The sequence below is a fragment of the Streptomyces sp. NRRL F-5630 genome, assembly GCF_000719475.1.
Taxonomy (GTDB): domain Bacteria; phylum Actinomycetota; class Actinomycetes; order Streptomycetales; family Streptomycetaceae; genus Streptomyces.
Genome location: NZ_JOGO01000040.1, coordinates 1 through 56,001 on the forward strand (window position 1 = coordinate 1; position 56,001 = coordinate 56,001).

Below are 56,001 nucleotides of genomic sequence, written 5' to 3' on the forward strand. Positions count from 1 at the left end.
GCCACACGAGCGCCGTACCACCCTCCTCCGCCACCGCCCGCAGCACACTGCGCAACGCGGCCCGGCGCCCCCCCGGACGCGGCCCAGGAACCCCGCCCCCACGCGCATGACGACGCCCCCGCCCCGCACGCTGCAACAGCAGCGCAAGCGGCGCCAGATCACTCACCACCAGGTCGAAGTCGAAGTCAAGCGACTGCTCCACAATCTGAGTAGCCACCAGAATCGACGCCGGCCGCGCCCGCAGACCCACCCCGGCCTCAGGCTTCCCGTACGCCACCTCACAACCCGCCGTGATCTCCTGCCGCAACAAGCCCGGAAACCGGGAATGCAACAACCGGATCCCACCCTCCTCACGCGCCAACTCCGGGTAGGCGGAGACAAGATCGCGGTACGTACACTGCGCCTCCGCCACCGTCGTACAGCACACGAGCGCCGTACCACCCTCCTCCGCCACCGGCCGCAGCACACTGCGCAACGCGGCCCGGCGCCCACCCGGACGCGGCACAGGAACGCCGTCCCCGACATCCCACGACACCCGGCGCACCAACAAGTCCAGCGTGCGCGAACGCGACGTCGCCACCGCACGCGCCGCCGTCACCCCACCCGTCCCCGCACTCACGAACAACCAGCCCGGATACGCCGGCTCCACCGCACTCGGCTCCGCGAAGCCCGCCCCCCTGCGGTACGCATCCACCAACGACGTCGCCGTCCGCCCCGTCAACGTCGCCGACAACAACACCACCGGCGCCCGCAACGCGCCCAGCCACTCCAGCAACCGCACCATCAGCGTCTGCATCCACGGCCCATACGCGTGCGCCTCATCCACAATCAGCACCTTGTCCGACAAACCGAACAACCGCAGCACGTTGTACCGCACCGGCAACACCGCCGTCAGCGCCTGATCAATCGTCCCCGCACCCAACGGCGCCGCGAACCCCCGCAACCGCCCGCCACGCAACCACGCGTCCGCCTCCACCGCCGTCACACGCCCCGCCCTGATACCGGACGAAGAGACGGGCGGCGCGGCAGCAGAGCACCGCACCGCACCCGGCCCGGACCCAGCCGACGCCTCGACCAGCCACGAATCCGGCGCGACAGACCCCGCACCGTCCTCATCCATGACCGTGCTCAACCACGACGACCCATGCAGCAGCAACAACGCCCGCTCCCCGTACATCGCCCGGTCAGCGAACCCGGCCACCCGCGAAAACATCGCATCGGCCGTCGCCATCGTCGGCAACGCAAAATACAAACCACGCGCCCCAGCCGCACGACCGAGCACAGCAGCCGCAAACAACGCCGCCTCCGTCTTCCCCTCACCGGTCGGCGCCGTCACCAACACCAGCCCCGACCCCCGCTCACCCACCAAAGCCGGCAACGTCTCCGCCACATCCCGCTGCAACGCGTTCGGCCGGAACGGGAACATCTCCTCGAACACCCCACCCCGCGGAAACATCGCACGCCCCAGCCGCGCCCCGCTCACCGCACCCGGAGCACACTCAACCGCCCGCGCGAAGTGGTCCGCCAAATCCGCATCCGACGCCCCCCACCCCTTGCCAGGCATGAGCCCCTCGATCCACACCGTGTCACTCGCGAGCCAGTCAGCAAGCACCACAAGCCCGTGCAACCGCACCGCCGACACCGCCGACAACTCCCCCACCGGTACCGCCCCGGCCCCCACCACCCGCCGCAAGGCACGCAAATGCACACGCCGCTGCTCCCCCCACCCCCGCTCCCCCAGCCCCGGCCTGTACTCAGAACCCTGCGCGGCCTCCCGCCTCGACACCACCGCGCCAAACCGCCCATGATGCCCACCCAGAAACTGCGCCACCTGATGCGCGAGGCTCTTGAGCTGAGACGGAGCCGTGGGATAACCCTCCTCAGCAAGCAACAACGTCAACGCCCAGTGAGTAGCCGCCTCATGCCGAAACTCCCTCAGCCTCTCCGCACCCACCGCCGCCCCATACCGCCCATCAGCCGCCACCCCACGGAACAACTCCGGCACCTGCGCCTGAAACGGCGGACTGATCTTCCCTAGATCATGCAAACCAGCCCAAAAAGCCAAAACCGCCCGCGCCTCTCCCGCCCCGACCCCCAACTCCCCAGCGACCTCCTCCCGCAGCCGCGCATCCACCAGGGTGTCCCACAACTCCCCGAACACCGCCGCCACATCCAGCAAATGACAGACCACCGGATATGGCCGCGAAAGCTGAGACTCCTTCCCCCACAACCGCACATCGACAACACACCCCGAAACCGCCACGTCGCGAGCCATGCCCACACAAGTAGCACCCCCCACTGACAACAGCTCCCACCAGCAAAAACGCCCTCAGCCACACCACCCAGGCCTGTCGCGACCCCACCCAGAAACCTCCACGACACCCCGCCAGCCTCGGCGAGAGAATCTGAGAGGCTGACCACGACCACTGAAGAGACAAGGGAAGCAAAGCCTCGAAATCGTCAAGGAATTGCAAAGCCGCCCTAACGCTGCAGCTCGGGAAGGGGCCGCTCCGTACGCACGGAGGTGAGCCGGTCAAGCGCGCGGATGTCGGCGAATCGGACGCGGCCGCTCCGTACGCACGGAGGTGAGCCGGGCGGATCGCGCCGACGAGCTGCTGGAACGCCGTCCGCTCCGTACGCACGGAGGTGAGCCGGACCACCCCCGGGTCCTGCTGGAAGAAGGCCCGTCCGCTCCGTACGCACGGAGGTGAGCCGTCGATGTGGGCCTGCTCCGGGTTGGTCGCGACGTCCGCTCCGTACGCACGGAGGTGAGCCGAGTGGCATGAAGTTGTCCGGCTGGTCGGTCATGTCCGCTCCGTACGCACGGAGGTGAGCCGCCCCCCGCAGCTCATCCGTACGCGGAGGCATGGTCCGCTCCGTACGCACGGAGGTGAGCCGCCCCAGACGCTCCTCGGCGCAGGCTGGGCAGAGTCCGCTCCGTACGCACGGAGGTGAGCCGGCCGAGACCGACCTGGCTCCGTTTCGCGTCCAGTCCGCTCCGTACGCACGGAGGTGAGCCGGTCTGCAGGAGGCCCGCCTCGCGGGCGGTGATGTCCGCTCCGTACGCACGGAGGTGAGCCGTCGCGGCGGAGTGCGCAATACGCCTCCTTTGCGTCCGCTCCGTACGCACGGAGGTGAGCCGACGCTGCCGTAGCTCTTCTCCGGCGGCTTCGCGTCCGCTCCGTACGCACGGAGGTGAACCGCTCCCCCGATGCGGTCGGTGTCGTGCGGCGCACGATCCAGCGGTGCGCGCGCGGCGAGAGAGACCCGGTACGGCGAACTCCTCCTCATCGCCTCCGCCCTGAGCTGCGAGGTGCGCGACCTGCTGCTGTGAGCCCCCGGCCGGACTTGTCCTCCGGCCGGGGGCTGCGGCGTCCCGCCCCTGACGGGGTGTAGGGCGGGAATCAGGAAGGCCCTGCCTACCTACGGGCGCCACGGGCCGGGACGCTCGGCCCGGGCGGCAGCCGCTCACGGCGCTGCGGGCAGGTCGCGTGCACCGAGGCGTCCGGCCGCGCCCCGGACATGGAGTCGCGGGATATCACCTCGACCTCCTGTCCGGGCTCGAAGGGGAGATCGCAGCGCTCACACGTGCCCGTTCGCACGGGACACCTCATCGTCGAGAGGCCAGGCGGGCCGCCAGGCGGACCGCCAGGTGCGGTACAAGGCCTCGGCCTCGGGGCATCCGGCGTCGCCGCTCCGGCAGCGGCTGCATCTGAAGGAGTGATCGCTGATGGCAGCGCGCGCGGACCGCTCTTCCTCTGGCATGCTCATCACTTCTCCCTGTAGGGCGTGAGCTGGTACGACTTGCGGCAGCGGGGGCAGGCGTAGAGGCGGCCCCCAGCGCCGGGCCCGGACGCGGTCTCGATGACCTCGATGAGCACGGGGTCGTCGGCGAGGCCCCTGTGCCACGCGCACCAGCCGATCGAGCGCGCGGGCGCTCCGGGCCCGGTCACCGGTCCTCCCTGACGTGGTGGCAGGCGCGGCAGGTGCGCGGAAACCAGGCGATCGAGGCGCCGCCGCTGGGGCGCCAGCGGCGTGCCCCGAGGTCGACGTCATTGAGCCCCGCCTGCACAGGCTTCCCGCACCACACACAGGCGGCGCCGCGCACCTGCTCGCCCGTGAGGGCGCTCGGGTGGGGAAGGGCGTCGGCCAGGGCGGCAGCAAGGGCGGCGGGGTCGGTGGGCAGCCAGGTCTCGGCGGGGCACACCAGCCAGCGGGGCCCTGGCCCGCTGGTGCGTCGCCCGGCAGGGAGCGGCGCGGTGGCCGGGTCCGCGCCCGCAACGTTCGCCCCCCGCGGCACGAGGAAGTAGACGCTGCCCGCCCCGTCGTCGATCGCGGTGCCGCAGCGGGCGCCGAGGATCTGGACGGCGGACAGGCCAATGCCTCGCGGCACGCGCACGGCAGATGCTGTGGGCGGCGCGGGCGCGAGATCAGGGGCGGTCTCCACGAGCACTCCCGGAGGTCGGTGGGCTACCCAGGATGGCCCTGCTCCGGAGATGAAACGAGGACTTATACAGGTCTTATTGCTGCCGCAAAGCGGGCTTTCGGCCCCCCGTGCGGGTGACGGTGGCGTGCTCGGCGGACTTCGCAGACACTGAAGCCCCGTCATCAAGGAGGATTGATGCCCAGTTTGGGGAACGCCCGCCTGCGTGCCGCGCGCATCGCGGCTGGCTACCCGTCCCAGCAGGCCCTCGCCGACGCGCTCGGTGTCGGCGTCCGCCAAGTCCGCCGCTGGGAATCGGACACGCCGCCCTGGCCCCAGGGCGACATGCAGCAAGCCCTCACTCGCCTCCTCGGCCAGGACCTACCCGCGTTGGGGTTCACCCCATCAGGCCCTTCCGTGACCCAGGCCGCCAGATCACCGCTCTCCGCTCCGGTGGCCGCGCAGGTTCCGACGCAGTCCGCGCGGGCCATCCAGCCCGCCTCGGTTGCCGCCGACTTCGCCGCCACGACGCGTGCGCATCGGCGACTGTACTGGTCGGTGGCCCCGTCCACCCTCCACCCGGCGGTCGTCGCGCACGCGGGGCTCGGGCACGCTCTCCTCACTGAGACGGCAGGGCAGACCCGCACGCTCGTTGCGAGCGCCCTTGCGGAGACGCATCTCCTCGCCGGGCGGATCGAGTTTTTCGACCTGCAGGAGCCGGACCGTGCGTCGGGGACGTGGCTGCGCGCCCTCCAGGCGGCCGGGGAAGCGGATGACGCCCTGCTTGGCGCAGCCGTGCTCGCGCACACCGCGTTCGTCCCCGGCTGGGCCGGAGACCGGACCGCCGCCGCTGAGCGCATGACCGCAGCCCGCACCTACGCGCGGCGTGGGGACGCGCCCGACGAGGTGATGGCGTGGCTCGACGCTGTGGAGGCCGAGTGCGAGACGCGCTGCGGGAACACCAGGACGGCGCTGCATCTGATCGGGCACGGCGAGGATCTCCTCGCGCACGGCACGGGCGAGGGCCTGCCGGAGTGGTTCGACTGGTTCAGCGCCGTGCGCCTCGCCGCGTTCAAGGGCAACACCCAGCTCAAGGCGGGTCATCTGCCGCAGGCGCGCGAGACGCTCCTCGCCGCGCTCGACGCTCTCCCAGCCGCCGAGGAGAAGCAGAGCGCTGTCCTCCTCGGGGACCTCGCCGCAGTCGAAGCGGAAGCAGGGCGCCCGGAGGAGGCGTGCGTCTTCGCGGCACGCGCGCTCGACCAACTCGCCCGAGCCTGGTACGCGGTGGGCATGGACCGCGTGCGGGAGGTGCGGCGCGCCCTCGCCCCGCACCAGCACGAGCCGTGCGTGCGCGCCCTCGACGACCGCCTCTACGACTGGTCGACCACCGTCAGTGCTCTGGCCCGTTGAAGGTCGCGATGCGAGGCGAAAGCTCCGCGAGGCTTTCGACGCGGAAGGTGGGAAGCTTCTCGGCCGCCTCCGTGCGCCACTGGATCGTCGCCCAGGGCCCCCGATGCACGAGCGCGGTGAGCATCCCCGCCTTCCGGGCGGGCGCAATGTCGTTGTCCACGCGGTCGCCGACGTACAGGATCTCGCCCGGCTCGACGGGAACAGCCTCGGCGACGCGGTGAAAGAAGGCCGGGTCGGGCTTGCTCGCGCCCCAGTCGTCGGAGGTGCCGATCAGGTCGACGTCCTTCGTGAACAGCTCGCGAAGGATGCGGCCCGCGCGGACGGTCTGGTTGCCCGCGATGCCGAGCCAGAGCCCATCCGCGCGCAAGGCGTGGAGGGCGTCGCGCACCTCCGGGTAGAGGTCGTCCTCGCCGAAGTGCTCGGGCTGGCCGGCGGCGGCGCGGCGCTCACGCTCGGCGTAGAGGTCGAAGCCGGGCTGGAACTCCTGGAAGACATCCCGGTAGTCGCGGCCCTGAGCGATGACGGCGCCGAACATGGCGGCGAAGGTGTGGCGGGGAACACCGAGCCAGTCGGCCCACGTGCCGTACTCCCGCGTCTCGTCCACCAGGCACTCACCGACATCGAAGACCACCGCTCGAATCATGCCGGTGATCCTACGGAGGCGATACCGGACGGGGTGGCCCGCTCCGCCGCGACTGGGGATGCGCGGCGGGCCGGGGTGGGCCGCATGAAGGCCGACCTCCGGAAGCGGTCACCTACGAAAAACCGTTGGTGGTGCTCAGGCTGCCGACTGGATACGACACTGGGGCGGCGGGTGATGATCCAGCCAACTCACGTGAGTAGATTAACCTCACAGACCACTGACTCATGTGAGTCGGTGGTCTGAACGTTCCGGACAGTTCGCCATCGAGGTCCGCTAGTCGACTAGCGGCGTGTCGGCCGAGGCTGGTCGTGACCAGCGAGTTCTATGTGCGCAGGAGCGCAAAACGTTTAGCGCTTCTTTTGAAGAATCTGCTCGCGAGCAGATGTTCTCCTGCGCGAGCGACTCACGCTGGTTTAGCCTTCTTAGCAGGGTCCTAAGTTAGGACACGCTGAAGCAGGGGGCGCGCTAAGCGCACCCCCTGCGGTTCTGTTGGCTCCGGAGTGGCCTCCGGTGCGGGTCAGTGCCTGAGCAGCTCGACCGCGAATCGAGCTGCTGAAATCAGGAATGACCCGAGCGCCAGGCCCCTCCGGGCCCAGCGCCGCCATGATGACGCCAGCGGCTTGCGCAGCAGGCGCTCCCAGCGCGACGGCTTCTTTGTTCCCTTCACACATACCTCCGATTCTTGATCACGGGTGCGATCAGAGGTACGCATGCAGTGACACGTCACCGCCTGAGAGTGAGCCTAGGGCGCGAGGTTCCAACGTGTCCCAGGAACCGAGAGGAATCACCTTCGGCTCTGCCTGAAAACGCACCACCCCCCGCATGAGGCGGGTCGCGGGGGCGAGTTACTGGCGCCACGGCGTGAGGTCGAGGTCGGCGGGCGGGTCCAGAGGCGGGCCAGCCGGGTTGTCCCGGCTCACCCACCCCATCGCCACCGCTCGATCACGTAGCTCGTGAGGACGCGACGCTGCGTGCGCTCGTCGCGCAACTCCCGGCCCAAGGCGACCGGGTGAGCGACCCCGAAGAGCTGGGACAGCTCGACAACCTGAAGTCGGCCGAGGAAGCGGTGGCCGAGCCGCCGGAGTTGCTGGCGAACTTCGGCCCGAAGGAGCCCGTACACGTGCCGCAATGGATCAGCTTCGAGGAATTCGGCAGGATGTTCGCCAAGGTCAAGCATTGACGTGGCAACTGCACACCCAGCGCCGGTACGCGGAGAACGAGGCCACCAACACCCACGCCTGGCTGCAGGTCGGGAAGGCCGCTCCGCATGCGCGGAGGTGACCCGGAGAGCGCTCTGGATCAGGCCCATGTGGCTGAGGCCGCTCCGCATGCGCGGAGGTGACCCGGCGCCCGCTTCCGGTTCCTCGGTACCTGCGTGGGCCGCTCCGCATGCGCGGAGGTGACCCGTTGTACCGCGCCGCGCGGGCGTCCTGCCAGGCGGCCGCTCCGCATGCGCGGAGGTGACCCGGCCGAGCACCGGCCGCCGCCCCGCGCCGAGCAGGCGGCTCCGCATGCGCGGAGGTGACCCGGACGCGCTCGGCGCTGTCGGCCTGCTGCTGCGGGCCGCTCCGCACGCGCGGAGGTGAGTCGGGCTTCGAGCATGAGCGCCATGAGGCGCGGCAGTCCGCTCCGCACGCGCGGAGGTGAGCCGGTCCCGGCGGGTGACGTCTAGGCCGATAAACGAAGTCCACGCGGGGCGAGTCGCAGAGAATCCCCGGAAGGCGTGCGGCTGCGCCCGCTCCCCGCCTGCGGGGATGAGCTGGAGGGGATGGCCACGTCTAGCCCGCGTGTCTGAAGGGTCACGCCGCGTGGCTGTCGTTCTTCCTCGTGCCTGGAGATGCTGTGTTGCTGGTCAGGGGCCGACGATGAGCCAGAGGATGAGGGTGGCGTTGAGATCTTCCGCATGCCGATAGACGATGCTTAGCCCTCTGTCGCCAGTCTGTTCGGGCAGCAACTCGTACGCGTACGTAGTGCTGCCGTGTCCGTGGTCGGGCAGCGGGCGGGCCCCGGGAAGAACCGACTGTTCTTCGAGGAGGCGGCGCACCATCTCGACGGCGGCCTGCTCCGGGCGGGTCAGCTCGCGAAGGATCTTCTCGGCGGCGTCGGAGTGAAACGCCAGGCTCACCTGCTGGTCTCGCTCATCTTGCGCCGGAGTTCCGCGTCGGTCTCGCCTGTGCTGCGAGCGATCGCGGTAGCCGCTGCCTGGTCCCGGTTCAGGAGGACACGATGCCGGTAGGCCTGGGTGATCTCGCGAACATGCGTGAGATCGTCGAGATCGGCCGCAGCCAGTTCCGCGTCGAAGCGGGGCAAGTCCCCGGGAAGCCCGTACCGGCGCAGCGCGGCACGGAGTTCAGCGAGCGTACGCATCGACGGGACACCCGCAGACAGCGGGCCATGCTCGGGCTGAGCGCTCACGACTTTTCCTCCTCCGTGTAGGGCCCCCAGTGTCCTACACACCTGACCAACCAGGCCAAGGAACAACGATCCCGAGCGCATTCGTCTCGCGGTGAGTCGGCCGACAAGCCTGACCAGTCCTGACCAGCCAAGTCCGCTCCGCATGCGCGGAGGTGAGCCGGGCACCATCGACCGCCGACCCATGCGACCGCCGTCCGCTCCGCACGCGCGGAGGTGAGCCACGGGGCAGTGGCGGGGGGCACGGTGCAGCAGCCGTCCGCTTCGCATGCGCGGAGGTGAACCGCCGGGCTTGGGTGTCTTCGCTCGCCGGTTGGAGTCCGCTCCGCAGGCACGGAGGTGAACCGGAGAACGCCTGGGTCAACGAAACATCGTTCGAGTCCGCTCCGCACGCGCGGAGGTGAACCGGACTACCGCCGGGTGCGGATCACCGGGGAACCATCCGCTCCGCGCAGGCGGAGGTGAGCAGTGGACGCCGCTTTCGATTCCGTCCCGCCGCAGTCCTGTGAGAAGGACCGTTTAAGGGTCGCGGCGCGGTATGTCTGACAGGCTGGAGTGAGGTTGTCGAGGAGGTCCGAGCACGCGTGAGGGTTAGTCAACTAATTGCAAAGGAGGTCTAACGTCGCAGGTCGGGAAGGGTCCGCTCCGCATGCGCGGAGGTGAGTCGGTGCAGCAGGCCGTGCCGGCGCTGGTTCCGGGGTCCGCTCCGCATGCGCGGAGGTGAGTCGTGGCCATACGGCGCCGGAGGGGTCTACGAACGGTCCGCTCCGCATGCGCGGAGGTGAGTCGTGGGCGAGCCAGAGGAACAGCAGGGTGTCGAGGTCCGCTCCGCATGCGCGGAGGTGAGTCGGTCTGGCGGACGGGCGGGCGCAACCCGCGGCCGTCCGCTCCGCATGCGCGGAGGTGAGTCGAGCGGCGCGTGCACCGCGGCTCGCAGCTCTTCGTCCGCTCCGCATGCGCGGAGGTGAGTCACGGCTGCTCGGAGCCGCGTACGGCTCAAAACCGTCCGCTCCGCATGCGCGGAGGTGAGTCGGACCGAATGGGGCGACGACCCTGGGCGGGCTAGTCCGCTCCGCATGCGCGGAGGTGAGTCGATCAACAGAGACGGAGGTGTGCGCCCCGAGGAGTCCGCTCCGCATGCGCGGAGGTGAGTCGGCGAGGACGGTGCCCCACGCGACGGCTGCGGTGTCCGCTCCGCATGCGCGGAGGTGAGTCGTGGTGCCTGGTCGCGCTTCCTGAGGGGGCGTCGTCCGCTCCGCACGCGCGGAGGTGAGTCGCCGTTCGCACGGGTCCAGATCGACGGGGAGGGGTCCGCTCCGCATGCGCGGAGGTGAGTCGCGCGGCTGGGACCTGTACAACACGACGCTTCGGTCCGCTCCGCATGCGCGGAGGTGAGTCGGTCCTGCGTTTCAGCGACCGTGAGGATGTCGACGTCCGCTCCGCATGCGCGGAGGTGAGTCATCTCACCGATGAGATACGAGGTGTGGACCGGCGTCCGCTCCGCATGCGCGGAGGTGAGTCAGGCCTGCACACGGTGATCGGCTGGCCGAGGATGTCCGCTCCGCATGCGCGGAGGTGAGTCGCGCTGTAGCGCCGCAGGAGCCGCCCGCACGCCGTCCGCTCCGCATGCGCGGAGGTGAGTCGGAGTGCGTCCCGGATGTCGCCGGAGAGGCGCCGTCCGCTCCGCATGCGCGGAGGTGAGTCGACATCGACGAGCTCCCGTCCCCGAACCGCCGCGTCCGCTCCGCATGCGCGGAGGTGAGTCGTGGGTGTCGGCCAGGCCCCCGAGGAGGGCCACGTCCGCTCCGCATGCGCGGAGGTGAGTCGAGGCTGACCGATGGCGGTCACCTGGTCAGGGGGTCCGCTCCGCATGCGCGGAGGTGAGTCGAACCGCGGCCGGGTCTGCTGCTGGGTGTTCATGTCCGCTCCGCATGCGCGGAGGTGAGTCGGTCCGGGCGGCCGGTCGTTCGAGCAGCGCGGCGTCCGCTCCGCATGCGCGGAGGTGAGTCGACGACGAGTGACCGGGGGAGTCGCCGGAATCTGTCCGCTCCGCATGCGCGGAGGTGAGTCGGCTCTGCGGGCGGAGGGGCTGACGCACGCGAGGTCCGCTCCGCATGCGCGGAGGTGAGTCCCGCTCTAACAGTTCCTCGCGCTGCGTCTCGATGTCCGCTCCGCATGCGCGGAGGTGAGTCGGTCCCCGATCCGGTACAGGACCTCGAACGGCGGTCCGCTCCGCATGCGTGGAGGTGAGTCGGCGAGCTGATGACCCTCTTCGCCCAGGCGGAGGTCCGCTCCGCATGCGCGGAGGTGAGTCCCACTCGGCCCGGTTGCTGTGGGCGAACGCGGCGTCCGCTCCGCATGCGCGGAGGTGAGTCGCAGCGGGATTTGCCCGCCCCCGTGGTCCCGAAGTCCGCTCCGCACGCGCGGAGGTGAGCCGTCCCCGGTGTCGCCCTGACCGTTGCTGCTGCGGTCTGCTCCGCACGCGCGGAGGTGAGCCTTCGCCTCGCGCGCCATGTCCGTGATCCGGGGGGTCTGCTCCGCACGCGCGGAGGTGAGCCGCAGTCGGCGTCGGCGGTCCGCAGGGCGCAGTGGTCCGCTCCGTAGGCAGGAGGTGACCCAGCCCTGCTCCGCGGGGCCCGCGAGAAGGAGCTGCGGCACGAGATATCTGAGAGGCTGGGCTGAGGTTTGTCAGGGAGGTTGAACCACGTGTGAGGGGTGGTCAAGTAGTTGCAAAGGAGCCCTAACGCTGCAGGTCCGGAAGGTCCGCTCCGCACGCGCGGAGGTGAGTCGCGCGGATCCTGCATCGCCAGCTGCTGACCGTTGTTCGCTCCGCAGGCGCGGGGTGAGCCTCCTTCAGTGCCGCACGCGCGAGGTCTGCGCCCGGGGAGGGCGTATGAGCGGCGCTCATGCGGCACCTCCTGGCACGCAGGCCAAGGCCTCGCCGAGGCGCTCCGTGGTGGGCGCGTACTGGGCGGGGAGCGGCTGTGCACGTAGGTGGGCCAGTCGCTGGGTGAGGAGGTCTTCGGCGGCGCGGGTGCGGGCCCTTTCGGCGGCGTGGGTGGCGGCAGCAGGGCCCGGGCCGGTGGGGTCGTGGCGGTGGTGGCTGCGGGATTGCTCGGCGGCGTAGGCGTAACGGCCCTCGGCCTGCGCCTGGGGGGTGCGGGTCAGCTGCGCGAGGGCGGTGGCCCGGTACTCGGCGGCGGCCTCCTGGGCGGCGCGCAGGCCTCGGTAGGCGGCGACGACGGGGGTACTGGGGTCGTCGACGATGCCGTCCTCGGCGAGCGCGGCGCGCAGCTCGCCCACGCTCGCTGCGACCCGGGCCAGGACGTCCTCGCGGACCTGGTTCATGACCGAGGCGATCTCGTCCAGGTGGCGGGGGTTCACGGTCCAGGAGACCTGGCACATCCCGGCCTCCTCGATCAGGTTGTTGAGCTCGCGGCGGGAGCCGCACACCTCACACAGGCCGGCCGCGTCTGGGCGCCCGCAGTCCCCGCACGGCAATGCCTGCCGCACGCGTTCGCGGGCGGCTGCCTCCTCCTGTTCGCGCGCCGCCCGTTCCCGCGCAGCAGCACGCATCCGGTGACTGCGCTCGCGCTGGGCGGCATGACGCCGCTGCCGGGCCTCGGTCTCGCGCTCGGTGTGCTCGCGCAGCCGCTCCTCGAGGACGCGCTGTCGCTCTGCGGCGGCGAGGGCGGGCTGCTCCTGGTCGAGCTCGGCTGCGAGGCGGGCCCGGTGCGCGCGGCGGATATGGATCACGTTCCCGCAGCTCTCACAAGGCTGGCCAGTGTCCAGGCTGATCCCGTCGTCGCACCGCGTATCCGAGCAGGCCGGGCGCTGGACGAGCGCGCGGTGCAACAGCCAGGGGTAGGGCTGGCGGATCATCACCAGGCCCCGGCTTTGGGCGATTCTGGCCTCCAGCCGCTCGGCCAGCACCCGCGGAGCGTCCTGCGGCAGCGGCACGAGCCCGGCCAGCCGTACGAGCTCGGCGCGGGCGGCGATCTCGATCTGCCGCTGCTGCCAGCCGGAGAGCCGGTCCCACAACCACGTCACCGGCCGCAGCGCCTCACCCAGCTCCGGAACCTGGGCCAGGCGCCGACGAGGCAGCCGAGAGCCGGGAACCTTCCCGCTACCGGTGCGCGTGTGGCCCGCGCCAGCGGTGGCGTGCTGCTGGTGCTGCGAGGGGATCGGGAGGGTGTTCGGTTGTTCCCCGCGCAGCGGGCCCTCCCCCGCCCCCAACGACCCGCAGAGGCCCCCAGCCTCCTCACCAAGCTCCGGCTCCTCGCCCGCGCACACGCGTTCCGGCAACGGCGAGAACCCCGGATCGGCTCCGCCGGAAAACCCACCTACCTCCTCAACCTCACCCACGACAGAAACCCCCTGAGCGTGGTCTGTGTGGAACTCTGCACCAGCGGGACGCTCCGGAACCTCGGGAGTTTCGGCCTCGTTCTCCTCACCGATCCCAGACGCCCCAAGGGGCACAGGTGCCTCGGCAGGAGCGAGATCTCTGCCTGCACTAACAGGACGCACCGAAAAATCGGGGTTGGCCCCCCGACCCTTCTCCACAGCGACAGGGTCGGGTACCGCAGTCAGCGCACGGCCGTGAGCACGAGCGACGGGCAGGATCCGGACCCGGCCCTTGCCGCGCATCTGGGTCTCCGTCTGCTTGCGGGCCCGTTCCAGCAGACCGGCTGCCTCCAGCCGCGCGAGAACCTTCCGCGCGGCCGCCGCCGAGCAGCTCAGCAGCCGGGCCAGCGTCGCCGCCGCCCGCCCCTCACGACCGCGCACCGACCCGCCGCACAGGTTCAGCCACCCCGACGCCGGGGTGCTCAGCACCAGCAGGAGCAGCGCGAGCCGGTCCGACGCGGCCCCCCGCCCCGTACGGTCGGCCAGCAGGCCCGCCGGGGTCGCCGCCTTCTTGTCCGTCGCTGCCCACCCCGGCCCGAACAGGGCCTCGCACAACCGCAGCAGCGTTGCCAGCTCCGCCCGGTTCAGTGCGAGCGGATGCCTCGCAGCACGGCCACCACGCGCCCGCCACACCGGCATCAGCAAGCACCGCAGCCCCGTCGGGTACCCGCGCTCGTCGCGCACCTCTTCCGTGTGCAGCGCGTCCGACTTCCGCAGCCGAGCAAGGCCCCGGCGGTGCACCGTGGATTCCCCCACCCCCATCCAGCTCCCCAGCTGCGCCACCCACGTCGATGCCACACAGTCATCGTCCGTGCCCTCAGCGGCCCGTGACTTCGCGAGCAGCACCACCGACGTCAACTGGGCCACGTGCGGCTGTCCGGCGATCGACGGATCCGCCAGCAGCGTCCGAACCGCGGCGAGCAACCGCAGCCGCATCGCGCGACCCAGCCGCAGCGGATCATCCAGGCCGCCATCGCCAGGCTTGCTGGAGGCCGGAACCGACCGCAACCGCCGACGCTGCCCCGGCAGGCGGGGCACCTCGGCCTCCTCGCCCGCACCCAGTACTGCGGCCTCCGCCGCCCGCGCACTCACCGGCCCACCCGGCCCATCACCGACGGGCTCATCCCGACCACCCCACGAGCCCCCCGCAGCGCGGAAGGCCCCGCGTGCTCGCGGACGAAATCCTGGAGACGTACATACCTCCCCAAGGGGCCCGCGCTGCCCGAACGTGACACGGGGCGGGAAAAAAGATCAGCACCCTCACTCGCGATGACCCCACGCGCTCCCCGCGCATGCGACGTCATGACGCGACGAAGCGGCTGGAAAGCCCGACACATCCGATGAAGGGACTTTTTACGCGAAACGCCCACTCGGGGGCCTGAGAGATGACAGGGATCGGGAACGTGCGGCACTATGAACTCCGTTCTCGGCCTGCGCCGGGTACGTGAAAGGGCCCCATCTCGATGGGGTGGTTCTGGGAGAACCTTGAAGTTGCTCGTCCTGTGGGTCCCGGTCGCCAAACCGGAGCCTCGAAGGGCGGGCCTTAGATCGGAGCTGCTATTCCGGTCCGTGGAAGAAGGCCGCACGGTGCGCCAACACCAGCGGCCAGCGGTAGAGGGAAAGCGCCCCCGCCAAGGGGCACAAGACCTCCCGCCTGCAAGATCCCTACGTCATCCGACCCCCCTCAGCGGGTGGGGTCTGCCCCGAGGCGTCGACAACGCGGCGCCTCGGGATGAGGCATGTGGGCATGACGGCGAGAGCGGGGCCAGCCCCGCTCCGGGCGGTCACGCGTGTGCGGCGGTAGGAGGGACAGGGGCAACGTCCATCGGCGGTGTGATCCTCACGCCGGAACCGTCGCTCCACCTGTCTGACCGGGATGAATTCCGGGTACTCTTCTTCATGTCGCTTCCTTGCTCTTCTGCTTTAAAGGTTGCGTCCAGCCTGAGGAGTCCTCGAACAACTGCCTCTGGCACCGGCTCCGCGTTGATCCCGGGTTACCAGCCCGGGGGAGCGGAGCCGCTTACATTTCTGCGCGCGCCCGCGATCCGTAGAGATCATTGGCGCGAGGATCACCCTACCCCGGCGGCAGCCCTCCTGTGCCCCACCCGCCACTGTGCGTACAGGAACAGACGGCACATCACCGCAAATCTCTACGAACGGGCGCATCAGTCGAGGCCGCCGAGGTGACCGTTGACGTCCCGGGCCGCCGCAGCCAGTTCGCGCAGCTCGACGACCACGACTCCGGCTTCCACCAGCTGCTCGTAGCCCACGCAGTCGTCGACGAACAGGCTGGGCTCGCGCCAGGCCAGGACGACACGCGGGATACCCGCGTCGAGGATGCGCTGCGCGCACGGTGTACGGGCGGCACTCCGTTGGGAGCAGGGCTCCAGCGTGCTGTAGATCGTTGCCCCGGCAAGGCGCGGGTCGCCCGCCGACAGCTTCCCGAGGGCGGCCTCCTCCGCGTGTTCGCGGGGGTCGGCCTCCCGCGAGTAGCCGGCCGCGAGCTCGGTACCGTCGTCGCCGACGATGACCGCGCCGACCGAGTAGGCACCGGCCGCCGGAGGGCACAGTGCGGCGAGGTCGAGGGCGCGCCGCATCCAGCGCAGGTCTTGCTCGCGGTCGGGCGTATACATCAGCCGCGCTCCTTCGGGGCGTAGCGGAGCAGCACGACGTCACCGATCGCGCGGGCCTCCAGCAATCGCATTCGGGATGTGGACCCGCCCGGGTAGTCGGCCGTGCCCAGGAACCGCGGGGCAGCGGCCTGGCTGACCAGGAGCGGGGCGATGGCGAGGTGCACCTCGTCGGCGAGGTCAGCGGCCATGAGCTGGGTGTGGATTGTCCCTCCGCCCTCCACCATCAGCCGCTTCACGCCCCGGCGGCCGAGCTCATCGAGGACGAAGCCCCAGTCGACATCCGGTCCCGCACTCACGACGTCGGCGAGGTCGCCGAGCGTCGCGCTAACCTTCTCGGCCGCGTCGTCCACGGTGAAGACCAGCTTCGCCCCGCCGTGGTGCCAGAACTTGAGGTCGGCGGGCAGGTCGCCGGACTGGGTGACCGTGACTTTCAGAGGGAACTCCGGCTTGCCGTCGGCGACGCGGCGCGCCCGGCGCTCGTCGGAGTTGACCAGCAGCCGCGGGTTGTCTTTCCGTATAGTCGTCGCGCCGATCAGGATGGCGTCGGACTCCGCGCGGACCTGGTCGACGCGGTCGAAGTCCTCGCTGTTGGACAGCAGCAGCCGCTGCGAGCTGGTGTCGTCCAGGTAGCCGTCGACCGACATGGCGGCGGAGAGCACGACGTAGGGGCGGGCGGTCATCAGGATCAGGCGTCCTTGGTCTCGTGGGCGAGGGTGGAGTCGAAGGCAGCCCGGAACTCGGCCACAGGGGTTTGGCGCCGCCTGGGGATCAGGGCGGTGTCGAGCCGGGCGAGTTCGTTCGTGATCCGGCCGGAGCCGGTGTCGGACGCGATGGTCAGCGCGCTCATGCCGACCGTCGCGGCGCGCTCCGGGTCACGGGCGCCGGCCAGGGCGACGGCCTGCCGCGCGAGGTAGACGCCGCGGTCGCGGTGGTAGTCGTCGGGCCTCAGCCAAATAGCGTCGGCGAAGGCCTCGGCGGCCTGGTCGTGACGCCCGAGCACTTCGAGGCCCTGGGCGCGGTGGACCTCGACGTACGAGGCGTTCAGCCACACGCCCCAGGGCGAGGGGTCGGAGCCGATGCCGTCGAGGGCGTTGCGTACGGAGTCGATGGTGCGTTCGCTATTGCCGAGGTCCTGGTGGAGCCAAGAGAGGAACTCCGCGTACCGCAGGCGGTTGTTGCGGTGGGGCTGAGTGCGGTCAGCTTCCCATCCGGCGGCTGTGAGGCGCCTGACGCCGAGCGCGTCCACGGTCACTGGCCACCTCGCAGTTCGCGCAGGTGGGCGACAAATGCCTGAGCCTCGCTGGCGTCGGCGTAGTGGGACTGGAGGGCCTGCCCGAGGTCGGCGGCCACCAGCGCGAGCGAGGGCAAGGACTTCCGGTCGCCGGCGAGCGCCTTCTCCCCGTACGCGAGCGCGGTGTCGAGATCGCCTTCGCGGGCCGCGACGACTCCGAGGGTGACCCGGGCCTCTGCGTTCCGCATGGGTGAACGCTCCGTCCCGTCGAAGTCCGTCCCGGCCCGGATCACCTGATTCGCCAGCTGCTCCGCGAGGCGGTTCTCCCCCACTCGGCGCAGCGCGTCCATCCTGTAGAAGTCGTACTTGCCCGGGTCGACAACAAAGTGATCCTCGATGTTTTCGGGATACGGGAGGCGCTCGAGGAGCTGACGCCCCTTGTCCAGCGCCACTTCGGTCTGCGACCGGTCCCCTAGCCGAGCCCACGCCTTGGCCTGTTGCGCGTACAGCTGCGCGGCCACGCTCTCGTTCGGCGCTACTGCGATCCCGGCTTCCGCAGCCGCGATGACGCCGCGGAAGTCGCCCCGGGTCAAGGAGAACCAGGCGCGCATCTCATGCGCCCAGCCCTGCACGCCGAGCTCGCCCGCCTCCTGGCCGAGCATCAGCGCGGCCTGCCGGGTCGCCTCCGCGTCGCGCGGGCGCCCGGAGTCGTACTCGACACAGCCCACCAGGAGCGACAGCTTTCCGGCCAGCGCGATGATCTCGCGGTGCTGGGCCAGGCTCACCCGCTGGTGCTGGAGGCCGACGACCCGGGCCAGCCACGCCTTGCCTTCAACGAGCAGCTGGTCGGCGGGCATGTACGCGTACTCGCAGCACAGCCGGTCTGCTGTGATCCGTAGGGCATCCAGCGTTGCGGCGTCGACGTCCGACGCGCGCAGCCGCGCGATGATATCGACTGTGTCCATGCCACTGACCTGCAAAATTTCAGCGCGCCCGTCACGGCGGGACCGCTCAGGGAAAAAGGCTCCGGTCGTCGTGCCGAAGGTCTGAGCGATGGCCGACCGGTACTTCACCGGCTGCGCGTCGCCGGCCTCCCACCTCTTCCACTGCCGGAGCAAGTCCTGCTCGCTCACGACCTGGTCGTCGGGGAGTCGGACCATGAGTGCGCGCACGGCATCGGTCTGCGACCAGTCCCGAGCGGCGCGCTCCTCCACCATCCGGCGGGCCCAGTCAGGACGCTCATCAACCATCGCAGTTCCCCTTCCCCGTACGGTCCAGCGGCGCAGCCTGCCCCCCGACAGAGTGATGCCCGCGGAGCGGAAGCCGGCCCTTCTGCGGCCGAGCATGGCACGGCCCAGTGATCGCGCGGAGGTGACAAGTGGGGGTGACATCCCAGATGTCACCGGTGATCGTCACTTTGCGAAGCGTCCCGAGGAGAGCACGGTGAGTGCCGTTCACACGAGTTGATCCCCGTCCCAGTGGGAGGCGAACGGCCCATGTTGAGTCCCGCCCGACAGCCGCGAGAGACGAGCGCGGCGGGTGCTTCACGGCCTCTCCTTCACGGTGGCGGCGGAGTTCGGGATCAGATGCTGGTGTCGTCGCCAGCGGCGCGATGTGCCTGGATCACGTATGCGTACGCGGCGCCCAGGTGGCCGTACGCCGCGTCAGAGTCGGCGGGGAGCGCGGCGGCTACCGATTCCGCTGCCCGGCGCAGCTGCTGGGTGACGGCGGAAGGCAGGGTCGCTGTTGCTGCGAACTCGTCCAGACTCCGAGCGACCTCGGAGAGGGGAGCGCCCTCGGGCACGCCGGTCGGACCATCCGGGCCCGAAAGCGCGGGAATCCACCCGATGGTCGCGGTGAGGGAGCTGCGGATCTCGTCCACGAGCTCGGGGGCGGTGAGCCGCGTCTCGGTGTTCATCTGGGGATCGGTCTCCAAGGACTCAAAGGGGCCAGGGGAACGGGCGCCCCGGCGGAACCGGGGCGCCCGAGTCACCTTGTCAGGTGAGCGGAGCGGCGTAGCGCAGCGTCCAGCCCTTGCTCAGGACGTGCTGGGTCACCTCAACCACGCGTTCGCCTGCGGTACCGATGTGGTTGATGGTCAGCACGTCGGCACCCTCGGGCAGACCGAGGCGAGTCGCCTCCTCCGAGGTGGCAGGACGGAGTTCGACATCCTCGAGGGCGGTGTCGCCCTGGTCGAACCCGGCCTCCTTCATGCGGCTGATGATGCCGCCGACGCCGGTATCCACCTGCTCGATGCCCGCGGCCTCGGCGACGTCGACCGGGATGTACGTGGTGACGAGCTGAATGACGCGATCGCCGTCGAACATCTCCCGAGCCCGCACGACGACGTCGCCGTCGACGCCCAGGAGCTGAGCGACGTCCGCCGGCGCGGCAGCACGGCTGACGGAGACCTCGGTGCGCGGGGTGCGGCCGGACCGGCGCAGCTCGGCGTCAAACGCACCGTGCGCGCCCTTCTCTTCGCGCTGGCCGGTGGTGTACCGGGTGCGCGCGTCCCTCAGGATCACGCCGCTGTCGTCGATTCGGTTGCTGGCCATGTGCTGGGTGCTCCTTGCTGGTGTTTGGACGGAGGATCGGGTGGCTCTTGCTGGTCAGCCGGTTCTCGGCGTGTCTATGGCCCATTCGTAGGACAGGCGCCACTTGGCGCGAGGGAGTACATGCAGGGAGATCTCCACGACCCGTCCTTCGGCCGTCAGTCCCATGTGGGTGATCTCCATGACCGCCTGCTCGGGTGCGATGCCGAGGGCTGCCGCTTCTTCCCGAGTGGGGGAACGTACTTCGATCTCCTCACGGAGACGCACCTGTGCGAACCCGGCCTCGGCCATGCGGGACTTGCTGCCGCCTGTACCGGGCCTGACGGAGGCGAGCGCCGGACAGGCATCGACGATGTCTGCAGGGAACCAGGACGTCGCGACCTGGACGACCTCCAGGGCTTCAGCGTTGTGAGGCAGAAACACGGACATGACGCGCTCGCGCTTCAACGTCTTCGCCCGGTGGTGCATCTCGAAGATGCTGATGACCTTCTTAGGCGGTACGTCCTTGGCGATGGTGACGACGTTCTTGAAGTCGAACCCCTTCGCCCGCATCTCGGCCTCAAACGCACCTACAGCGCCGCCGGCCTCTCGGAAACCGGGCTGGTACCTATTGGTGCGGTCCGACAAGATCTTGTCGATCACCAGCGAGACGTAGGTCCCCCTGCCGCGACGAGAGAAAACCAACCCCTCGTCTTCGAGCAGACCGTAGATGTCGCGCGCAGTTTGATAGGCGATGCCGTGTTCCTGCTGGAGCTGAGGCACGCCAGGCAGGCGCGACCCAGGCGCGAGAGAGCCCCGCTCGATCTTCTCCCGGATCTCGGATGCGATCCGTTCGACCTTCCCCGGTTCTTTCTGCTTGGTGGCCATCGCTCCTCCTCCCTTGCGCATCGCGAGGGCAGCGGATCTCGCTACCCGGTGCGCCCAGCATCGCATGTCTAGTTGTTTCTCGAAAGCCGCGACCCGTGGGCGACTCAGTCTTCTTTAACTAAGCAACGAAACGTGCAGGTCAGAGGGCATACAGAAAACAGGTTAGCTAGACAGGTTGACCAGACGCGAATAACAGGGTTCTAATCGAAGTGCCCAGCAAGCGGTGAGTAGCCGGATGCAGGGTGTAGCCAGCGGTGTGCCCATGCGTTTCGGGGCGCTGCTGGACGGACCACGAACCACCGCAGTTTCTGCAGCTCGCCTCCTCGGAGTCGGGCAGGTGGCCGGAGGCGGTAGCACCACCAAACCCCCCGGCCGGCAGGACTGCTGTACGACCTCAGCGCTGATGCGCTGTCTGTCCGTCAGGACCGGGCCGCTGGCTCGTGGACCTGGTGGGCGGAGAGAGCACCCGCCCTGCACCCCCTCCCTCTCCCTGCCGAGGAGTCGCCATGCCCGAGCTCGCCATGCCCAAGGCCGCTACGCGCCAGGGCCGCACCCGTACCTCCCGCCTCAGCCCCCTCGACGACATCGTCCTCTCGACCCTGTCGCCCGGTCACATCGACATGCGCCGGGTGGAGACCACGCAGACCCGCCGTATCTCGCTGGTGTGCCCGGACTGCCGTACCTGGGTGGCCGTGACCCCCCACCGCGGCACCTACCTCCTCAAACTCGTCCCGCACCACACCGGCCGGGCTGGCGTCGGCGCCGCGATCCGCTGCCGCAGCAGCAACAGGCTCGTCGACGTGGACATCACCGAGTCCATGTGGCGCCGCCAGTACCGGGACTGGGCGCGCGAGGAGCGCCTCGCTGTCGACCTCACCCGCCACCGCCGCGCCACCGTCCAGACCCTCAAGGTCGCCCGGCCCCAGCAGCGGCCCGCCGACCGGCGCGCGCAGTGGGAGCGCGCGGTGCCCGCCACCCGGCAGGCGGATGCCGCCCGCGCGGCCGTCCCGGCTGACGCGATCCCCATGGAGCGCGGCCGGGCCGTCGACGGTCCCGCCGGCGCCCCGCTGGCACCGCGCCCCCAGAGTGCCGGGGACCAGCGGTCCCTCCGCGCCCTGACCGTCGGCACCCTGCGCGCTCTGGCCGACGCCCGCCACGACCGGCTCGCGGGCGACGTCCTCGCGGAGCACCTCACCCGCGCCGCCTACCTGCACCTGGCCACCCTCTGGCGCCGCCCCCTGACCCCCGCCGACCAGCCCGCGCACACCGCGCTCGTGGCCTCGGTCAAGACCGCGCTGCCCGCACCGGTCGAGGGCGAGACCGCCGCCGCGTACATCGCCCGCTGCCGCAGGTCCCCGCTCGCCGCCTGACCCGCACCACCATCCACACCCTCCGGGCCCCGGAGCTGCACCTCGCAGCCCGGGGCCCTCGCGCTCCTCAACCAGGCCACCCCAGACCCCTTGGAGACACCGATGCCTGCCACCGACCCCGCCCTCGAGCTCGACGCCGAGACGCTCGCGCTCCTGGACCAGATCGACATCCCCCTCGCGGCGGCCGCGGCCCCGGCCAGCGCCGTCGAGGCGGACCTCGACGCCATGTTCGGCACGCCCCTGGCCCTGCACGAGGTCTGTGCTCTCCCGGCCGAGGCCGCCCTCCTCTCCCCCACCGACCCGTCGCCGAACGCGAACACGGCCGGCGATTTCCTCGCCCGGCGGCAGGCGGCGCTCGACATCGTCGCCGACGACCCGCACCTGACCGCGCGGGTCCGCGAGCGCCTCGTCGACATCCTCATCCCCGCCGCGTGGCAGCTGCGTATCGACCGTGCCGCCGTCATGCCGTTCGCGGAGCCCGAGGCGCTGGCCGCCTGATCCTCGCGCGCCCTGTCGCTCACCGCACGACCCTCACAGGGCCGGTCGGTGAGCGGCGGAGAGCGCGACGGATCACGCTCACGCCAGGAATCCGCCCCGCACACGACGAACGCCCCAGGTGCCGTCAACACCCGGAGCGTTCGGGGCCGAAGCCCGGCGAATCACACCCGTCTTCACCAGGAGGGAATTCGCATGACGAACGCTACCCTGACCCGCTCGGGGCAGTCACCGAGGCCACCGCTTCCGACGCGGCCGCAGCCGCACGAGACGGGTGGCCGCCAGCCGCAGCCGCCGACCGAGCCCGCCCGCCCCCACCCCCAGCACACCACCCAGGGGTTCGCGGACCGGATGCTCGCCGAGGCCCGCCAGGCCGACGCCCGTATCCCGGCCCACCGCCGCGCCCCGCGTACCGCCGCCGAGCAGCGCGCCCGCCTGAACCACGCCGCGGGCATCGCCTGCTCGGACTGCCAGGGCCACGGAGGCCACACCTCGTCCACCCTGGCCGACGGCGTCGTCCGCGCGGCCTGGGCGCACTGCACCACGTGCACCGGGACGGGGGCGCGATGAGCGAGGAACTGAGGGCCGCCCAGGAAGCGGCCGAGCGGCTGGCCGCCGCGCAGCGCGAGGCCGACCGCCTCGCCGCCGAGATCGCCGCCCATCTGGCCAGCCAGGACCAGAGCCAGCAGAAGTAAGTGCTGCCCCATCTCAGACGCGCCCGCGCCGCACAGCTCCTCGCGGCGCGGGCGCTCCTCTCCCTTGGTCCCGCGCATCCCCGCGTGCGCCGCCTGCTCGCCCTCGCCGGACGGGCCGCGGCGCGCGCCTGGGACGCGGGCCACCACGTCAGCGATCTGCACCGCCTCACCCACCCGGGAGCCTCGATGCCGACCTCCTCCCCCCAAACGACCCCCGCACCGACGCTGCGCCGCTTCCGGCGTGAGCACGGCGACCCGACGACCTGGACCACCTCGGAGATCGAGGGCTGGCTGCACCGCCAGGACGCTGCCCACGCCGCCCTCACGACGCATGGGAAAGGAAAACGATGACCCGCCCCCGTACCGGCGGCCGCCCCCGCACTCTCACCGCCCTCAAGCGCCAGACCGCGCCCGCGCCCACCCTCTCCGACTGGCGCAACGCGGCCGCGTGCCGCGATGGGGACCCTGAGCTGTTTTTCCCCGTGGGTGAGTCCGGCCTCGCGACCTTGCAGATCGAGGAGGCCAAGAAGATCTGCCGTCGCTGTTCCGTGATGGAGACCTGCCTCCAGTGGGCGCTGGGGATCGGTGAGGACTCGGGCGTCTGGGGTGGCCTCAGCGAGGACGAGCGCCGCTCCATGAAGCGCCGCGCCGCCCGCAACCCGGCCTGACCACTTCCCGTCCGGCGGGAGCGCCGGTCAACTCGCCGCCCGTCACGCAGCACCGCCGCACATCGGCAGCCCATACCCCGGGCTGCTCCGTTGATCCGCTCCCGGCTCCTGGTGACAGTCCAGGGGCCAGACCTCGAAGGAGTCGTTCATGGCCGGGATGTTCGCCCGCATGGTCAGTCCGCTGCGCCGCATTGACGCTGAGCCCGACGAGCTGGTCAGCGAGGCGTACTGGCTGCTCAAGGAAGCTGAGAAGAACCACGGCGTGTGGGCGGCGATGACCGCCTACACCGGCATGGCGAGCGTGAAGATCCAGCTCGCCCAGTACCTCAAGGAGCACCGCGACTGACCGCCGCGGCCCCGGCCGGAGTCGACCTCCGTGCCGGGGCCGGCGGTTCTCCCGCTCCGCCACGACCGCCCAGGCCGTGGCGGAGTCGGAGAGCCGGAACGGCTCGGCAAAGCAGAGAGGCCCCGGTCAGGGGGCCTCTCCTTTGTTTCTCGCGATCCGCTGACAAGGAGCGATTCGCATGGCCAACGCTACCAGCGGGGGTGCCCGGTGAGTACAACCACAGCTCCGGCCCCCGACAAGACGACGGACGACACGTACGTGGCACCCAGCCCCTTCGCGGCGCTACTGGCCACGGTCATCGCCGTGGCCGCCACCGTCCTGGCCCTGTTCGACCTGTTCGTGAACGGCCTGTGGCCCACCTGCCTGCACCTGGCCGTCGGCCTCGCCGTCTTCGGCGCGGTCCGGGTGTGCGTGGGCATGGCCCTGGAGCCGTTCATCCCGACCGACGACCCGGAGAGCACGACATGACCGCCGTCGACTTCCGCAAGCCCGACGTGCTCCGCCCGGACGGCGACGACGACCCGCACTCCTGGGACGTCCCCGCCCCGGCCGACCACCCCGACCACAACGACGACCAGGAGCAGCTGGAGCACGAGGACGCCCCGGAGACTGGCACCGAGCCGGACGACGGCGACCCGCGCGCCATGCGGCTGCTCGCCGTCATCGCCGGAGTCGGCGGCCTGGTGCTCGCCGGGATCGGCTTCACCGGCTCCTACGACACCCTGCGCAACCTCGCGGAGGACAAGGACTTCGGCCTCTTCTCCTACGCGTTCCCCATCGGGATCGACGCGGGCATCCTCGTGCTCCTGGCGCTCGACCTCTACATGATGCGCAAGCGGATGCCGCTGCCGATCCTGCGCTGGGCGGCCCACGGGCTGACCGCCGCCACGGTGGCGTTCAACGCCGCGGCCCCCCAGGGGCCGTGGACGGCTGACCCGCTTGCGGCCTCCATGCATGGCGTCATCCCGGTGCTGTTCATCATCGCGGTGGAGGCCGCCCGCCACTACATCGGCCGGATGGCCGACCTGCTGGCCGGCGAAGCCCCGCTCGGGTCGGTCCCGCTGACCCGGTGGATCCTCTCCCCGCTGACCACGCCCCGCCTGGCCCGCCGGATGCGGCTCTACAACCTCCCCTATAAGGAGGTTGCCGCTCAGTACCAGCAGCTGCGGATCTACCGCGAGGGCCTGCGCCAGAAGTACGACGCCGATGAGCGGGGCTGGCGGAAGGCGGCGACGGCCAACGAGATGCTGCCGTTCAAGTTGGCGCCCTTCGGGTTCAGCGTGGAGCGTGCCCTTGCGGTGCCGCTGGAGGAGGAGACCAAGCGGGTCGAGAGGGAGGCGCAGGCCGCCGTTCAGCGTGCCGAGGCCGAGATTCAGCGAGTGAAGACCGATGTTCAACTCGGAGCCGCTCGCATTCAGGCGGAGGTCGACAAGATCCGCGCCGAGGGTCAGCTGAAGATCGCGAAAGCCGAAGCGGAACGGGAGGCTCAGGCGGAGGTTCAGCGCGCCGAAGCCGATGCTCAACTGCGTGAGGCAAGGCGTCAACACGCGCTCAAGCTCGCTGAGGACCAGGCGGCCGCCGAGGCGCAGGAGCTCGCCGACGAGACCGAGAAGCGCCGCACCCTCGCCCAGATCGAGCGGGAGAAGGTGCAGGCCAGTTGGGGTCTGGAGAAGCAGCAGATGGCCACGGAGGCCACCGAGGCAGAGCGCCGGATCCAGGCGGATGCCGCCGCCCGCGCCAAGCGCGACGAAGCCGCCCGCGAGGCTGGCATCGCGGAGCAGGAGCAGCGCCGGGCGGAGGCCGAAGCCGCGGCCAAGAAGGCCCTCGAAGAGGCCGCTGAACACGAGCGGAAGGAGGCTGAACACCGCGCCGCGACGGTGAACAAGGACCTGGAGGCGCAGCGCGACGCGGAGGAAATCGCCCTCTCCAAGGCCCGCGAGGAGGCTGCGGTCGAAGAGGCCGCAGAGCGTCGGGCGCGGGCCGCTGAACACGAGGCAGCGGCGGTCGAAGCCGCCGCCCTGGCCCGCATGAACCAGGTCGATTGGGACGTGCAGAGGGTCGTCGCGATGATCCAGACCCGGGGCGAGAGCGCGGTCACCGTCCGCGTCATCGCCGACGAGCTGGGCATCTCCACCGGCTCCGCGCAGGACCGCAAGACCCGCGCCGTCGACCTCCTCAACGGTGGCGGCATTGAGGCTCCGGAGCAGGCCGCAGCCTGAAACGGAACCTGATCTGAGGGTCTTCCTGGCCCACACGGTCGCCCCTCGCAGCACCCCTTCGGCACACCGCCGGACGGGGTGGCTGCGGGGGTCGGTCGCGGCCGCCAGGCCGACCGCTTCACCCGTTCCACCCAGCACGATCCGGCCCGACCAGAGGCCTGGAAAGCACCTTTTGCACCCCCGACCCCGCCGTTTACGGAAAGTAGCGGCGAGGCGAAGCGAAGCGAGGCGAGGCGAGCGGGAAACCCCCTCCCAGCCCCCTGTTGCGCCCTCCAGCTGGGGGTGATGGGGGGCTCTGCCCTCGCCTCGCGTCGCCTCGCCTCGCCTCGCCGCTACACATTGTGAGGAGATTCGTCGTGGCAGACACCGCGACCGCGCCCCCGGACACCACCGCCGACGGCACTACCACCGAGGACACCGACCCCGCCGAATACACCGTCGTCACCGAGCCTTCGGAGACCACGGACCCGGCCCCGGAGCAGAAGAAGACCAGCCGCGGACGCCCCCAGGCGCTGCCGCTTCTCGTCCACGGCACGAACGCAACCGGAATCGCCACGGGCATCGCCTACGGCGTCGCCGGAGTGCCCGGACTCATCGCCGCGGGCGCGGCCGGAGTGGCTGTCGCCGCTGCCTCGCTGGCCGGTCGCAAGAAGCGCTCGAAGGTCTCCGCCACCCGCAAGGCCGCCGCCGCGAACCGCTCCGCAGGCGGCTCCGGCCGGGCCGGCGGGGGCGCGGGCAAGGGCGGTCTGCTCGGGCGCGGCGGTGGTGGTCGCGGCCGGTCGGGCGGCGGCGCCGGGGGCGGCCGGATGAACAATCGCGGCGGCCGGATGAACGGCAGCGGCGGCAAGATGAACGGCACCGGGAAGGGCGCTGAACGGCGTCCCGGCGGCGGCCGTCACGCCGCAGGCGGCGGCACCGGCGGGTCCGGGCCCGGGAAGAACGGGCGCGGCCTGGGCGGTCTGCTCGGCAAGGGCGGCGGCCGCGGCAACGGCGGCCTGGGCGGCGGAGCCACCAGCCCCGGTGCCAACACCCCCAAGGGCACCGGCGGCAAGAACGGCCCCGGCGGGAGCAGCGGCGGCGGGAAGGCGGGCGCCGGTCAGAAGTCCCGCACCGGTAAGGCGTGGCAGACCCTCAAGGGCTGGGGCAACAAGATGCGCCGCAAGGGCGGCGGCTCGGGCACCGGCGGCTCCGGGAGCGCCGGTTCCTCCGGCGGCTCCAGCGGCTCCGGCTCCGAGTCCGGTTCCGGCTCCAGCGGCAAGGGCGCCACCCCGGCGAAGTCCCGCCTCGGGCGCGTGATGCAGAAGGTGCGCGGCTGGGCGGGCAAGCTGCGCCGCTCCAAGAAGGGGAAGGGCGGCTCGGGCGGTTCCGGTACGAAGGCCGGTCCGGCGTCGGGCCGCCTTTACCGGATGCGCCGCACCGCCGCCCGCAAGCTCGGGCATTGGGCACGCTGCGCCGGAGCGGGGTTCCTCGCGGGGCTCGCCGGGCTCCTCACGCTGCCGCTGGGAATCGTGTGGGGCACCTGGCGCCTGCTCACCAAGCACCGCGACCCGCTCGCCGGGTTCGCCTTCCCCGTCCGGACCGCCGGACGGGTCTGGCGGTTCTTCTTCCGCCGTTCCAAGACCCGCCACGACAAGGAAGCCAAGGCGGACCAGCTCAACCTCACCGTCAACGATCCCCGGAAGGACACCGACTCCATGACCGGATCCTCTCTCGCCGCCGGCACCACTGTGCTGGACGGCAACAACTCCAAGTTCGCCCTCGCCATGCGGGCGACGCACTCCGCGTACACCGGCTACAGCCCGACCAGCATGATGGAGGTCGCTGCCGAGTACGCGGGCCTGCCCAACGGCCTCCGTGCCGCGGCGATGGCCGTGCAGCAGATGGCCGTCAACTCCGACCAGAAGTACCCGTGCAGCAAGCGGGCCATCGCCAAGCTGACCGAGGCCTATCAGCGGATGGTCAACGCCGCCTCCCGCGCGGAGAACATGGTCGCCCTGTTCCGCTTCGCCCACGCCTTCGACATCGAGCGGATCGTCGCTCCGAGGACGAACGAGTGGATGTGGAACGTCACCCCGAACGGGTCGTCCGCGTCCGAGGCCGCGATGTTCCAGCCGGGCCGGATCGAGTCGGGTTGCGTCCTGATGGCCGTGCTCTACCGCACCTTCGACCCGGTCCACATGCTCCAGGTCGGCTCCGAGTACCAGGGCATCGGCTACGGGCTGAACGCCCTGGCCGACGCGATCGAGGCACTGCACCAGCGCACCCGCGACCTGTACCCGGTCGATGACCGTGTCATCGACGAGCTCGGCACGCTGGTCCAGATGATCCGGGCGGCGGCCGACGACGCCGCTATGGCCGCGAAGCTGTTCCTCGAGGACCACCGCCTGGAGATCAGCCACAACACCAACCCCCGCAAGGGCCCGGCCGCCGAGTCCATGTGGAACGCCCCCCGCTGACCCTTCGACCCCCAGCACGACCCGCACCACCAGGAGCCGGTGGCCGACCCCGAACCCCGGGGCCGGTCACCGGCTCCCCTGCTGCCTATCCGCCTTGTTGCTGTCCCCTGCCCCCCCTTCCTGACCAGGACGGAGAACCTCCCCATGTCGATGCGTCACTGGGACTGGTCGCTGCCCAGCGGCCACACCACCTTCCTCGGATACGCCAGCGAGACCGCCGCCTCGATGGTGATGCTCGCCCCGATCACCGGACTGCCCTGGCAGGCCGCCGCCGTCACCCTCACCGGTGCGGCCGCCGCCGGTGCCGTCCACGACCTGCGCGAGGGCACCACGGCCGGCACCCTCACCACCCGCGCCCTGTCCTGGGTCACCGCGGCCGGGTGGGCGTCCTGGGCGCTGGCGACCGCGCCCCTGACCTCCACCGGCTGGGCGACAGGCCTGGGCCTGGCCGCCGTCGGCATCGCCGCGAACGCGGGCGCGACCCGCTCTGAGTCCACCCGCTCCGAGCGCAAGCGGCTGCTCAAGCTGCGCCGTGAGTCGGTCGGCATCCTGCGCGACTGGGAAGACCGCATGAAGCGCGTCGCCCGGGTGGAAGGCTGCGTCGGCAAGGACGTGCAGCACTGGCCCGGGAAGGTCGGCTACACCGTCGAGCTCGACCTGCCCTCGGGCGGGACCACGGCCGAGGACCTGAACGGCTACGGCCCGAAGTTCGCCGCCGACCTGCGCCTCGCCGACGGCTGCGGCGTCGAGATCTTCCCCGGCGCCAACCGCGGCACGATCCTGATCGAGGTCACCCTCAAGGACGTCATCAGCGAGGACATCCCCTACCCGGAGGACTTCTCCGAGCTGACGCTGACCGAGCGGTTCCCCTTCGGGGTGCACCGCAACGGCCAGGAGGCCCTGGGCAGTCTCTGCAACGACTGCGGCATTCTCATCGGCGAGACGGACGCGGGCAAGACGAACACGCTGCGCGTCGTCACCGGCCAGCTCGCCCGGATGCCCGACGCGCTGATCTGGGCCATCGACATCACCGGCGGGGGCGTCGCCCTCCCGTGGATCACCCCGTGGGCCACCGAGGGTCTCGCGTCCGCGCCGGTCGTCGACTGGATCGCGCACACCGAGGACGAAGCCCGGCTCATGCTCAAGATGGCCGGGGAGATCATCGCGGCCCGCAAGGCCGGATACCAGCAGCTGATGCGGGAGAAGAAGACCGACAACAAGCTGCCGATCTCCCACGAGATCCCCGGCATCGTCATCATCACCGACGAGACCGCCTCCCTCCCCTTCGACGTCAAGGAGATGCTCGACAAGGTCGCCGAAGAGGGCCGCGCGATGCGCGTGCGCAACCTCGTCTGCGGCCTGCGCGCCACGCAGGACGTCGTCACCGCCACCATGAAGATCCAGGCCAAGTGGCGCGTCGGCATGACCGTCTCCGACGCCGAAGAACTCGCGTACCTCTTCCCCGGCTACATCAAGATCGACCCGAAGGACGCGCCTGTCGCGGGCGCCGGGTGGACGATGCACACCCGCCTCGGGCCGAAGAAGCCCACGGCGATGAAGGTGTGGCGCCTGGTCGACGAGCTCACCGACAAGATCTGCGCCGCGACCGCCGCCCGGCGGCCCACGCTGGATGAGCTGTCCGCGTCGGTGGAGAGCGGCGCGTTCTACCCGCAGCGCTGGGCGCGCACGCTGCCGGACCTCTACAAGGGCCAGCAGCTCACCGAGTCCGCGCAGCACGCGATCGACAACGCCGGGGAGATCATCGACGCCTCCACCCTGCTCGCCTCCGCCCCGGCCCCGGCCGGATCGGCCGGCACCACCCCTGCGGCACCTGCGGCCTCGGTGCCGCAGGGGTTCGAGGGCTTCGGCGGCGCGGTGGAACTGTTCGCCGCCGTCAACGCCAGCCTCGACCCGGCCGCCGGGCCGATCGCGGTTCCCGCCGGCCCGGCTCCTGCCGCCGCCCCGGCCGCCGCTCCGGCAGCGGCCCCGCTCCCCCGCCCGACCCGCCCGGTCGACCCGCGCGAGAAGGGCTGGGAGCTCCTGGTCGCCGCCGGTGAAACCGGGTACACGCCCAAGCTCCTGCACGAGGCACTCCAGCAGCTCCTGGGCGACGCCACCCCGGCGCCGCGCACGGTCGGCGGCTGGCTCAGCAAGTGGGCGGAGGAAGGCAGGGCCCTCAAGGACGACTCCGGGCAGTACGCCCGGTACATCGCCCGCGAGGCCGCCGCCCAGCAGCCCAGCACCGCCCCCGCCGAACCGGCCGGGACGGTACTGCCCGAGGGCCTGGACGGCGCCCTGGTCCTCGAAGCCGTCGAACTGGTCGTGTCCACCCAGTTCGGGTCGACCTCGATGCTCCAGCGCAAGCTGCGCATCGGCTTCGCCCTGGCACAGACGCTGATGGACTACCTCCACCAGCTGGGCATCGTCGGCCCCTCCGACGGATCCAAGGCACGCGAAATCCAGGTCTCGACTGACAACCTGGAGGTGGTAAAGATGAGGCTGGCCGACGAACTCGGCTTCACCGCGCGCGACTTGGGCGCGATGGGTCTCGCGGCCGCCGCCGCTTCGCACACCAAGGAGTGACCATGGAGACAGCGGATGAGGAGATCGAGCGCCTGGAGGCCGAACGGCACTCCTACAGCGAGACCTTCAAGAACACCTCCGAGGCCGACACCGTCACCCGCGCACACCTCCAGTCGGAGATGGACCGGCGCACCGCCCGGATCCAGGAACTCCAGCAGCACCAGCCGCTGGGGTTCTTCGCCCGCTGGGGCCTGCGCGCCGCCGCCCTCGCGGCAGCCTGGAGCGCGTTCGAGTTCGGCCCCTGGTGGGTGAAGGCCGGCCTCGGTCTCCTCGCGGCGTTCCTCGCCTTCTACAGCCTCGGCTGACCTCCCCGCCCCCGCCCCACGGCCCGACCGGGCCACCCAGGACCCGCCCAGCCACCCCGGCCGGGCGGGTCCTTCGCGTTCCCCACCACCCTCTCCCCCCTCAAGGAGCACCCCGTGGAACCCCGCGACCTCACCCTCACCGACTACCAGCACACCCCGCCGCACCCCGGCCCGCCCACCGCCGGCCTCCCGGTCGACGGACTGGAACAGATCTGGGCCCTGTTCCCCGAGGCCCGCCCTGACGCCCGGCCCGGCGACCTCCCGGCCGCGCCCGCCCACACCACCGTCGGACTCCCCACCGACGAGGCGTACATGGCGCGCGTCTACGAGCTGGTCCGCCGGGAGGAAGCCCTCCAGTACCTCCGCGCGCAATACCAGCAGGCGGCCCTCGCCCCGGCCCCCACCTACCCGCAGGTCATGGCTCCGGCACCGACCCACCTGCTTCCGCCCGCCGCTCCGGCCGCACCGCAGCGAGCGGTGCCGGCGTTCGTGTGGAAGTACAGCGCCATCGCCCTGTCGACCGGCGGCGGCATCGCACTCGCCGGGGTCGGCGTCGGTGCTGTCGCTCCGGCCCTCGCGCAACTGCCCGCCATCCTCACCGCGACCGGCCAGGCCGTGATGAGCGTGACCGGCCTGTTCGTACTGCTCTTCCTCGCGCTCGCCGTACGCGGAGCCTCGCGTGGCAACGGCGGGGGCGGCACCACGGTCAACATCCGCAAGGCGGTTTTCCGGCGCAACAAGTTCCACGGATGAGCCGGGCTGCCTGCCTCGCCCCCGCCCCGCCCGGCCCGCTCCTGGGCGCCGGGGACGGGACAGGCCGCCCGGCCCGCACCACCACCGTCTCGACAAGGAGCAGCATCACCTTGGCACCCAACGACCCGACCCCGGCCGCCGACAACGACCGCACGAAGTCGACGTCGACGAAGAAGGCGTCCCGCCTCTCCGAAGCCCGCACCTGGTGGAACGAGGCATGGGACAAGGGCGGCACCCTCCACGAGCTGTGGGAAGACGTCCGCCGCGCACCTGATGCCGGATGGCACGGCATGGCCAACTGGATCAAGGCCGTCGCCGCCATCGCCGCCTTCTCGTTCGTCGTCCTGCTCTTCAACGGCGCCGTCAACGTCCTGCTGGATGCCGCGCACCGCATCCTCACCGCCGTGCCGAACGTCCAGGTCGGCGACAACACCTCCACCGGCGTGTGGGCCACGATCGACAACCCGATCCGCTCCTACATCGCCACCCACTCCGCCGACCTGCCGATCAGCGCCTCCACCGTCTACACCCTGTGGCAGGTCACCGGCCTGTTCTCCCTGATCGCCGGGTTCATCACCCGCAGCAACGGGATCCGGCTGACGTGGCTGGCATGGGGGTGCGCGGGCATCGCGATGGTCTGGACGACGACCCCGGACACCTCGCGCACCGTCGCCACCGCCATCGCCGTCCTCGCCTGGACGTTCGCGTCGGCCTTCGCCCTGCGCGGACTGAGCCTGCGGCCGCGGGTCTTCTCCACCGTCCACACCGGTGCCCCGCAGATCACGGTCCAGCCGCAGATCCACATCCCGGCCCAGCCCGACGGCCCCGCCCCGGACAACGTCCGCCAGCTGGGCCGCTGATCCGGTCGCTCCGCCTGGTCACCGGCCGCCACCGCCCATACCCCGGGCGGTCGGCTGCCGGTGACCGGACAGGCCGACCGGCCTGAGCTCCACCGCGCCCGCCAGCCCGCCACCAGGCGCGGCGGGCGCTTGAACGTCCACGCCACCGACGACATGGAGGGTTCATCGTGCTCATCCCCCGGCCCCGCCGCAGGATCGGCCGCCCCCGCCCCACCACCCGCGAGATCGACAGCACGCTCGCCGAACAGACCGAGACCGCGAACGCGCGAGTCGCCGACCACGCGGCGCTCGCCATCGCGAAGTACCCGACCACGCTGTCCCTCCAGCCCCCCGTCCTCGACGTCCGAGGCCGTCTCCTCCTTGACCTCGCCCGCCTCGAAGGCGTTCTCGTCGGCGCCCGTCACCACCGCCTGGATCCGCGGCTCACCGAGCTCCTGGAGGCGGCCGTCGCGCAGGGACACCGGCTCAGCAAGACCCTCGCAGTCATCGCCCACGGCACCGCCGAACCCACTCCCACCCAGCCCCAGCACGCCGACGACGACCTCACCGGCCTGCACGGCTGAGGGGTCTCCGGGCCGCCCCGGGGCCGCCTACCTGGAACTGACCCGGCGCTCCGCCTCGCTCTCGCCCCGCACACACGGGGCGAGAGCGGGACAGGCCGCCCGGCCCGCCCAACCCAGCCACCCAAGGAGCACTCATGGCTCTCACGCTCTTCACCCGCCGCCCCGAGCCCGCCCCCGAGCCGTGGCCCGAGATCGGGGAGACCTGGAAGCCCGAAGGCGTCACCGTCACCCAGCGGTACTACAACCAGGCCCACGCCATTGTCCTCGTCTACACCACCGGCGCCGGGGAGTACAGCACCTACTACGCGGTCGCCTGCCTCGGCTGCCACTACGCCACCCGCGAGAGCGGCAAGCGACCGTACAGCACGCGCTACAGCCTCGCCGACGCCGCGAAGGTCGCCAACGCGCACGCCACGACGTGCCGGGCGCTGCCCCGCGACATCCCCGCCCGCCCCACTGACGACACCGTCCGCGAGCAGCTGCACTCCTGGGTGCGCGGCACCCGCCACCGGCACAAGGACGTCCAGCTGTGGATCTCCGACCTGGACCTGAGCCGCCTCACCCTCCAGCGCACCACCGCGTGGATCGAGGCGGTGCTCCAGCAGCTGGCCGCCGACCAGCCCGACGTCCTGCGTAGCGAACGCAGCCAGTACAGCGACAGCGACCACGTCTCCTACTACGCCCGCCGGCTTCCGGAGGCGTGACGGCGTCATGGCCGCTTGCTCTCAATACCTGGAGGTCGTCTCCGTGCTGAGTCCCCGCCCGCGCCGCCGGATCGGTCGGCCCTGCCCCCGACGGCCCGGCCCCCGTTACCCAGTGCCTCAGCGCCGGTTGCCCGGTGCCTGGAGCAGGTGATGGCCAACCCGGACCAGGACTTGGTCGACGTCGACCCGTACGACCCCGGCGACGGCTCTTTACCGGTCTTCCGGTGGAAGCAGGCCGGGCACGAGAACCTCGCCACCCGCCGCCAGCTGCGCGAGATGGGACTGCGCCCCGGCGGACACGAGCCCGTCGCACGGATCGAATGCCGCCGTGGGAAGCGGTGGGTCCTTCACGACCCACTACGCCGCGGACCGCCGCGTGCCGGGCAAGGGCCTGCTGGAGAAGATCGCCACCAAGACCGGCAAGGGCGGCTTTTACAAGCTCGCCGACGGCTCCTTCCACCTCGACTCTGCCTGGCACCACGGCTGGGAGACCGTCGCGGCCGTGGTCGCCACGACCAAGGCCACCACCCGGTGACCGGCCCGCACCGTGCTCGCGTCAACCGCGTCCGTGCCGCGGCCGGGATCGCCTCGCTCGCCCTCCAGCAGATCGAGGACAACCTCAGCGCCGACGACGTCGACCAGGAGGAACTCGCGGCGATCCTGGGCGCGCTCATCGAGGACACCGATCCGCCCGGCGGCCTCCTTGCGGCCGTGGCGCAGCTGCTCACCGCCGCCGCGCGCCGCGCCGAGCAGATCGAGCCCGACCACGTCGTCGTCGCCGACAACATCCACCGCCTGGAGCCGCTGCTCCGGCAGGCCAGCGACACCCGCCGCCGCGAGCTCGGCTGGGACGGCGGCGACGGCCTGGGCGACCTGCTCCTGGTCCGCCGCACGTTCGGCTCCGAGGTACTGCCGCTGTGGCACTGGTGCGAGGGGTCGCCGCTCGCCGGCGGCGACCGCGTCGGCGAGATCCGCCTCGGGCCCGACCGCCTGGTCCTCGCGCTGCGCACCGACGTCGGCTGCCCGTACGACGACTGCGACGCCCCGGCGTGGCAGCCGGTCTTCTCGGTCACCGACCTGTGGAAGGCGCACACCAGCGACACCGGACTGCACCCGGACGCCGTCTGCTCCGTCCACGGCGGCCCCGACGACGTCGACCAGGAGGCCGACGACCACGACCAGGACGACGATCCCGAGGGCCGCGCGGACCTGGAAGAGCAGTTCGCCGCTGCGGTCCGCGAGTGAGCTGCCGGCCCTCCGTGCTGCCCCGGCCCCGGCTCACCGCCGGGGCCGGGGCCGGGTCTCGCTCCAACCGCTCACACCCCAGCGCGGCTCCGGCCGCCCACCCAGAAGGACAATCCATGCGTACCTGGAACGCCCCCGACCACCGCATCGCCGACACCGAGCACGGCACCCTCGTGTTCGAAGGCGATGCCGAACTGGTCCTGGCCGACTGGCAGGTCACCGAGGACGCCCCGGACGCCGACGGGCGCGTCTACGCCTCGATCCGCGGATGGCTCGCCAACAGCGGCGGATCCGGCAGGGTCCGCGACCCGTACACCCAGCCCGTCGCCGACGGCCGCGCCCGCCTGCTGCACACCAACCTGCGCGGCCTCAAGAACGTCACCGACCGGGACGTCCACCTCGACTACTACGGCGTTACGCAGCCCTACCCGAACACCTGGGACCACCCCGGCTACCTCACTACCGTCTCCTGGATGGACCGCCGCCTCGACGCCCGCGGCCATGAGATCCCGGAGACCGAGATCGGCCGCACCCAGTGGACCCACCCCGAAACGGGCCGCGTCTTCGACCTCACCAAGGCCTACGCGCGCGCCGATGAAGGCCCCTACAGCACCCAGGACCGCTGCTGGCAGCACTACGACCGGTGGAGTAACGGCGTGCCCCACCTGCACTACTTCCGCGGCGCGCGGCGCACGCCCACCGACGTCGGCTGGAGCCTGCCTCTCACCGACCCGGGCTGGATCGAGATCACCACTGCCTGACGGCCCCGCCCCGGCGCTCTCCGTACCGCCCCGGCTCCTCGGCGCACCCGCGCCCAGAGGCCGGGGCGGTGCGGTGTCCGCCCGGCACCCCATCCCGGGACAGCAGAAGAGGCGCACCCCCAATGGCAGGCCAGCCCGGGTGCGCCTCTCCCCCACCGCCCTGCAAGGGCGGGATCGGAGAACATCATGCCTTCCGCCACCCTGTGGCAACAGCATTCCCGCGCCCTACTCTTCGCGACGGCGGCAGCCCCGCCGCTCACCGGCTGGGCCGTCCACGTGAGCGTGCTGCGGCGCCGCGTGAGGGCCGCGCAGCGCGATCCACTCACCGGGCTGTGGCGCCGCGAGAGCTACACCGCCCGCGCCCACCGCCTCCTCACCCGCCCTGCCCCCTCTCGCCGACGAGACATCGCGGCGCTCTTCGTCGACGCCGACCACTTCAAGCAGATCAATGACCGCGAGGGCCACGAGGCCGGAGACGCGGTCCTCGCCGCGCTCGGGAAACGGCTCACCGGCTGGGCTGGACCGCGCGGGGTGTGCGGGCGGCTCGGCGGCGACGAGTTCGCCGCCGTCCTCCCCCTGCCGGCCGAGCACCGCGCCGAGCGCCTGGAGCAGCTCGTGCGGGCACTGCACGCACCGGTCCTCCTCGACGACGGACGCCTCATCCAGGTCTCGGCCTCCGTCGGCGTCGCCACCACCGACATCCTCGGCACACGCGACCTCACCGTGCTCCAGCGCGCCTCGGACGCGGCCCTCTACGACGGCAAGCACACCGGCCGGGCCGTCCTCGCGACCACCGCGCACACGCGCGTGCCCTCCGTCAACGGACGCCGCCTGGGTCGCCCCGGCACCAACGTGTGGGGGCAGGCCGCATGACCAGCACACCGGAGCGCGGCGACTGGCTGCGCGCGCTCACCGTCCGCCAGCCCTGGGCCGCCTGCATCGCCCACGGCACCAAGAGGACCGAGAACCGCACCCGGCCCTGGTCGTGGCGCGGGCCGCTCCTCATCCACGCTGGCCGGGGCACCGATCACCAGGCGCTCACCGACCCCCGCGTCACCTGCACCCTCCCCCGCAAACGCCCCCTGGAGTTCGGCGCCGTCCTGGCCATCGCGCGCCTCACCGACTGCCACCAGGACCAGCCCGGCCAGCAGTGCTCCACCTGGGCCGACCCCGAGGCCTGGCACCTCACCCTCACCGACGTCACGCCGCTGGAGGAGCCGATCCCCGCGCTCGGCCGCCTCGGCCTGTGGCGCCCCGGCCCCGACCTCACCGCCCGCGTCCTGGCCCAACTCCCCCACCTGAAGCCGTGAGGCGCGTGAGCCGTCCCAAAGAGTTGTGGGAGCCGGGCCTGATCCCGGCCCCCGGCACGCTCCTGGACTGGCGCGACGCCCGCCACCACGACGCCCGCACCGCGTATCCCTGCACGCTGTGCGGCCACCCCACCCACCTGCGCTCCCACACCGGCGAGCCCGTCCACAAGACGTGCGCCGAAACGTGGATCGCCACCCACTACCCCGAAGCCCGCCGCACCGCGCGCTTCGCCTCCGATGCACGGCCCGCACGCCGTTCCGGAGCCGACGAGGACCACGCCTGACCGCGAGTACGAGGAGATGCCCGTGAACCGCACCCCGCGCGCCGACTCCGACCGCGCCCTCGCCTACCCCGAACCCCCCGCCACCTCCACCTGGCACCACACCACCAAGCCCCCGGTACGCCCCCGCAAGCTCACCCCCGGCCAGCAACGCCGCAACCGTGAACGCCTCCAGCGCGACCTCGCAAGGACGAGGTGAGCGCTGTGTACGACGACCTGAACCCCGCCCAAATCGCCGAGCGTCTCGCACTCGACCCACCCACCCCCGAGACCGAAGCAGCAGCCACCCGCACCGTTGCCCGCCACGCCCACGGCAAGGAGGACCTCACCCTCCTCCTCGACGCCCTCGGCCTCCCCGCGACGACGACACCCTCACCAACCTGTTCCCCCTGATCCCGGAAACCGGAGCCTCAGCCCCATGACCGACACACCCCTCGCTCTCACCGAAACCGTTACCGCGACCGCCCCGGCCGCCGACGACGCGCCCGCCACAGCCAGCCGGGGCATGTCCGCGTTCGAGGCCATGGCGCTCTCGATGCACCGCAACGGCGACACCGAGCAGGCCATCCAGGAGGCCACCGGCCTCAGCGCGACCGAACTCAGCACGCTCCTGGCTGAGTCTGCCCCCGGCCTGCCCCGCCCGGCCGTCGACGCCCCGGCCGTCGACGCCCCGGTCATTCCGCTCCCCGTCTCCAACGAGATCCAGAACCTGCTCGACTGGGCGGCCACGCACCCGGCCGCCTCGGTCCGCAGCCGCGCCGCCCGCATCCTCGCCGACCTGTCAGAGCTGGTCGACCGCCGCGACAGCGAGGCCGCGCAGCGCGAGGCCGAAGAGAAGGTGGCCAAGGCCAAGGCCGAACTGGAGAAGGCGCGGGCGGAACTGCACGCCGTGCGCGCCGGGAAGGCCAGCACCCGTCCCCTCGCGGCGGCCACGCCCGCACCCGCACCGATCCGCACCGGCCTGGGCAGCGGCCGCACCCGGGAGGAGCTCGCCGCCATCAGGACATGGGCGCGCGCCCACGGCCACCAGGTCGCCGACGCGGGCATGGTGCGCAAGGCCGTCCTGGAGGCATACGACGCCGCCCACCAGACCGTCCGGAAGGCCAGCTGACCGATGACTTCCCAAATGACGACCGCCCTCCCCGCACAGCGCACCGTCCTGGAGCGGTTCTCCGCCGGCCACCCCCGTGGCTCCTGGCCCGCCGACGAATACGCCGCCGCCCAGCGAGCCCAGGGCACCGACGCCCGGGTCGTCATGGACCTCACCAGCGACCAGTTCCTCGTGGTGACCGTCACCACTGCCCACTGACCCACCCAACCGAGAGGCGAACATGACTGAGACCGAGACCGAGTCGTTCGAGACGATCCGCTACACCGCCGACGTGGTGGCCATGACGCCCGACGGCAGCGTCCTGCTGATCGAGCGAGGCTGGCCGCCCCACGAGGGCGCCTGGGCCCTGCCCGGCGGGCACGTCGACCCCGGCGAGACGAGCCTCGCGGCCGCGGCCCGAGAGCTCGCTGAGGAGACTGGCGTCCGCGTCACCGCCGACAGCCTGCGCCAGATCGGCGTCTGGGACGCGCCCGACCGCGACCCGCGCGGACGGTACGTCACCGTCGCGTACGCCGCCGTGGTCCCGGCCGCCACCCAGATCGTCGCCGGAGACGACGCCCGCACCGCCCGCTGGTGGCCCCTGGACCACCTGCCCGAGCGCCTGGCGTTCGACCACGCCGACATCCTCCGTGCAGCCACGGCCTCCTGACGCACCAGCACGACGCGACACACCTCAGCGCCGCGCCCCGGACCAGACGGCCGGGACGCGGCGCTTCCTGCTCCCCCTCACCGAGAAGCCTTCGCGTGTTAACCACCGTCGCGCCGGCCTCGCCGTCGTCGCCACCCTCTTGGGCGCGATCGCGTGGATGGGCGGCCAAGCACCGGCTCACCGAGGCCCGCGAGGCCGCGAAAATCCCGCACGACAACTTCGTGGACACCGCCGCCCGCTACCTGCGCCCGCCCTACACGGCAGGAGCCCACCCCACCCCCGAACAGGAGCCCAACCGATGAAGCGCCCCCTCTTCCGCCGCTGCGGGACCGCGCCCGGCGCCCTCACCCCCAAGGACCAAGCCGTCGGCGACCAGTTCCGCACGATGCTCACCGCCCTGCGCAACCCCGAGCCCTGGACGCCGGGCACCGGCAGCGCCAGGGACATCGCCGTCAGGGTCGGCCCGTTCATCGAACGGGCACAGACCCGGCCCGGCGACGATCACGGCCCCGAGATGATCGCCGTCGCCCTAGTCCACCCCGACACCCCGTACGCTGGCGCCTACCTCCACGTCCGCCGCCAGCTCGGCTACACCGAACGCGACTGGCTGCGCTGCCCGACCAGCGCGATCCTCGGCTTCTGGCAGCCCGGCTACGCGACGCTCACCCACGCCGCCAACGGGCTGCCCCTGCCCGACGACGTCGGCATGGAGCCCGCGCACTACGCCCTCTACGTCGAGGCCCGCAAGCGAGACGACAGTCACGACGGCTACACCCTGCTCCGGCTCGGCCCCTACACCCAGACCCGGTACGCCCAGCAGGACTACGACCGGCTCACCGCCGCGCTTGACGGCCGCGAGACCACTCTCGCCCCCGGGTTCCGCGTCTCCACGCGGTGCGGGCCGTTCAACGTGAGCGACCACCAGCTATTCACCGACCCGCACGACGCCGACGCCGTCGCGCTCCTGGACACCGCCGTCGCAGGGGTGAGCGCGTAACCGCTCCGGAATGGTAGGCCCCGTCCCGGTCCCGGTCTGGCCTGTCCTGCACCTTGCCCCCGTGCCAGCCCTCAGGGCTGGCACGGGGGCTTTTTGCGTTTCAGAGCCCCAGCACACTGCTCTGCGAGCCGAGTGACGGCAAGGCTTCAAAACCCGGTTTTGAGCAGGAGAAAGGAGGGGCAACGCGGCTGGTTCAAAACGCGGTTTTGAACCAGCCGCGTTGCCCCTCCTTCTCAGGAGATGAATCGTGACATCCTGTCCCGGTCCGCAGTACCAGCCACGTTGGCTGGGAAGCATACGGAACACCAGGAGCTCAACCCATGGCACGGATCACCGCGCTCATCAACCGCAAGGGCGGCGTCGGCAAGTCGACCCTCACCGTCAACACGGCGGCCATCACCGCCCATGTACTGGGCGACTCCCCAGAAGGCGCCCCCCACTACGTTGCAGCTGTCTCCGCTGACCCTCAAGGGTCCACCACTTGGTGGTCGGAACGCGTCGGACACGACCTGCCCTTCTCCTTTGAACAGATCACCTCGCGCGACGACTTGGACCTCTTCGCCCAGCTGAAGAAGTCCAGGAAGGTCAAGCACGCGTTCATCGACACCCCCGGGTGGATGGATCTCCCCGAAGAGGAAAAGGAAGAGGCCGGCGACCCCTTCGGCAAGAGCACCGCTGCCGACGCCATGCGCGCCGTCCTCGCCAGCGCCGACGACATCATCGTCCCCGTCGAGCCCGAGCCCCTCGGCTTCATGCCGACGCGGGACACCATCGAAGAGGTCGTCAAGCCGCTCGGAATCCCCTACCTCGTCGTCATCAACAACTGGGACCCCAGGGACGGTGAAGCAGACCTCGACCAGACCAAAGACTTCATCCGTGCCCAGCAGTGGAACCTCGCCAACACTGTTGTGCGCCACTACAAGGTCCACACCAGGGCCGCACTCGAAGGCACAGTCGTCACTCAGTACAAGAAGAACCGTGTAGCCATGGAAGCCCGTGAAGACTTCTACCAACTCGCCCTTGAGCTCGGCGCCGGGAAGAAGGGCAACCGCTGATGGCGACCAAGAAGCACTGGGCCGACCTTCTCGACGGTCCCGGCAAGCCAGGCAGTAAGCACACCAGCCGGGAGCCCGCTCAGCCGGACGTACCGCCCACAACCGTCCACATGCACACCATCAGCGATAACCCGGAGAATCCCCGCACCGAAGCTGATTACACCGACGACGACCCTGACTTTCGAGAACTCAAGGCCTCGATGAAAGCTGTGGGCCAGCTTCAACCCGCTGTCGCTTTGTCTCGTGATGCCTTCCTTGCGGCCAAGCCTCACTTCGCCGCTCAGATCGGCGACAAGCAGTGGGTCGTCATCCTGGGCAATCGGCGCCTCCACGCGGCCCGGCAGCTCGGCTGGACCAAGTTTGAGATCCGGGTCCGCGACCGACTGGGCAACCAGGAGGACGACAAGATCGACGAAGCCGTCGTCATCGAGAACATCCACCGCAAGAACATCCCCCCGTACCGCGAGGCGGTCTTCCTGCAACGGATGCTTGAGCGGCACGGATCGCAGGACAAGGTCGCCGAACGCATCGGCAAGTCGCAGATGTACGTCTCCAATCGGCTGGCACTCCTCGACCTCGCTCCCGAGCTCCGTGAAGCTGTCGACACGAAACAGATCAAAGTCAAGACAGCTGAGAAGATCGCCAAGATCCCGGACCACGAGAAGCAGAAGGCCTACGCGGCCGAAGAGGCCCGGAAGGCCGCCCAGCCAAAGCCGCCGCGCAGCCAGCGCAGTGCCTCGGCGAAGACGAGCCTTCAAAACCCGGTTTTGAAGACCGAGGCGCACAAGGGCGGGGGAGCGCAGTCGACAAGCGCCCCGGCCGCCCAGGCGCCGCCAATCCCCGTGCAGGTCCCAGGGACGACAGCGCGGACCAGCACCGCCCCTCCGCGAGGCGTAGCACTCATGGACGCGGCCTTCGAGGAGCTCAACGCAGATCAGCGCAGCGCCTTCATCCTGCACTACTTCCAGCGCAGTACCGGCGTCGACGCTGTCATCGCAGACATGCGGGGCGAGCTCGACCTCGCCGCTCGAGAATCGCTCGCTCGCATCCTGCAACAAGTCGCCGACGGCCTGCTCCGCGACGCGTAAGTCCTTGGGGTGGTTGCGCGGTGTGCGGGCCGCGCAACCACCCCAAGGTGTGCCACCACCACGCACATCAGGAGGGCCGAAGCTCCTTCGAGGCGGAGCAATCGCGTGACCGGGGGCCGTCTCGCTCCGCGCCTGGCCCAGCCCTGAGAAAGACCTGACCCAAATCCTGACCCAGCGACCTGACCTGCCCATATGGCGTTCCAGGCCGGTCACGCGGTGACCGGTCACCGGGATCGGTCACACCACACCACCGGTCACGAGAGGGGGCGCCGCGTTCGATGACCGATTCCCAGGAACCGGTCATGGCGAGCCCCGGTCACTGATGAGGTGCGAGCACCTGTGGAGACGACCGTGCGGCATCTCCTGCCACTGCCGCCGGTCCCAGAACCGAGGCGGAATGCCGAACGGGGCGCCGGTCTGTAGGCAAGCACGTGACCGATTACATGGCGTCACTAGCGTGGATCGTCGAATCCAGCAACGAGGGCACCGCGTGGCCAGGTGCTCACCCGTCCAAGGCATCTCCCTCCAGAGTTAAGGCACGAAAAAACGTGCCTTAACTCTGGAGGGAGCGGGGCTCGTCGGCGTCAGCGAGGGCCATTGGCCTGCCAGGGCGGAGGCTGACGGAGGGGAAGGCGAAGATGCGTGTGCTCTCCGTCGTTCGTGCCTGGTGCACCGCGAAGACGTCCGTTACCGGGTCAACCCCCGGTTCTTCTTCGCCCAGAACCCCGAAATCGCTCGCCCCACCCTCGCCGCCCTCCAGGCCCCGGACGTCATCCCCGACGCGCGAGCCCACCAGCCCCGCCGAACGTCGCCGGCCGACACCCGCCGCCGCGTGGTGCGCTCCGTCTCCTGACAAGGGCTCCGTGAAGACGCCTCCGGTGTCTACCCGCCGGTCACCCCGGCAGACGAGGCGGGGGAAGTGGAGGGTGAGGTCGCCTTCCATAAGCTCCCCATGTCGGCCGACGACCTCGCCACTGTCCGCGCCGCCCTCCACGCCTGACACGAGTTCCACCTCATCGCCCCTCTCAGGGGTCCCCCGCCGCGTCCTCGTGCGGATCGAAGCCGCGCAGGAGCGGGTCCAGCTCGGCGGCGGCCCCGCACAGGGCACACGCCCGGGTCGCGGGGTGCTCGGCCGCATTCAGCGCTTGCTCCACCCGCAGCACCGGAAGACCGGGCGGCGCTTCCGCGCAATCCACGGCGTGAAGGACCGCGCGGGAGGGCCCTCGCCGCCCGCCGCCGCTCTTCGCCAGCACCCACCCGGCGGGCCTGCGCGGCCCGAGCGCGGCATCGAGGAGCGAGGGCGGGGGGAGCGGTTCGGTCGGTACACCCGTGTAGTCGGCGCCCTCCACGGGCCGTACGTGCTCGGGGGCCCGCACCCACACTTCGTACTGCGCCGCCTCGACATCCAGGCCCTCCCCGCCCACGTTGCGGTAGAGCGGCAGCGCGACGCGGTAGCGCCACCCGTCCGCACGCTGTCGCCGCGCGAGGAGCAGCCCGCGGACCTCCTGGCCGTCCGGGAGCACCACCCACACCTGCGGTGCCCCGCCGTCGTGCGCGGCCTCGCTGCCCGGCACGCTCAGCCCCGCGCCCCGGCGGCTGGGGCGGCTGGAGTTTCGTGGGCGTGCTTGAGTGCGTCGCGGGCCCGCATCCGCTCCTCGGCCGGGAGGCTCGCCCACAGCTCGTGCGTCACGATCGCCGTAGCGAGTTCCCGCTCCCGCTCCCGCAGGGTCGCGATCTCTGCGCGCTCCTGTTCGCTCCATCCCGGGGAGGCCGGGTGCGTGCGGGCGCCCGCCCAGTATCCGTCCGGCCGTTCCCACGCCGGCATCGGTTCGGCCGAGGGCGGCAGGGCGGCGAGGCGGGCGGAAAGCGTGGCGCGCACGGCGGTGAGGTCGCGTTGAGCTGCGAGGAGATCGTCGGGGAAATCGGTCACATCAGCGAGGGTACGACCGCCTGGGTCAGGTACCGGTCTTCAGCGCGGCGGCGGCCGCGCGGGCGACCTCCGGCCGGGAGCGGATCGCCGCGACCACCTCTTCGGCGCTCGGGCCGCTCTGCGCGGGCACCGTGGCGGCGCATACCCGCTTTTCCAGCTCGGTCAGGACTGTCCCCGCGCGGGCGTAGTCCTCGGCCGCCTCCGGATCGTGCGCGGCGAGGTCGGCGCACGCCGCGTCCAGGGCCGCCCGGAGACCGGAGAGCACCGTCCTCATGTGGCCGGGGCGGCGGGCCACGGCCAGCCGCGGGTATTTCCTCGTCGGCGCGTACGCCCTCTCCAGGGCGCGAACGGCGTCGTCGAGGTATTCGAAGGCGTCGTGAAGGGTCTCGGTGGAGCTGTCCAGGCTGAGCAAGGGGCTGTAATGGCCTCCCTCGACGTCCTTGGCGTACTGCTGGTCGACGCCAAGGGCCCGCAGCCCGTGGAGGGTGGCCAGGGTCCCCACGGCGAGGGACACCATGCGGGCGGTCGCCGCGATGCCCTCGCCCATGCGGCTCACGGTGCCCCGCCGCTCCAGCGCGGTCGTCTCCGCCTCCTCGGCTTTCAGCGCCTGGTGCTCGGCCCCGAGATTCTCGAAGACGGTGACCAGCGCGCTCACTGCGCGACGCACGGGGTCCTCGGCGGCGTTCTCCTGGGTGCTCATGCAGTCTCCTTCGGCGGCGCGGCGTCAAGTCGTATCGCCGCGCGCGGTGACGCGCCGGACGGCCGCGTCACCGCGTGCAACAGGGAGCGCCCTCACCGAGTTACGGGCACGGTCCTCGCGAAGCGTTCAGCTCGGTGAGGTGTGCCGGGGACATTGCCCGTGTGGGGGAGGCCCCCGCGCCGGTCGTTGCCGGGAGGGTCGCTGCCGGTCACGCACCGAGGGCGCCGGTCAGGACCAGAGCGAGCCGCCGTGTCGGCGACGCCGCGCGGCGGCGGTGCGGGCGGGCTCGGCGCGGAGCGGGTCTTGCCGACGATGGCCGGAAGTAGCTGCACGAAGACGGTTGCCGACCATGTATAAGGGGGACAGGTTCAGTGCTGCACAATGAGTGCAGCACTCGGATGGAAATGAGGAATCAGTCGTGAGCCACGTTCTTCCGCTCGCCAACGGCCTGCGCACCGATCACCCGGTGCCGGGCCTGCCCTTCGTCGACGACTCCCACCTCCCGCTCGACGAGGGTCCGGAGGCTATCGAGGCCGTCGGCCGCAACAGGGGCCCGGGCATGTGGGGCCGCTTCGACAAGAACCGCGCCAGTGGCGGCTGGCGCGCGTTCACCACCGACCCGATCGACAACACGCTCGGCTGGTCGGTCCGCTACCACCCCGAGCACGGCCGAACCGTGCTGCTGCTGCACGACGGCGACACCTCCTCCCTGCACATGGACTGGGCCGGTGAGCAGCTGCTGTTCCGGGCCGGTGGCTACTGGTGGAACGGCGAGACGTGGTTCCGTCCCGGCCAGGTCTGGGACCCGGTCGTGGAGGAATACGAGAAGCGCAAGGCCCGCATGGCCGTCACCGTCACCGCCGCCGACATGCTCGACGGCCGCGCCGACCCGGCCAAGGCGTACATCGGCAAGGTGGCCCTCTTCGACCCGGACGCCGCGCGGCCGGACAACTGGCTCGACCACCTGGCGCTGTGGGCCGCCCGCCACCAGGAGCAGGACAGCGCCCCGCCGCTGGAGCGGTGCGTGGTCGACGTCTCCAGTCCCGAGCTGAGCGGTGCCCAGCTGATCGGTGCCCCGGAGCTGGCGGAGCTCGGCGGCATCACCGCCTCGACGCTGCGCTCCTACATCTCGCGCGGCAACAGCGAAGTGCCGCTGCCTCAGGCCGTCGTCGGCGGCCGAGACCAGTGGGCCAGGGCCGTGGCAGACGACTGGGTGGAGTCCCGCCAGCGCTCCTACCAGGGCATCAAGACCGCCATGGCGGGCGGCGACCCCGACAGCCTCTCGCCCGGCGCGGTCGAGGTCCGCGACCGCTTCACCGCCGACTTCCAGCACACGCTCTACGACCGGCCCGACGTGCGCAAGCGGTGGGTGCTGCGCCACCGCAACAAGGAATCCGTCTCCGAGGTCGCCGGCGCGTTGGCCTGGTCGGTGGCCGTCAGCCTCGACGACATCGTCCCCACCGAGCACCTGGGCCGGACCGTGCGGGCCGCGGTGCTGTCCGACTTCGCCGAGTCCGTCGAGATGTTCAACGACACCAAGGACGGCGAGGGCCTGAAAGCGTGGTGGAACCTCAACCTGACACCGTCAGTGGCCAAGACGCTGGACTGGTACATCCGGTGCTTTCCCGCCGAGGCCTACGCCACCATCGGGGAAATCCAGCGCCAGGCCCACAACGCCTGGAAGGCCCCGGCGGCGGACACCCTGAGCGCCCTGCGCTCGTCGCTCTCGCTCGACGGTGAGCTGAGCGACGAGCAGCGCGCGACCTACTTCGCCCTGCTCGAACCGCGCGAGGACAACGGCTGACACGTCCGCTTCGCCGCACGGCGGCCGGGGGACACCGTGCTGCGTGGCAGTGAACTGTGACCGGCCGCCACTGAAACATCGGCCAGGCTTGAGCACCTTGATGTCGGTCAGGCGAGGTCATCCGGGGCGTACTTCTCGATCCGCCGTGCGGCCGGACTCCAGACCCAGATTTCCTGTGCCTGACGCCACAGCCTGGGCAATGCCGTCAATTCTTGGCAGAACGCGTTGGTCGGCCCGGGATGTGGCAGGCCAGTTGTCGTGTCGACCCATTGGCCGGTGCCGACAGGGCTGGGTCGCCAATCCGGCTCGCCGATGAGGACTGCTTGCAGGACCGTCTCATCCCGGAAGACGATTGCGGAGGAGTTGTCAGCTGGCCTTCGTCCTTTCGGCGTGGGAAGCCGCCACTCTCGCTCGTGCGACCAGTCTCCGAGTCGGCCATCGGTCCCGAAGGGGACCGCCCAGTGACGCAGGTGTGGTGGGAACGTGTCCCGAACGTGGTCCGGCAGATAGGCGACGGCTCCACCGCCGGTGGCCACGACCTGCGAGCGCGAGACCACTATGCCCCACGGTGGGAATCCGCGGTCGGCGATCAGGTGGACCAGGTGCTCCGGTGGACTCTCCGAGAAGCAGACGGCGGGTTGTTCCGCGCCGAACGGCGCGAAGGCTCGGACCCTCGCGCTTGCGAGGATGCTGTCCAGACGCTGCTGCGGCAGCATCACGCGTATCTCGGCAGGCACCGATGGCGTAGGTTGACGCCCTACCGGGCGGCCAGCGAAGTGGATCAGATGGTCGCTTTGGGCCGGGCCGGCCATGTTGAGCAGCGGCGTCGTAGCCACGATCCCCCCCATCAGTCAGCGCCCGCCTCGGCGGCAGACCTCCCTGTGGACGAAGCATGCCAGGCTGCGGCTATGGCCGGGGGACTCCTGGGCTTCCCGCCGCCTGTGACGAGAGTCGGTGAGCGGGGTCAGCCCGATCCTCTTCTCCTCTGACGCGATCAAGTTCGCTGCCACAAACTGCCGTCGTCGATGTCCAGCGGCCCTTGATCAGGGGCCGTGCTCTCGCTCGCTGTCCTGTGCCAGCGAACTTTGAGCGATTGCCATGGAAGTTTGGGTGACCAGGGTGGCTGACCACTCCGGCCTCCGGGGGCGCCGCTCGCGCAGACGGCCTGGGACAACCTGCTCGACGACGCGCGACGGTACGAGCAGCACGAGGACTACGCCCCCGACACCTGGACGCCGTGGCGAGCGGCGGCGGGGCGCGGGCGGTCTTCGGCCGCCTTTACGGTGCGGGCCCGTTCACGCTGCGCAGGGTTTGCCGTCCTCGTCCTCGAAGAGGAAACCGTGCATGCGGTCCTAGACGGGTACCCCCGCCCACCTGTCCGAGCCGCCAACTCCACCTCTCAGCGAACCAGCAACACCCCAGACCAGCCGCCTCGCTTCGCACCAACAAACTTCCTCCCCGCGTTACCTGGCCCTGGCCGCTACCGCCTTCGTTTACGAGCAGGCCCTGTGCCTCACGGCGTGTGCGGGTACGTGCCCCCCGCAGCCGGGAGGTAGGGGCTCGAGACGGAGCATCCCGTGACGGCGGGCGAGCAGTCTCCGTGAAACCAACCCACCCACGCCCCATACGGGTAGGGTCTGCCCGTCAGCGCAATGACGCTCGTTCTGTGCGGACTGGAAGGAAACGGCCCCGTGGGCACACGCCACTTCCTCGTCGCGGTGCTCGCTGTTGCAATGCTCAGCAGCTGCTCGTCGAATCGCGACACCGACTCGAAGGCTGACAGCACACCTCCTCCTCCCTGCACGAACGCCGCGTGCAGGGCATACGACGCAGGATTCGCCCGTGGCGAGGAGGCTCTGACAACCGGGGAGGAGTTCGAGGCGCCGGCCCGGCTCAGGGATCAGCCTCCAGCCGACAGCGCCGCGTCAGCGGTCCAACACGACCGACAGGTAGTGGAATACGGCTGCCATCAGCTCGCTCGTGACACGGATTACCTCGGTGAGGAACGGGACGCATACGAGATGGGATGCGTCGATGGCGGGACACCGATGCTCTCCGGCCATCCAAACCGGCACGACTACGAGGGCTTCTGAACCCTGTTCCACCAGGCTGAGCGCACCTCTCAGAGCGAGGCGATCCGCCTACGGACACCGGCCCAACTGCTAGGCCCCCGCCCCACGCGCGCGGCTTCGGGGCGCCGTCAGCACTGACCTTCGAATATTGCAGTGACCTCATCATTAAAGAACTGGACCCAGTCGTTCTGGTCGTCGCCCAGCAGAGGGTGGCGCACCTGAGGGATGCCCTGTCGGCAGAGGTCGCGCAGGTCCACCGTGAAGACGTCGTCGCCGTACTGGATCCAGTCATCAACGATCGCCCAGCTGGGATTGTCGAAGACAGACTCCCCCATACTCTCGACGTTCCCCCGGCCGCTAGAGGTCAGTGACCAGGCCAGAGGACGGAAGTAGACCTCCGAGAAGACGTCGTAGTGTCGTCGGCTCCTCAGCACCCTGACGGCGTTGAACATGCTGGCCAATCGCGTTCCTCTGTAGGGATAAAGAGCCAGGCGCAGAGTGGCTCCGTCAGGCATCGTGATGTGATCGCGCCGCTCGCGCAGATCCGTGGCGAGACCAGGGAACAACACGCGCAAATGAGGCGTGGTGGCGAACATACCGATCAGGATCGACCGTGCCACGCGGCCCGGCGCGAGACGAACGGGCGGAGCGGGGTCCGGTCGGGGTAGGTGGAGGAGCGGCATTGCCCGGGTATAGGTACGCAACGCCGCCGCGAAGTCGCCGTAGGCCGCGTCGTAGTGCAATCCCGCGAGACTGTTGCAGTCACCGCACAAACCCCGCAGCCACATCCCTCCAGCAGCAGGCCGGCCGTTGCTGCGCACCTGATTGTGGATACGAACGGTTGCGCACGTCACTTTGTCCCGGTTACCGGCGGCCTGAGGTGGCACGTGCGCCTTTGTCATCTCACGTACCTCACCACACAGTCCGCAGACACGCAGCCCTGGCTTACGCAGGTCAACACCCAGGGTGCCCGGCGGGCGCTTGTCAGCCATCCGTGGAGCGTAACGGGACCAACACGCCATGCTCTGCCCTTTTTTACCGCGCGGCCTGAATGCCGCCGATATTGAGGCTGCCATGCCCGCCCTGGCCGACCTCCGAGAGCGCGGCGGCCGACCGGATCGCTGACGCGCTCTGCGCGCCGAACCCGACCGCGTACGGCGAGCGGACAAACGTGACGGCGTTCGTGGTCAGCGGGTTCGTCGACCACGGCCTCCTGGTCGACCTGCGCGAGCCCACACGAGGCGCTGCACCCCCGACCAGGTCGCGGAGGTCTGCCGGGGCGAGGACTCTGCAGACTTGGTCGTCGCCCGCTTTCGACCACACGGTCCGGCTCAGCTGGGTCCGCTCCTCCGCAACCAGCGCTCTCTGTCCCGTGTCACCGACCGCGTGCCACGGAAGCGTGACCGATGCGATTTGTGTCATTGAAAATTGATCGCGCCGGTCACCCGAACCGGTGCCAGCGTGCTCAACTCGACCCTGGACAGGCATGATTCAGCGGTACTGCTCCGGAATCTCCATCTCGTCTGAACCGTTAGAGATGTGCCTCATGTCCGGGGTCTCGACCTCGGCAACAACGATCCAGGGTCTGTACCCCTCCACTTCGCAGACCGCGTGCAGGCGCAGATTCGCCTCCCAGTACCCGTCCACCCAGCCTTCTGGATCTTGGAACCAGCTCGGCGGCTCGGAGTTGTCCATCTGTCGGTACACGGAGTTGCCGCGCTCTAGGCCCCGGATAACGCTCTGCCGACCGGGCGCAACAACCCCGTCGACCCCAAGGCTGAATCGGGCGGGCCCCCAGATCACCGACGGCAGCTCCGTACGCCTAGCTTCGTCGTCGTGCGGTCTTGCTGAGTGATCCCATCCGGCCTCGTCGCGCACCGTGAGAGTGACCGTATCGAGGTGATCCAGGCCGACCGGGCCATCGAGCGTGGCGGTGAGCCTCAGACGGTTGGCGCCTACGCGGGTTAGCTTGAAGGTCAGCTCAGGAGTCATTTCGCGGTGCCAACGGTCGCGTTCGATCTTCGCCACCTCTCGCGCGGTGTCAGCCGCGTCCGCGGCAGCCGCCGCCGCTTTGCGGGTCGTCCAGTACGCCATGACCGCAGTGACTACCACCCCGGCTGCGGCAGCAATGGCGCTCAGCGCCGTCCAGTCGTCATTGTTCATGGCGCCGGACCGTAGCAGCGGCGGCGGCCGTACGCGGTGGAGTATCCGCATCGGGACATGACTGGGGGCCCTACTGGTGGGCTCGCGTCTCGGGGCGGACACAGCCAGGGCCTGAACAGCGCAATCAACCTTCGATGACACAAACTCGCTTCCGTCAGGCTTCGATGGCGCGCAGTCAAAGTTCGGTGGCACCGGACACTCGCGGAACACACCAGCCGGGCGCAGGGATGAGTTCCCGTCAAAGTCGAACGGGTTAAACCGGAGGGATAAATCGCGGGTTAAATCATGCTAGGGTCTGAGTGGAAGGGAGACCCCCAATGGCGTCCGAGGAAGAGCTGTTCGCGAACATTGACGCGTTGCTGGAGGAGGAGCCCCAGCTGCCGCCTCCGGCGGAGCGTGCCCGGTTGCGTGAGGCCGCCGGTATCACCCAGGCCCGTCTCGCTCTCGCGTTGAAGACGTCGACGCAGACGGTGAAGAACTACGAGAACGGCCGCTCCGAGCCGAGGTCGCCGCGCCTGGAGGCATACCAGCGTCTGCTGAAGGGCTGGGCGCAGAAGTACCCGGCCCACGGTGCCCCGGCCCCCGCCCCGCTCCCGGCCTCGGCTGTGGTGGCGAAGCCGGAGCCAGAGGTGCCCGAGACGTTCACCAGCCCGGCCGCCTCCGAGCCGGAGACGAACACCGCTCCGCTACCGTCTCCGCTCTCCCCGGCCGCACCCGGTCGTGCCCCTCGCGACGCCGCGCGTTCGGCGGCCTCGTCGTCGCGGCGCCCCGCGGCGAAGAAGGCCGCCGCGCCCGCCACCGATCCGCGCTTCCCTCACGGTCCGCTCGCCGTCCTCGACGGTGACGGCTCCGCCTACGGCGTCGACGGCCTGGTACTGGACTGCCCCGCCACCACGGTGGTGGAGCTGGTGGAGTGGGCGCTGCGCGAGTCCGGGCTCGGCGCGCCGAAGCTGCACCGGTACGGCAAGGACGCCGACCCGCTCCTCGTCCTCACCGAGGCCGCCGCCGTGAAGCTCGGTCTGCCCGAGCGTCTGGAGGACCGGCGCGGCCTGCGCCTGCCCGAGGACCACCCGGTCATCAAGCAGATCACGAAGGCCAAGTGGCAGCTCACCCAACGCGGCTTCGGCCCCTGGGCGCGGATCTACCGCAAGGCGCAGGGCCGCGAGCGGCAGTGCGTGCAGCTCGCCATCCTGCCCTGGGACGCGCTCGACGAGCGGTCCTGGCCCGGCGTCGCCGAGATGGAGCCGGCCGACATCGCCCGCGTCCTGGGCGTGTACGCCCAGCGGGTCATCACCCCGCGCGGCAGCACGGCGGTCTCCGGCCTGGAGCTGATGACCGCGCTGCGCCCGCCGACCCGGCCCGTGCGCGACGAGACCACCGGCAACTGGGTCTCCGGCCACAATCCCGGCAGCCTGGGCACCGAGCCGATGGACCCGGCCCCGCCCGAGGGCCAGCCCGAGCACCCCGCCGTCTTCCACACGGGGTGGAAGGGCGGCTTCCTCCACGAAGAGGCCTTCCAGTGGGTGCGGGAGGTGGACACGCTCACCGCCGAGGACTGCCGCCTGCCCTGGGCCATCGGCCTGGACCTGAACACCGCATTCCTCGCCGCCGCCGCACGGTTGACGGTCGGCCTCTCCGAGCCCGTGCACTTCGTACACCCGCCGTTCAACCCGAAAATCCCGGGCGCCTGGCTGGTAGACCTGTCCGGCATCGAGCTGGACCCGCGCCTGCCCTCACCGTTCACCCCGACCGGAGAGCGCCCCACGGGCCCGGCCTGGTACCAGACCCACACCGTCGCCTACGCCCAGGAACTCGGCCACAACGTCGAACCCCTGGAGGCGTACCTGCGGCGGGAGACCGGCGCATACCTGGACCCGTGGCACGACCGCCTCAAGACCGCGTACGTCACCACGCTCGCCGATCTCGGCGTCACCAAGGACCTCACCGACGAGCAGTTCCTCGCCGCGATGGAACAGCACAAGAGCGCCGACCCGGCGATGGCCGCGGTCCTCGCCGCGATCAAGGCCACCGTGAAGGGCGGCATCGGGAAGCTCTTCGAGAACCCCCAGGGCAAGCACTACAAGGAAGGCGAGCCGTGGCCGGCCATGATGCGGCCGACCTGGCGCCCCGACATCCGCGCCGCCGTCATCAGCAAGGCCCGCGTCAACATGCACCGCAAGATGCTCAACATGGCCCGGATGACCGGCCTGTTCCCCCTCGCCGTGCTGTCCGACTGCGTCGTCTACCCCAGCCCCGGCCCCAGCCCCCTCGACATCCTCCCCTACGCCACCTCGGGCAAGCCCCAGCCCGGCGCCTTCCGCCTCGGCCCCACCCCGGGCCTGGCCAAGCTCGAAGGCGTCCAGAGCATGGACTGGGCCGTGGACCTCATGGAGAAGGGCCTCAACCCCGCCCGCCACATCAAGGGCGGCGACGCCGTCCTCGACGACGGCGAGTAACCCATGACCACCACCCCCGCCCGCTCCGCACGGTCCCTGGAGGCCGAGGCGGACCGCGAACGGACACTGGACCGCCTCGAAGCACGCATGGAGGCCCTACAGCTGTCCCTGCGCACCCGCCGCACCTCGCCCCGCTGGGGACTGTGGCTGCACGACCTCCGCGAAACCCGCGAGACCTGGTTCCACCTGGCCGACCCCGACGGCCAGGACCCCATCCCCGAAAGGAGCTGACCCGTGACCGGAGAGATCGAAGACGCGATCGAGCGGGCCGACCGTGAGGCGTTCACCCAGGACCCGCCCAAGACGCTCAAGGGCCAGATCGGGTTTCTGCTCAAACAGTTCGGCAGCGCGAAGGCCGTCGCGGCGGAGATCGGGGTCACCGCCGACTCCGTGAACCGCTACCGGCGTGGCGCCCGCAAACACGCCCGCGCCGACGTCGCCGCGAAGATCGACGAGGCCGTGAAGGCCCGGTGGCAGCCCGTGGTGCGCAAGCGCCGGCAGAAGAAGGCGGCCACCTCGGGCGGGATCACGGTGGAGACCCGGGCCCGGTTCGGCTACACCGCACCGGTCGGCACGACCGACGACGGACGGTTCCGCCGACTCACCGTGCACCTCCCCGCGATGTACGCGAAGCGGCTCTTCGACGCCCGCGACGCGGGTGCCAGCGACCAGGAAATGCGCTCCATCATCGCCGAAGGGTTCAAGGATGTGTATTTTCAGGACGGCGGCAGCCGCGCTACGGGACTGTCGGACGTCGAAATCAACGACATCGATTACCTCGACCTCGACTACTGACCAGGAGCGAAGTCGAGTGCGGCGTTATTGCTGTGACTGAGCGCTTCACTTGGCCAGTGAGCGTTCGACGTGGCCAGTTGAGCACAAGCGTTCTTCCTGGTCAGCGAGTTGCAAAGCTCCACGGCCGTCGTGCTGCAAGAGCGCCTCTGGGCCATCGTCGCTGGTCAGCGGCTTCGCTCAACTGGCCAAGTGAAGCGCTCAGTCACATGCGGGCTTGAGCCGAAGCACGACAGCTGTCACAAAGGCAGGCTTGTTGTCACCAGAACTACGGGTGAGCCGTCCGGATTGGCCTCAAGGTGTGTCGCGCCACTAGGCTTGAGGGATGAGCGATGACCGTCCCGTTCTCCTCCCGTCCAGCTGCGAGTGGAGCGAGGATGCGCGGTTGGTGGGCGGGGCCCTTCGAACCGTCCAAGCAGCCGCGTCGGCGACTGGTGATGAGGCGCGCTATGTCCTTCCGCCGCTGACCTGGCAGGTCGCGGCCGATCTGGTCGAGAACTGTCCGACGATTGATCATCATCATTCGAACATCAGGATCATGGTGGTGCCGGAGCACGACTTGCGTGCCCTGTGGGGCTGTTATGAAGCCCTTGTAGGTGCCCACGAGGAGGACGTCGAAGCCACCGAGCTCGCCAACCTGCTGTCCCCCTTCCTCTGCGCTTACGACGACACAGATCTGGAGGGCCTCGTCGTGTGCCTGGGGCGCGTCCTTGCCGTCCTGAGCCTCGGCATCGACGCCGCCCGCACGCTCGCCGCGCACCTCTCCTTGAAGGAGTACGACGCGCCGGAGGCAGTCGATGCGGTGAACGAGATCCTCACGGCATGGCGCAAGGCTGGCGTCGCTCCCTGAAGATCGCGTTAGCGCTGGCAGGCCCGAGGTGTTTGATCGAGCGGGAGGGCCTTGACCCCGGATCTTGGACACACGAGACACTGGATCCTGAGGATCTGAGAACGGACATCTCGTGGTCATGAAGAACTATCCGCCGCAGTTCAAG

60 protein-coding genes, 1 pseudogene and 3 CRISPR repeat arrays are annotated in these 56,001 nt (G+C 70.6%); of the genes and pseudogenes, 41 read left to right on the plus strand and 20 right to left on the minus strand.

Translation table 11 applies throughout. The features are described from left to right. Nucleotides 1-2,275, minus strand: a 2,275-nt coding sequence (locus IF99_RS0118950; protein ID WP_107048986.1) for a CRISPR-associated endonuclease Cas3'', incomplete at its 3' end; no start/stop codon positions are given. Between the two features lie 228 nt (nt 2,276-2,503). Then, nucleotides 2,504-3,203: a CRISPR direct-repeat array (repeat unit 29 nt; unit sequence GTCCGCTCCGTACGCACGGAGGTGAGCCG). A gap of 8 nt (nt 3,204-3,211) precedes the next feature. Between IF99_RS0118950 and IF99_RS35485 the strand changes: the two genes are divergently transcribed. Next, nucleotides 3,212-3,334 (plus strand): hypothetical protein, encoded by a 123-nt coding sequence (locus IF99_RS35485; protein ID WP_267882246.1) that lies wholly within the window; start codon nt 3,212-3,214, stop codon nt 3,332-3,334. A 436-nt stretch (nt 3,335-3,770) separates the two neighbouring features. Here the strand turns inward: IF99_RS35485 and IF99_RS0118965 are convergent, their stop codons facing one another. Together IF99_RS0118965 and IF99_RS35775 are read right to left on the minus strand one after the other, a co-directional pair. After that, complete coding sequence (locus IF99_RS0118965; RefSeq protein WP_030997737.1) at nt 3,771-3,953, minus strand: hypothetical protein; 183 nt, start codon at nt 3,951-3,953, stop codon at nt 3,771-3,773. Continuing rightward, the gene (locus IF99_RS35775) at nt 3,950-4,393 is read right to left on the minus strand and encodes a hypothetical protein (protein ID WP_420705685.1); all 444 of its coding nucleotides are present in this window, start codon (nt 4,391-4,393) and stop codon (nt 3,950-3,952) included. Before IF99_RS35775 ends, IF99_RS0118965 begins: the two co-directional genes overlap by 4 nt. Before the next feature lie 228 nt (nt 4,394-4,621). On the opposite strand from IF99_RS35775, the gene IF99_RS0118980 reads away from it, so the two are divergent. Further along, complete coding sequence (locus IF99_RS0118980; protein ID WP_030997739.1) at nt 4,622-5,833, plus strand: hypothetical protein; 1,212 nt, start codon at nt 4,622-4,624, stop codon at nt 5,831-5,833. Here IF99_RS0118980 and IF99_RS0118985 read toward each other — a convergent pair. Further along, nucleotides 5,814-6,476, minus strand: coding sequence for an HAD family hydrolase (locus IF99_RS0118985; RefSeq protein WP_030997741.1), 663 nt, complete (start codon nt 6,474-6,476; stop codon nt 5,814-5,816). The genes IF99_RS0118980 and IF99_RS0118985 overlap by 20 nt on opposite strands. A gap of 1,009 nt (nt 6,477-7,485) precedes the next feature. On the opposite strand from IF99_RS0118985, the gene IF99_RS34380 reads away from it, so the two are divergent. Next, nucleotides 7,486-7,656: a hypothetical protein gene (locus IF99_RS34380; RefSeq protein ID WP_199806519.1), complete on the plus strand. Its 171-nt coding sequence runs from the start codon at nt 7,486-7,488 to the stop codon at nt 7,654-7,656. A gap of 76 nt (nt 7,657-7,732) precedes the next feature. After that, a CRISPR array of direct repeats spans nt 7,733-8,128; the repeat unit is 29 nt. 200 nt (nt 8,129-8,328) lie between these two features. Here the strand turns inward: IF99_RS34380 and IF99_RS0119000 are convergent. From IF99_RS0119000 to IF99_RS0119045, 10 genes are all read right to left on the minus strand, one after another. After that, the gene (locus IF99_RS0119000; RefSeq protein WP_030997742.1) at nt 8,329-8,601 is read right to left on the minus strand and encodes a hypothetical protein; all 273 of its coding nucleotides are present in this window, start codon (nt 8,599-8,601) and stop codon (nt 8,329-8,331) included. Further along, nucleotides 8,598-8,891: a hypothetical protein gene (locus IF99_RS0119005; RefSeq protein WP_030997743.1), complete on the minus strand. Its 294-nt coding sequence runs from the start codon at nt 8,889-8,891 to the stop codon at nt 8,598-8,600. Before IF99_RS0119005 ends, IF99_RS0119000 begins: the two co-directional genes overlap by 4 nt. Nucleotides 8,892-9,526: 635 nt before the next feature. Continuing rightward, nucleotides 9,527-11,447: direct repeats of the CRISPR family, unit length 29 nt; unit sequence GTCCGCTCCGCATGCGCGGAGGTGAGTCG. 345 nt (nt 11,448-11,792) lie between these two features. Continuing rightward, a complete protein-coding gene (locus IF99_RS0119010; protein WP_158716623.1) occupies nt 11,793-14,330 on the minus strand; it encodes a hypothetical protein in 2,538 nt (845 codons plus the stop codon). Nucleotides 14,331-15,457: 1,127 nt separating this feature from the next. Beyond that, entirely contained in the window at nt 15,458-15,925 is a 468-nt protein-coding gene (locus IF99_RS35610) for a deaminase (RefSeq protein WP_030997745.1), read from the minus strand. Next, on the minus strand, nt 15,925-16,605 hold the full coding sequence (locus IF99_RS35615) for a RibD family protein (RefSeq protein WP_030997746.1): 681 nt from the start codon (nt 16,603-16,605) through the stop codon (nt 15,925-15,927). Before IF99_RS35615 ends, IF99_RS35610 begins: the two co-directional genes overlap by 1 nt. Before the next feature lie 5 nt (nt 16,606-16,610). Next, entirely contained in the window at nt 16,611-17,177 is a 567-nt protein-coding gene (locus IF99_RS0119025) for a hypothetical protein (protein WP_234340755.1), read from the minus strand. After that, nucleotides 17,174-18,406, minus strand: coding sequence for a hypothetical protein (locus IF99_RS0119030; RefSeq protein WP_030997749.1), 1,233 nt, complete (start codon nt 18,404-18,406; stop codon nt 17,174-17,176). The genes IF99_RS0119025 and IF99_RS0119030 overlap by 4 nt, the downstream gene beginning before the upstream one ends. A 332-nt stretch (nt 18,407-18,738) precedes the next feature. Then, complete coding sequence (locus IF99_RS0119035) at nt 18,739-19,074, minus strand: hypothetical protein (RefSeq protein ID WP_030997751.1); 336 nt, start codon at nt 19,072-19,074, stop codon at nt 18,739-18,741. Nucleotides 19,075-19,153: 79 nt separating this feature from the next. Then, the gene (locus IF99_RS0119040; protein ID WP_030997753.1) at nt 19,154-19,711 is read right to left on the minus strand and encodes a UTRA domain-containing protein; all 558 of its coding nucleotides are present in this window, start codon (nt 19,709-19,711) and stop codon (nt 19,154-19,156) included. A 54-nt stretch (nt 19,712-19,765) separates the two neighbouring features. Next, nucleotides 19,766-20,575 (minus strand): GntR family transcriptional regulator, encoded by an 810-nt coding sequence (locus IF99_RS0119045; RefSeq protein ID WP_030997754.1) that lies wholly within the window; start codon nt 20,573-20,575, stop codon nt 19,766-19,768. Nucleotides 20,576-21,081: 506 nt separating this feature from the next. Here IF99_RS0119045 and IF99_RS31680 point away from each other — a divergent pair. From IF99_RS31680 to IF99_RS34060, 32 genes and pseudogenes are all read left to right on the plus strand, one after another. Next, nucleotides 21,082-21,945, plus strand: a complete 864-nt coding sequence (locus IF99_RS31680; protein ID WP_051703568.1) for a hypothetical protein — start codon at nt 21,082-21,084, stop codon at nt 21,943-21,945. 102 nt (nt 21,946-22,047) lie between these two features. Next, entirely contained in the window at nt 22,048-22,443 is a 396-nt protein-coding gene (locus IF99_RS0119055) for a hypothetical protein (RefSeq protein ID WP_030997756.1), read from the plus strand. Nucleotides 22,444-22,635: 192 nt separating this feature from the next. Beyond that, nucleotides 22,636-23,010 carry a hypothetical protein gene (locus IF99_RS35010; RefSeq protein ID WP_051703569.1) on the plus strand — a complete coding sequence of 125 codons (375 nt, stop codon included), beginning with the start codon at nt 22,636-22,638 and terminating at the stop codon, nt 23,008-23,010. Further along, the gene (locus tag IF99_RS35015) at nt 23,007-23,135 is read left to right on the plus strand and encodes a hypothetical protein (RefSeq protein WP_267882247.1); all 129 of its coding nucleotides are present in this window, start codon (nt 23,007-23,009) and stop codon (nt 23,133-23,135) included. The genes IF99_RS35010 and IF99_RS35015 overlap by 4 nt, the downstream gene beginning before the upstream one ends. After that, nucleotides 23,136-23,486 (plus strand): hypothetical protein, encoded by a 351-nt coding sequence (locus IF99_RS0119070; protein ID WP_234340757.1) that lies wholly within the window; start codon nt 23,136-23,138, stop codon nt 23,484-23,486. 77 nt (nt 23,487-23,563) lie between these two features. Beyond that, nucleotides 23,564-23,803, plus strand: a pseudogene (locus IF99_RS35020) (WhiB family transcriptional regulator); the annotation flags it as partial. Between the two features lie 148 nt (nt 23,804-23,951). Then, nucleotides 23,952-24,149 (plus strand): hypothetical protein, encoded by a 198-nt coding sequence (locus IF99_RS0119080; RefSeq protein ID WP_030997760.1) that lies wholly within the window; start codon nt 23,952-23,954, stop codon nt 24,147-24,149. Nucleotides 24,150-24,356: 207 nt separating this feature from the next. Next, nucleotides 24,357-24,617, plus strand: a complete 261-nt coding sequence (locus tag IF99_RS33530; protein WP_030997761.1) for a hypothetical protein — start codon at nt 24,357-24,359, stop codon at nt 24,615-24,617. Next, complete coding sequence (locus IF99_RS31690; protein ID WP_051703570.1) at nt 24,614-26,368, plus strand: DUF2637 domain-containing protein; 1,755 nt, start codon at nt 24,614-24,616, stop codon at nt 26,366-26,368. The genes IF99_RS33530 and IF99_RS31690 overlap by 4 nt, the downstream gene beginning before the upstream one ends. Before the next feature lie 356 nt (nt 26,369-26,724). Next, nucleotides 26,725-28,824, plus strand: a complete 2,100-nt coding sequence (locus tag IF99_RS35025; protein WP_078655162.1) for a hypothetical protein — start codon at nt 26,725-26,727, stop codon at nt 28,822-28,824. Nucleotides 28,825-28,968: 144 nt separating this feature from the next. After that, nucleotides 28,969-31,407 (plus strand): DNA translocase FtsK, encoded by a 2,439-nt coding sequence (locus IF99_RS0119110; protein ID WP_420705686.1) that lies wholly within the window; start codon nt 28,969-28,971, stop codon nt 31,405-31,407. Between the two features lie 2 nt (nt 31,408-31,409). Then, on the plus strand, nt 31,410-31,712 hold the full coding sequence (locus IF99_RS0119115) for a hypothetical protein (protein WP_030997763.1): 303 nt from the start codon (nt 31,410-31,412) through the stop codon (nt 31,710-31,712). Nucleotides 31,713-31,826: 114 nt separating this feature from the next. Then, a complete protein-coding gene (locus IF99_RS31695; RefSeq protein WP_051703571.1) occupies nt 31,827-32,465 on the plus strand; it encodes a hypothetical protein in 639 nt (212 codons plus the stop codon). Further along, on the plus strand, nt 32,462-33,325 hold the full coding sequence (locus IF99_RS31700) for a hypothetical protein (protein WP_234340758.1): 864 nt from the start codon (nt 32,462-32,464) through the stop codon (nt 33,323-33,325). Before IF99_RS31695 ends, IF99_RS31700 begins: the two co-directional genes overlap by 4 nt. A 167-nt stretch (nt 33,326-33,492) precedes the next feature. Further along, nucleotides 33,493-33,888: a hypothetical protein gene (locus tag IF99_RS34050; protein WP_051703573.1), complete on the plus strand. Its 396-nt coding sequence runs from the start codon at nt 33,493-33,495 to the stop codon at nt 33,886-33,888. Between the two features lie 134 nt (nt 33,889-34,022). Continuing rightward, nucleotides 34,023-34,592 (plus strand): hypothetical protein, encoded by a 570-nt coding sequence (locus IF99_RS0119135; protein WP_030997767.1) that lies wholly within the window; start codon nt 34,023-34,025, stop codon nt 34,590-34,592. 328 nt (nt 34,593-34,920) lie between these two features. Beyond that, nucleotides 34,921-35,127, plus strand: a complete 207-nt coding sequence (locus IF99_RS0119140) for a hypothetical protein (RefSeq protein WP_234340763.1) — start codon at nt 34,921-34,923, stop codon at nt 35,125-35,127. Further along, nucleotides 35,124-35,837 (plus strand): hypothetical protein, encoded by a 714-nt coding sequence (locus IF99_RS0119145; RefSeq protein ID WP_324604384.1) that lies wholly within the window; start codon nt 35,124-35,126, stop codon nt 35,835-35,837. Before IF99_RS0119140 ends, IF99_RS0119145 begins: the two co-directional genes overlap by 4 nt. A 116-nt stretch (nt 35,838-35,953) precedes the next feature. Beyond that, nucleotides 35,954-36,598, plus strand: a complete 645-nt coding sequence (locus IF99_RS34055; RefSeq protein WP_030997770.1) for a hypothetical protein — start codon at nt 35,954-35,956, stop codon at nt 36,596-36,598. A gap of 186 nt (nt 36,599-36,784) precedes the next feature. Beyond that, nucleotides 36,785-37,471 carry a GGDEF domain-containing protein gene (locus IF99_RS0119155; protein WP_030997771.1) on the plus strand — a complete coding sequence of 229 codons (687 nt, stop codon included), beginning with the start codon at nt 36,785-36,787 and terminating at the stop codon, nt 37,469-37,471. Continuing rightward, nucleotides 37,468-37,908, plus strand: a complete 441-nt coding sequence (locus IF99_RS34395; RefSeq protein ID WP_030997772.1) for an ASCH domain-containing protein — start codon at nt 37,468-37,470, stop codon at nt 37,906-37,908. The genes IF99_RS0119155 and IF99_RS34395 overlap by 4 nt, the downstream gene beginning before the upstream one ends. A 5-nt stretch (nt 37,909-37,913) precedes the next feature. Continuing rightward, entirely contained in the window at nt 37,914-38,192 is a 279-nt protein-coding gene (locus IF99_RS34400; protein WP_234340759.1) for a hypothetical protein, read from the plus strand. A 16-nt stretch (nt 38,193-38,208) separates the two neighbouring features. Next, nucleotides 38,209-38,388 (plus strand): hypothetical protein, encoded by a 180-nt coding sequence (locus IF99_RS32625; protein ID WP_078655167.1) that lies wholly within the window; start codon nt 38,209-38,211, stop codon nt 38,386-38,388. Beyond that, a complete protein-coding gene (locus tag IF99_RS35035) occupies nt 38,385-38,582 on the plus strand; it encodes a hypothetical protein (protein WP_234340760.1) in 198 nt (65 codons plus the stop codon). Before IF99_RS32625 ends, IF99_RS35035 begins: the two co-directional genes overlap by 4 nt. Nucleotides 38,583-38,607: 25 nt before the next feature. Then, the gene (locus tag IF99_RS0119180) at nt 38,608-39,300 is read left to right on the plus strand and encodes an Lsr2 family protein (RefSeq protein ID WP_037827165.1); all 693 of its coding nucleotides are present in this window, start codon (nt 38,608-38,610) and stop codon (nt 39,298-39,300) included. Nucleotides 39,301-39,315: 15 nt separating this feature from the next. Continuing rightward, a complete protein-coding gene (locus IF99_RS0119185; protein WP_030997776.1) occupies nt 39,316-39,498 on the plus strand; it encodes a hypothetical protein in 183 nt (60 codons plus the stop codon). 22 nt (nt 39,499-39,520) lie between these two features. Further along, nucleotides 39,521-39,949, plus strand: a complete 429-nt coding sequence (locus tag IF99_RS0119190; protein WP_030997777.1) for an NUDIX domain-containing protein — start codon at nt 39,521-39,523, stop codon at nt 39,947-39,949. Between the two features lie 95 nt (nt 39,950-40,044). After that, the gene (locus tag IF99_RS32630; protein WP_078655164.1) at nt 40,045-40,251 is read left to right on the plus strand and encodes a hypothetical protein; all 207 of its coding nucleotides are present in this window, start codon (nt 40,045-40,047) and stop codon (nt 40,249-40,251) included. Beyond that, the gene (locus IF99_RS0119195) at nt 40,248-40,946 is read left to right on the plus strand and encodes a hypothetical protein (protein WP_030997778.1); all 699 of its coding nucleotides are present in this window, start codon (nt 40,248-40,250) and stop codon (nt 40,944-40,946) included. The genes IF99_RS32630 and IF99_RS0119195 overlap by 4 nt, the downstream gene beginning before the upstream one ends. Before the next feature lie 320 nt (nt 40,947-41,266). Then, on the plus strand, nt 41,267-42,001 hold the full coding sequence (locus IF99_RS0119200; RefSeq protein WP_030997780.1) for a ParA family protein: 735 nt from the start codon (nt 41,267-41,269) through the stop codon (nt 41,999-42,001). Then, a complete protein-coding gene (locus IF99_RS0119205) occupies nt 42,001-43,089 on the plus strand; it encodes a ParB/RepB/Spo0J family partition protein (RefSeq protein ID WP_051703574.1) in 1,089 nt (362 codons plus the stop codon). The genes IF99_RS0119200 and IF99_RS0119205 overlap by 1 nt, the downstream gene beginning before the upstream one ends. Before the next feature lie 667 nt (nt 43,090-43,756). Then, the gene (locus IF99_RS34060) at nt 43,757-43,942 is read left to right on the plus strand and encodes a hypothetical protein (protein WP_158716624.1); all 186 of its coding nucleotides are present in this window, start codon (nt 43,757-43,759) and stop codon (nt 43,940-43,942) included. Between the two features lie 172 nt (nt 43,943-44,114). Here IF99_RS34060 and IF99_RS0119215 read toward each other — a convergent pair whose 3' ends face one another. The 3 genes from IF99_RS0119215 to IF99_RS0119225 are packed head-to-tail and all read right to left on the minus strand — an operon-like array spanning nt 44,115 to nt 45,719. Next, on the minus strand, nt 44,115-44,663 hold the full coding sequence (locus IF99_RS0119215; protein ID WP_234340761.1) for a DUF6233 domain-containing protein: 549 nt from the start codon (nt 44,661-44,663) through the stop codon (nt 44,115-44,117). 2 nt (nt 44,664-44,665) lie between these two features. Further along, nucleotides 44,666-45,019 (minus strand): hypothetical protein, encoded by a 354-nt coding sequence (locus tag IF99_RS0119220; RefSeq protein WP_030997785.1) that lies wholly within the window; start codon nt 45,017-45,019, stop codon nt 44,666-44,668. A 25-nt stretch (nt 45,020-45,044) separates the two neighbouring features. Next, nucleotides 45,045-45,719, minus strand: a complete 675-nt coding sequence (locus tag IF99_RS0119225) for a hypothetical protein (RefSeq protein ID WP_030997788.1) — start codon at nt 45,717-45,719, stop codon at nt 45,045-45,047. A gap of 418 nt (nt 45,720-46,137) precedes the next feature. Between IF99_RS0119225 and IF99_RS0119230 the strand changes: the two genes are divergently transcribed. Beyond that, complete coding sequence (locus tag IF99_RS0119230; RefSeq protein WP_030997789.1) at nt 46,138-47,523, plus strand: hypothetical protein; 1,386 nt, start codon at nt 46,138-46,140, stop codon at nt 47,521-47,523. 107 nt (nt 47,524-47,630) lie between these two features. Here the strand turns inward: IF99_RS0119230 and IF99_RS34065 are convergent, their stop codons facing one another. Continuing rightward, nucleotides 47,631-48,359 (minus strand): hypothetical protein, encoded by a 729-nt coding sequence (locus tag IF99_RS34065; protein WP_158716625.1) that lies wholly within the window; start codon nt 48,357-48,359, stop codon nt 47,631-47,633. A gap of 855 nt (nt 48,360-49,214) precedes the next feature. Here IF99_RS34065 and IF99_RS0119235 point away from each other — a divergent pair. After that, nucleotides 49,215-49,616 carry a hypothetical protein gene (locus IF99_RS0119235; protein ID WP_030997790.1) on the plus strand — a complete coding sequence of 134 codons (402 nt, stop codon included), beginning with the start codon at nt 49,215-49,217 and terminating at the stop codon, nt 49,614-49,616. 107 nt (nt 49,617-49,723) lie between these two features. Here the strand turns inward: IF99_RS0119235 and IF99_RS0119240 are convergent, their stop codons facing one another. Then, complete coding sequence (locus IF99_RS0119240; RefSeq protein ID WP_158716626.1) at nt 49,724-50,587, minus strand: hypothetical protein; 864 nt, start codon at nt 50,585-50,587, stop codon at nt 49,724-49,726. 499 nt (nt 50,588-51,086) lie between these two features. Further along, on the minus strand, nt 51,087-51,758 hold the full coding sequence (locus tag IF99_RS0119250) for a hypothetical protein (protein ID WP_030997794.1): 672 nt from the start codon (nt 51,756-51,758) through the stop codon (nt 51,087-51,089). Between the two features lie 317 nt (nt 51,759-52,075). Here IF99_RS0119250 and tap point away from each other — a divergent pair, with 317 nt between their 5' ends. The 4 genes from tap to IF99_RS0119270 all read left to right on the plus strand — a co-directional run bounded on the left by tap (nt 52,076) and on the right by IF99_RS0119270 (nt 55,856). After that, entirely contained in the window at nt 52,076-54,214 is a 2,139-nt protein-coding gene (gene tap / locus IF99_RS0119255; protein WP_030997795.1) for a telomere-associated protein Tap, read from the plus strand. A 3-nt stretch (nt 54,215-54,217) separates the two neighbouring features. Further along, nucleotides 54,218-54,445: a hypothetical protein gene (locus IF99_RS0119260; RefSeq protein ID WP_030997796.1), complete on the plus strand. Its 228-nt coding sequence runs from the start codon at nt 54,218-54,220 to the stop codon at nt 54,443-54,445. A gap of 3 nt (nt 54,446-54,448) precedes the next feature. Beyond that, a complete protein-coding gene (gene tpg, locus IF99_RS0119265; protein WP_030997797.1) occupies nt 54,449-55,009 on the plus strand; it encodes a telomere-protecting terminal protein Tpg in 561 nt (186 codons plus the stop codon). Nucleotides 55,010-55,331: 322 nt separating this feature from the next. Beyond that, nucleotides 55,332-55,856, plus strand: coding sequence for a hypothetical protein (locus tag IF99_RS0119270; RefSeq protein ID WP_234340762.1), 525 nt, complete (start codon nt 55,332-55,334; stop codon nt 55,854-55,856). The last annotated feature ends 145 nt before the right edge of the window (nt 55,857-56,001 follow it).

Excerpts from the sequence above, each read along its gene's own strand:
- IF99_RS0119205 (WP_051703574.1), top strand. The coding sequence starts at position 42,001 with ATGGCGACCAAGAAGCACTGGGCCGACCTTCTCGACGGTCCCGGCAAG.
- IF99_RS0119110 (WP_420705686.1), top strand. The coding sequence starts at position 28,969 with ATGTCGATGCGTCACTGGGACTGGTCGCTGCCCAGCGGCCACACCACC.
- IF99_RS0119155 (WP_030997771.1), top strand. The coding sequence starts at position 36,785 with ATGCCTTCCGCCACCCTGTGGCAACAGCATTCCCGCGCCCTACTCTTC.
- IF99_RS0119190 (WP_030997777.1), top strand. The coding sequence starts at position 39,521 with ATGACTGAGACCGAGACCGAGTCGTTCGAGACGATCCGCTACACCGCC.
- IF99_RS0118985 (WP_030997741.1), bottom strand. The coding sequence starts at position 6,476 with ATGATTCGAGCGGTGGTCTTCGATGTCGGTGAGTGCCTGGTGGACGAG.
- tap (WP_030997795.1), top strand. The coding sequence starts at position 52,076 with ATGGCGTCCGAGGAAGAGCTGTTCGCGAACATTGACGCGTTGCTGGAG.
- IF99_RS34055 (WP_030997770.1), top strand. The coding sequence starts at position 35,954 with ATGCGTACCTGGAACGCCCCCGACCACCGCATCGCCGACACCGAGCAC.
- IF99_RS0119195 (WP_030997778.1), top strand. The coding sequence starts at position 40,248 with ATGAAGCGCCCCCTCTTCCGCCGCTGCGGGACCGCGCCCGGCGCCCTC.
- IF99_RS0118980 (WP_030997739.1), top strand. The coding sequence starts at position 4,622 with ATGCCCAGTTTGGGGAACGCCCGCCTGCGTGCCGCGCGCATCGCGGCT.
- IF99_RS35015 (WP_267882247.1), top strand. The coding sequence starts at position 23,007 with ATGAGCGAGGAACTGAGGGCCGCCCAGGAAGCGGCCGAGCGGCTGGCC.
- IF99_RS0119240 (WP_158716626.1), bottom strand. The coding sequence starts at position 50,587 with ATGGCTGACAAGCGCCCGCCGGGCACCCTGGGTGTTGACCTGCGTAAG.
- IF99_RS35615 (WP_030997746.1), bottom strand. The coding sequence starts at position 16,605 with ATGACCGCCCGCCCCTACGTCGTGCTCTCCGCCGCCATGTCGGTCGAC.
- IF99_RS32625 (WP_078655167.1), top strand. The coding sequence starts at position 38,209 with ATGCCCGTGAACCGCACCCCGCGCGCCGACTCCGACCGCGCCCTCGCC.
- IF99_RS0119225 (WP_030997788.1), bottom strand. The coding sequence starts at position 45,719 with ATGAGCACCCAGGAGAACGCCGCCGAGGACCCCGTGCGTCGCGCAGTG.
- IF99_RS0119080 (WP_030997760.1), top strand. The coding sequence starts at position 23,952 with ATGGCCGGGATGTTCGCCCGCATGGTCAGTCCGCTGCGCCGCATTGAC.
- IF99_RS35010 (WP_051703569.1), top strand. The coding sequence starts at position 22,636 with ATGACGAACGCTACCCTGACCCGCTCGGGGCAGTCACCGAGGCCACCG.
- IF99_RS0119040 (WP_030997753.1), bottom strand. The coding sequence starts at position 19,711 with ATGGCCAGCAACCGAATCGACGACAGCGGCGTGATCCTGAGGGACGCG.
- IF99_RS0119035 (WP_030997751.1), bottom strand. The coding sequence starts at position 19,074 with ATGAACACCGAGACGCGGCTCACCGCCCCCGAGCTCGTGGACGAGATC.
- IF99_RS0119055 (WP_030997756.1), top strand. The coding sequence starts at position 22,048 with ATGCCTGCCACCGACCCCGCCCTCGAGCTCGACGCCGAGACGCTCGCG.
- IF99_RS0119115 (WP_030997763.1), top strand. The coding sequence starts at position 31,410 with ATGGAGACAGCGGATGAGGAGATCGAGCGCCTGGAGGCCGAACGGCAC.
- IF99_RS0119135 (WP_030997767.1), top strand. The coding sequence starts at position 34,023 with ATGGCTCTCACGCTCTTCACCCGCCGCCCCGAGCCCGCCCCCGAGCCG.
- IF99_RS0119180 (WP_037827165.1), top strand. The coding sequence starts at position 38,608 with ATGACCGACACACCCCTCGCTCTCACCGAAACCGTTACCGCGACCGCC.
- IF99_RS0119260 (WP_030997796.1), top strand. The coding sequence starts at position 54,218 with ATGACCACCACCCCCGCCCGCTCCGCACGGTCCCTGGAGGCCGAGGCG.
- IF99_RS34395 (WP_030997772.1), top strand. The coding sequence starts at position 37,468 with ATGACCAGCACACCGGAGCGCGGCGACTGGCTGCGCGCGCTCACCGTC.
- IF99_RS31700 (WP_234340758.1), top strand. The coding sequence starts at position 32,462 with ATGAGCCGGGCTGCCTGCCTCGCCCCCGCCCCGCCCGGCCCGCTCCTG.
- IF99_RS0119200 (WP_030997780.1), top strand. The coding sequence starts at position 41,267 with ATGGCACGGATCACCGCGCTCATCAACCGCAAGGGCGGCGTCGGCAAG.
- IF99_RS35610 (WP_030997745.1), bottom strand. The coding sequence starts at position 15,925 with ATGTATACGCCCGACCGCGAGCAAGACCTGCGCTGGATGCGGCGCGCC.
- IF99_RS35485 (WP_267882246.1), top strand. The coding sequence starts at position 3,212 with ATGCGGTCGGTGTCGTGCGGCGCACGATCCAGCGGTGCGCGCGCGGCG.
- IF99_RS0119045 (WP_030997754.1), bottom strand. The coding sequence starts at position 20,575 with ATGGCCACCAAGCAGAAAGAACCGGGGAAGGTCGAACGGATCGCATCC.
- IF99_RS31680 (WP_051703568.1), top strand. The coding sequence starts at position 21,082 with ATGCCCGAGCTCGCCATGCCCAAGGCCGCTACGCGCCAGGGCCGCACC.
- IF99_RS0119030 (WP_030997749.1), bottom strand. The coding sequence starts at position 18,406 with ATGGTTGATGAGCGTCCTGACTGGGCCCGCCGGATGGTGGAGGAGCGC.
- IF99_RS0119250 (WP_030997794.1), bottom strand. The coding sequence starts at position 51,758 with ATGAACAATGACGACTGGACGGCGCTGAGCGCCATTGCTGCCGCAGCC.
- IF99_RS0119270 (WP_234340762.1), top strand. The coding sequence starts at position 55,332 with ATGAGCGATGACCGTCCCGTTCTCCTCCCGTCCAGCTGCGAGTGGAGC.
- IF99_RS31690 (WP_051703570.1), top strand. The coding sequence starts at position 24,614 with ATGACCGCCGTCGACTTCCGCAAGCCCGACGTGCTCCGCCCGGACGGC.
- IF99_RS0119185 (WP_030997776.1), top strand. The coding sequence starts at position 39,316 with ATGACGACCGCCCTCCCCGCACAGCGCACCGTCCTGGAGCGGTTCTCC.